The sequence below is a fragment of the Marinobacter sp. UBA3604 genome, from assembly GCF_002375325.1.
GTDB classification, from domain to species: Bacteria; Pseudomonadota; Gammaproteobacteria; order Pseudomonadales; family Oleiphilaceae; genus Marinobacter; species Marinobacter salarius.
The window spans coordinates 1-45,183 of sequence record NZ_DFMB01000039.1 but is presented as its reverse complement, the minus strand read 5'-3'; the positions used below and the strand labels follow the sequence as shown (position 1 = coordinate 45,183).

Annotated in this window: 38 protein-coding genes and 1 tRNA gene; 15 read left to right on the top strand and 24 right to left on the bottom strand. The window is 58.3% G+C overall.

From position 1 onward, the window contains the following. Window positions 1-40 precede the first annotated feature (40 nt). Window positions 41-913 (bottom strand): NAD-dependent epimerase/dehydratase family protein, encoded by an 873-nt coding sequence (locus tag B2590_RS11570; protein WP_075195722.1) that lies wholly within the window; start codon window positions 911-913, stop codon window positions 41-43. Between the two features lie 89 nt (window positions 914-1,002). Between B2590_RS11570 and B2590_RS11565 the strand changes: the two genes are divergently transcribed. The 3 genes from B2590_RS11565 to B2590_RS11555 all read left to right on the top strand — a co-directional run bounded on the left by B2590_RS11565 (window position 1,003) and on the right by B2590_RS11555 (window position 5,540). Continuing rightward, entirely contained in the window at window positions 1,003-1,962 is a 960-nt protein-coding gene (locus B2590_RS11565) for a hydrogen peroxide-inducible genes activator (protein ID WP_041332640.1), read from the top strand. An 8-nt stretch (window positions 1,963-1,970) separates the two neighbouring features. Beyond that, window positions 1,971-4,046 (top strand): ATP-dependent DNA helicase RecG, encoded by a 2,076-nt coding sequence (gene recG / locus B2590_RS11560; protein WP_075195721.1) that lies wholly within the window; start codon window positions 1,971-1,973, stop codon window positions 4,044-4,046. 129 nt (window positions 4,047-4,175) lie between these two features. Further along, the gene (locus B2590_RS11555) at window positions 4,176-5,540 is read left to right on the top strand and encodes an HDOD domain-containing protein (RefSeq protein WP_036203187.1); all 1,365 of its coding nucleotides are present in this window, start codon (window positions 4,176-4,178) and stop codon (window positions 5,538-5,540) included. A 336-nt stretch (window positions 5,541-5,876) separates the two neighbouring features. On the opposite strand, the gene B2590_RS11550 is transcribed toward B2590_RS11555, so the two are convergent. The 6 genes from B2590_RS11550 to B2590_RS11525 all read right to left on the bottom strand — a co-directional run bounded on the left by B2590_RS11550 (window position 5,877) and on the right by B2590_RS11525 (window position 14,771). Further along, on the bottom strand, window positions 5,877-6,338 hold the full coding sequence (locus B2590_RS11550; protein ID WP_036203189.1) for a DUF2489 domain-containing protein: 462 nt from the start codon (window positions 6,336-6,338) through the stop codon (window positions 5,877-5,879). 20 nt (window positions 6,339-6,358) lie between these two features. Further along, window positions 6,359-8,653 carry a molybdopterin-dependent oxidoreductase gene (locus B2590_RS11545; RefSeq protein ID WP_075195720.1) on the bottom strand — a complete coding sequence of 765 codons (2,295 nt, stop codon included), beginning with the start codon at window positions 8,651-8,653 and terminating at the stop codon, window positions 6,359-6,361. Between the two features lie 279 nt (window positions 8,654-8,932). Further along, window positions 8,933-12,088 carry an Ig-like domain-containing protein gene (locus B2590_RS11540; RefSeq protein WP_286809940.1) on the bottom strand — a complete coding sequence of 1,052 codons (3,156 nt, stop codon included), beginning with the start codon at window positions 12,086-12,088 and terminating at the stop codon, window positions 8,933-8,935. 13 nt (window positions 12,089-12,101) lie between these two features. Continuing rightward, on the bottom strand, window positions 12,102-13,439 hold the full coding sequence (gene aupA, locus B2590_RS11535; protein ID WP_075195718.1) for an alkane uptake protein AupA: 1,338 nt from the start codon (window positions 13,437-13,439) through the stop codon (window positions 12,102-12,104). Between the two features lie 342 nt (window positions 13,440-13,781). After that, window positions 13,782-14,372, bottom strand: a complete 591-nt coding sequence (locus B2590_RS11530; protein ID WP_036203196.1) for a PEP-CTERM sorting domain-containing protein — start codon at window positions 14,370-14,372, stop codon at window positions 13,782-13,784. Between the two features lie 162 nt (window positions 14,373-14,534). Then, window positions 14,535-14,771, bottom strand: coding sequence for a TIGR02647 family protein (locus B2590_RS11525; protein ID WP_036203201.1), 237 nt, complete (start codon window positions 14,769-14,771; stop codon window positions 14,535-14,537). A gap of 110 nt (window positions 14,772-14,881) precedes the next feature. Between B2590_RS11525 and B2590_RS11520 the strand changes: the two genes are divergently transcribed. Both B2590_RS11520 and B2590_RS11515 read left to right on the top strand, forming a co-directional pair. After that, a complete protein-coding gene (locus tag B2590_RS11520) occupies window positions 14,882-15,562 on the top strand; it encodes a glutathione S-transferase family protein (protein WP_075195717.1) in 681 nt (226 codons plus the stop codon). Between the two features lie 34 nt (window positions 15,563-15,596). Continuing rightward, a complete protein-coding gene (locus B2590_RS11515; RefSeq protein WP_036203207.1) occupies window positions 15,597-15,929 on the top strand; it encodes a tRNA-binding protein in 333 nt (110 codons plus the stop codon). Window positions 15,930-15,946: 17 nt separating this feature from the next. Here B2590_RS11515 and B2590_RS11510 read toward each other — a convergent pair. The 4 genes from B2590_RS11510 to rpsU form a co-directional block, all read right to left on the bottom strand. Then, window positions 15,947-16,023: transfer RNA gene (locus B2590_RS11510), tRNA-Ile, on the bottom strand. Between the two features lie 114 nt (window positions 16,024-16,137). After that, window positions 16,138-17,988 (bottom strand): RNA polymerase sigma factor RpoD, encoded by a 1,851-nt coding sequence (gene rpoD, locus B2590_RS11505; RefSeq protein ID WP_075195716.1) that lies wholly within the window; start codon window positions 17,986-17,988, stop codon window positions 16,138-16,140. 180 nt (window positions 17,989-18,168) lie between these two features. Further along, window positions 18,169-19,902, bottom strand: a complete 1,734-nt coding sequence (dnaG, locus tag B2590_RS11500; protein WP_036203211.1) for a DNA primase — start codon at window positions 19,900-19,902, stop codon at window positions 18,169-18,171. A gap of 152 nt (window positions 19,903-20,054) precedes the next feature. Further along, on the bottom strand, window positions 20,055-20,270 hold the full coding sequence (gene rpsU / locus B2590_RS11495) for a 30S ribosomal protein S21 (protein WP_007153483.1): 216 nt from the start codon (window positions 20,268-20,270) through the stop codon (window positions 20,055-20,057). Window positions 20,271-20,509: 239 nt separating this feature from the next. Between rpsU and tsaD the strand changes: the two genes are divergently transcribed. Continuing rightward, complete coding sequence (tsaD, locus tag B2590_RS11490) at window positions 20,510-21,565, top strand: tRNA (adenosine(37)-N6)-threonylcarbamoyltransferase complex transferase subunit TsaD (protein WP_075195728.1); 1,056 nt, start codon at window positions 20,510-20,512, stop codon at window positions 21,563-21,565. On the opposite strand, the gene plsY is transcribed toward tsaD, so the two are convergent. After that, window positions 21,562-22,155: a glycerol-3-phosphate 1-O-acyltransferase PlsY gene (plsY, locus tag B2590_RS11485; protein ID WP_075195714.1), complete on the bottom strand. Its 594-nt coding sequence runs from the start codon at window positions 22,153-22,155 to the stop codon at window positions 21,562-21,564. The genes tsaD and plsY overlap by 4 nt on opposite strands. A 159-nt stretch (window positions 22,156-22,314) precedes the next feature. Between plsY and folB the strand changes: the two genes are divergently transcribed. Together folB and folK (B2590_RS11475) are read left to right on the top strand one after the other, a co-directional pair. Beyond that, the gene (gene folB / locus B2590_RS11480; protein ID WP_075195713.1) at window positions 22,315-22,671 is read left to right on the top strand and encodes a dihydroneopterin aldolase; all 357 of its coding nucleotides are present in this window, start codon (window positions 22,315-22,317) and stop codon (window positions 22,669-22,671) included. Further along, window positions 22,671-23,189: a 2-amino-4-hydroxy-6-hydroxymethyldihydropteridine diphosphokinase gene (gene folK, locus B2590_RS11475; RefSeq protein ID WP_075195712.1), complete on the top strand. Its 519-nt coding sequence runs from the start codon at window positions 22,671-22,673 to the stop codon at window positions 23,187-23,189. Before folB ends, folK (B2590_RS11475) begins: the two co-directional genes overlap by 1 nt. Window positions 23,190-23,196: 7 nt before the next feature. Here folK (B2590_RS11475) and pgi read toward each other — a convergent pair whose 3' ends face one another. From pgi to dksA, 10 genes are all read right to left on the bottom strand, one after another. Beyond that, window positions 23,197-24,861 carry a glucose-6-phosphate isomerase gene (pgi, locus tag B2590_RS11470; RefSeq protein WP_286809877.1) on the bottom strand — a complete coding sequence of 555 codons (1,665 nt, stop codon included), beginning with the start codon at window positions 24,859-24,861 and terminating at the stop codon, window positions 23,197-23,199. 31 nt (window positions 24,862-24,892) lie between these two features. After that, on the bottom strand, window positions 24,893-25,741 hold the full coding sequence (gene panC / locus B2590_RS11465) for a pantoate--beta-alanine ligase (RefSeq protein WP_036203225.1): 849 nt from the start codon (window positions 25,739-25,741) through the stop codon (window positions 24,893-24,895). Then, entirely contained in the window at window positions 25,738-26,532 is a 795-nt protein-coding gene (gene panB, locus B2590_RS11460) for a 3-methyl-2-oxobutanoate hydroxymethyltransferase (RefSeq protein ID WP_041332649.1), read from the bottom strand. Before panB ends, panC begins: the two co-directional genes overlap by 4 nt. A gap of 118 nt (window positions 26,533-26,650) precedes the next feature. Then, window positions 26,651-27,166, bottom strand: coding sequence for a 2-amino-4-hydroxy-6-hydroxymethyldihydropteridine diphosphokinase (folK, locus tag B2590_RS11455; protein WP_036203230.1), 516 nt, complete (start codon window positions 27,164-27,166; stop codon window positions 26,651-26,653). Between the two features lie 3 nt (window positions 27,167-27,169). Beyond that, entirely contained in the window at window positions 27,170-28,513 is a 1,344-nt protein-coding gene (pcnB, locus tag B2590_RS11450) for a polynucleotide adenylyltransferase PcnB (RefSeq protein ID WP_041332651.1), read from the bottom strand. 744 nt (window positions 28,514-29,257) lie between these two features. Further along, on the bottom strand, window positions 29,258-30,667 hold the full coding sequence (locus B2590_RS11445) for a sigma-54-dependent transcriptional regulator (RefSeq protein WP_286809876.1): 1,410 nt from the start codon (window positions 30,665-30,667) through the stop codon (window positions 29,258-29,260). Between the two features lie 7 nt (window positions 30,668-30,674). Beyond that, window positions 30,675-33,635 carry an ATP-binding protein gene (locus tag B2590_RS11440; protein WP_286809875.1) on the bottom strand — a complete coding sequence of 987 codons (2,961 nt, stop codon included), beginning with the start codon at window positions 33,633-33,635 and terminating at the stop codon, window positions 30,675-30,677. Further along, window positions 33,625-33,801, bottom strand: coding sequence for a hypothetical protein (locus B2590_RS11435; protein ID WP_007153470.1), 177 nt, complete (start codon window positions 33,799-33,801; stop codon window positions 33,625-33,627). The genes B2590_RS11440 and B2590_RS11435 overlap by 11 nt, the downstream gene beginning before the upstream one ends. 50 nt (window positions 33,802-33,851) lie before the next feature. Then, window positions 33,852-34,724: a tRNA glutamyl-Q(34) synthetase GluQRS gene (gene gluQRS, locus B2590_RS11430; RefSeq protein ID WP_075195708.1), complete on the bottom strand. Its 873-nt coding sequence runs from the start codon at window positions 34,722-34,724 to the stop codon at window positions 33,852-33,854. Between the two features lie 54 nt (window positions 34,725-34,778). After that, window positions 34,779-35,219 carry an RNA polymerase-binding protein DksA gene (gene dksA, locus B2590_RS11425; protein WP_075195707.1) on the bottom strand — a complete coding sequence of 147 codons (441 nt, stop codon included), beginning with the start codon at window positions 35,217-35,219 and terminating at the stop codon, window positions 34,779-34,781. A gap of 175 nt (window positions 35,220-35,394) precedes the next feature. Here dksA and sfsA point away from each other — a divergent pair, with 175 nt between their 5' ends. Continuing rightward, window positions 35,395-36,123, top strand: coding sequence for a DNA/RNA nuclease SfsA (gene sfsA / locus B2590_RS11420; RefSeq protein ID WP_075195706.1), 729 nt, complete (start codon window positions 35,395-35,397; stop codon window positions 36,121-36,123). Window positions 36,124-36,142: 19 nt separating this feature from the next. Here the strand turns inward: sfsA and B2590_RS11415 are convergent, their stop codons facing one another. Continuing rightward, entirely contained in the window at window positions 36,143-37,771 is a 1,629-nt protein-coding gene (locus B2590_RS11415; protein WP_286809874.1) for an AAA family ATPase, read from the bottom strand. Between the two features lie 80 nt (window positions 37,772-37,851). Between B2590_RS11415 and mrcB the strand changes: the two genes are divergently transcribed. Then, entirely contained in the window at window positions 37,852-40,176 is a 2,325-nt protein-coding gene (gene mrcB / locus B2590_RS11410) for a penicillin-binding protein 1B (RefSeq protein ID WP_286847948.1), read from the top strand. After that, entirely contained in the window at window positions 40,173-40,748 is a 576-nt protein-coding gene (locus B2590_RS11405; protein WP_286809872.1) for a tetratricopeptide repeat protein, read from the top strand. Before mrcB ends, B2590_RS11405 begins: the two co-directional genes overlap by 4 nt. Window positions 40,749-40,802: 54 nt before the next feature. Here B2590_RS11405 and B2590_RS11400 read toward each other — a convergent pair whose 3' ends face one another. Then, on the bottom strand, window positions 40,803-41,711 hold the full coding sequence (locus B2590_RS11400; RefSeq protein ID WP_075195704.1) for a DUF4382 domain-containing protein: 909 nt from the start codon (window positions 41,709-41,711) through the stop codon (window positions 40,803-40,805). Window positions 41,712-41,989: 278 nt separating this feature from the next. Between B2590_RS11400 and B2590_RS11395 the strand changes: the two genes are divergently transcribed. The 4 genes from B2590_RS11395 (at window position 41,990) to B2590_RS11380 (ending at window position 45,113) form a co-directional block, all read left to right on the top strand. Continuing rightward, the gene (locus B2590_RS11395) at window positions 41,990-42,526 is read left to right on the top strand and encodes an RNA polymerase sigma factor (RefSeq protein WP_228210406.1); all 537 of its coding nucleotides are present in this window, start codon (window positions 41,990-41,992) and stop codon (window positions 42,524-42,526) included. A gap of 4 nt (window positions 42,527-42,530) precedes the next feature. Further along, window positions 42,531-43,271, top strand: coding sequence for an anti-sigma factor family protein (locus B2590_RS11390; RefSeq protein ID WP_083637215.1), 741 nt, complete (start codon window positions 42,531-42,533; stop codon window positions 43,269-43,271). Window positions 43,272-43,369: 98 nt separating this feature from the next. Further along, a complete protein-coding gene (locus B2590_RS11385; RefSeq protein ID WP_273064299.1) occupies window positions 43,370-43,645 on the top strand; it encodes a hypothetical protein in 276 nt (91 codons plus the stop codon). 154 nt (window positions 43,646-43,799) lie between these two features. Continuing rightward, entirely contained in the window at window positions 43,800-45,113 is a 1,314-nt protein-coding gene (locus tag B2590_RS11380) for a tetratricopeptide repeat protein (RefSeq protein ID WP_083637214.1), read from the top strand. Window positions 45,114-45,183 lie beyond the last annotated feature (70 nt).

Genomic DNA, 45,183 nt, shown 5'->3' with positions numbered 1-45,183 from the left:
TAACTCCCCCTCCTACTCGATGGTAGGGGGCTCGCCAGGCCTACCGGGTTTTTTCGGCAATCATCTCCTGGTAGCCCACCCGGAAGTCCGGATAGCGGAAATGGAAACCAGAGTCCAGCAGCCGCTGGTTGTTGCAGCGTTTGCTCCCTGCGCGACCACCCTGGCGGGCGTCGGGGCCAGGCTTGGCACAGGGTAGTTGTTCACGCACCCACGCCACCACCTCATCCAGTCGCACAGGCTCGCAATCACTGGCAAGGTAGCAGTCTTCAAGTGGTTGGCCGGCGAGTGCCCGCTCCACGATATGGCAGGTGGCCGCGGCCGCATCCGCTTCGTGGATACGATTGCTGTAGGGGCCGGGAGAGGTCGGGTTCATGTTGCCGTTCATCACGGCATCGAGGAAGCGCGCCCGCGACGGGCCGTAGATGCCACTGAAACGGATTACGGTTGCCGGACTACCGCTCTCCAGGGCGACCCTCTCACCCGCGAGTATCGCCTGGCCACTGTATCGGGTGGGGTCGGTTGGGCTGGTCTCATCCACCCAGGAATCGTCGTCCTGAGCGTAGACACTGCTGCTACCGATAAACACCAGCCGCGTGAGCTGGCGCCCGTCCAGTGCGTCGATCAGGTTCCGCAGGCCCTTTACGTAGGCATTGTGATAGCCCTCGTTGTCGTAGCTTGCTGGCGTGAGGCAATAAACCACAATGTCGAGGTTGTCCGGCAGTACTGAACGCACCTGCTCCGGCACCATGAGGTCCGCCCCCAGCGCCTGGATGCCCTCCGGGACCTTGTCCGGACTGCGCCGTAGGCCGTATACCTGCGCCGTTCCGGTAAGCTGAGAGGCAATGGCGCCACCGAGCTTGCCACAGCCCGCAACCAGTATTCTTGGCGTTTGTTGGTGCTCAGTGATTGCCATAGACAATATCAATCCTTATGCTTTGGCTAATAAATTAACGGAACGTTTGTACGATCCCTGACCTGGACGAATTCTGACCGGAGCCCGCCATGACTCTGACCGAGTTAAGATACGTTGTTACCCTTGCCCGGGAAAGGCATTTTGGCCGTGCCGCCGAGCGCTGTCATGTCAGTCAGCCGACCTTGAGTGTGGCCGTCAAGAAACTGGAGGACGAACTCGGTATACCCTTGTTTGAGCGTAGCAAAAACAGTATCCGGGTCACCGAAACGGGCAAGCGTATCATCGACCAGGCCCAACGGGTCCTGGATCAGGTGGGTGTTATCCGTGACATGGCTCAGGATGGCAAGAACCAGCTCAATGCCCCCCTTAAGGTGGGTGCCATCTACACCATCGGCCCCTACCTGTTCCCACACCTGCTGCCGGAGCTGCGCCGCGCGGCGCCTGACATGCCGCTCTACATTGAGGAAAACTACACCGCCACACTGCGGCAGAAACTGCGCCAGTCAGAACTGGACGCCATCATCATCGCACTGCCGTTTGAAGAGCCGGAGGTCGTTACCCTGCCGCTCTACGACGAGCCTTTCGTGGTGCTGCTGCCGGGAGGTCATCCACTGACCAAGCGTGACAGCCTGACCGCCGAGGAGTTGGCGAAGGAACAGTTGCTGCTGCTTGGCCCCGGCCACTGTTTCCGTGACCAGGTGCTGGAATCCTGCCCGCCGTTGGTGGATGCGGTCACCCGTAATCCGAGTGCTGCGGCGCCGTCACTGGTGACTGAAGGCAGCTCTCTGGAGACCATACGTCACATGGTCGCCTCTGGTTTGGGTATCACCGTTTTGCCTTTGTCCGCTGCAACGGCGATGCAGTATGACGAGAGCATACTTGCGGTCAGGCCTTTTGCGGCGCCAGTACCCTATCGCACGGTGGCGTTGGCCTGGCGGGTCACTTTCCCACGACCAAAGGCGATTGATGTGCTGTCGCTGGCGGCCAGCCAGTGTCGGGTAATTGAGAAAGCGAAGATTGAAACCCCGGCTGCGGCCGCAACCGCCTGAGCCAGGCCATGATGTCACTGGACGACATTGCCGTTACCACCCTGAAGGGCGTCGGTAATGCCCTGGCCGACAAGCTGTCGAAGCTGGGCATCCGTTCGCTGCAGGATTTGCTGTTCCATCTTCCCCATCGATACGAGGATCGCACACGCATTGTCTCCATGGGCAACCTGCGCATTGGCGACGTCGGGGTGGTGGAAGGCGAGGTGATGAAAACCGATCTGGTGATGGGCCGGCGCCGAAGCCTGCAGGTGACCCTGAAGGATCACAGTGGCTTCGTGGTCATGCGTTTCTTCCATTTCAATGCCGCCCAGAAGAACCAACTCACGGAAGGCGCGAGGGTGCGTTGTTTCGGCGAAGTTCGGCCGGGGCGGGCCGGTTACGAATTCTACCACCCTGAATACCAGGTCAATCCGCCGCCGATGCCCGCGCAGGGTGAGGCCACGCTAACGCCCGTTTATCCCCTGACAGAAGGCATTCAGCAGCCGCGAGTGCGCGCTCTGTGCCAGCAGGCGCTGGGCTACCTCAAACGTTACCCGATCCGTGACTGGTTGCCGGAAGAACTGCTCGCCAGTTACCAGTTGCCGGGTATCACCGAAGCGGTCGAGCTGGTGCATTCGCCGCCGGCCAATGCGCCGGTTCATCTGTTGATGGAGGGGCGGCACCCGGCCCAACAGCGACTGGTTATGGAAGAGCTGCTGGCCCACCAGCTAAGCCTTTTGCAGGTACGGCAACAGGTTCAGGCCCGGGAAGCGCTGCCGTTACTGCCAACCGGTGATCTGCCGGAACGTTTTCTTGATCTGCTTCCGTTCAGCCTTACCGGGGCACAGCGACAGGTTATGACCGAGATCCGCCAGGATCTCAGCCAGCCGGTACCCATGTTGCGGTTGGTGCAGGGAGACGTGGGGTCTGGTAAAACCGTGGTGGCGGCGCTGGCAGCACTGCAGACCATTGGTGCTGGCGCCCAGGTGGCGCTGATGGCGCCCACGGAAATACTGGCGGAACAGCACTACCAGAATTTCCGCGGCTGGCTGGAGCCGCTTGGCATCCAGTTGGCGTGGCTGTCGGGAAAGATTAAGGGCAAGGCACGAAAGGAAACTCTGGAGGCCGTTGGCAGTGGCGAAGCCACCGTGGTGATAGGTACCCATGCCCTGTTCCAGGAAGATGTTGCGTTCAGTCGCCTGGCACTGGTGATTGTGGACGAACAACACCGTTTTGGCGTGCATCAGCGGCTGGCCCTGCGGGAGAAGGGCGTCGGCGGCACCATGGCGCCACACCAGTTGATTATGACAGCGACCCCGATTCCGCGTACGCTGGCCATGAGCGCCTATGCGGACCTGGATACGTCGGTGATTGATGAGCTGCCCCCCGGCCGCAAGCCTATCGAAACCATCGCCATTCCCGACAGCCGGCGTGACGATGTGACCGATAGGGTACGAAAGGCCTGCAAGGAAGGCCGGCAGGCATACTGGGTGTGCACGCTGATTGAGGAGTCAGAAGCGCTGCAGTGCCAGGCGGCGGAAGTGACTGCGCAGGAGCTGGCGGAACGTCTGCCAGATCTGAAGGTGGGGCTTGTTCATGGTCGCCTCAAGGCGGCCGAAAAAGCAGCGGTCATGGAACAGTTCAAGAACGGCGAGCTCGACCTTCTGGTCGCGACCACCGTAATTGAAGTGGGGGTGGATGTGCCCAATGCCTCGCTGATTATCATCGAGAATCCGGAGCGCCTGGGCCTGGCGCAGTTGCACCAGTTGCGGGGCAGGGTTGGCCGGGGCGAAGAGGCCAGTTTTTGCGTGTTGATGTACCATCCACCATTATCGCTGAATGGCAAGGCGCGTTTGCAGGCCCTGCGCGACAGTCAGGACGGTTTTGTGATTGCCGAGAAAGACCTGGAAATACGCGGGCCAGGAGAAGTGTTAGGCACCCGCCAGACCGGTATGATGCAGTTCCGGCTGGCAGACTTTGAACGGGACAAGGGCTGGATCGAGCCAATCCGTGAAATGGCGCCGCCGCTGATGCAGCAGCCGGCGTTGGTGAACGGTTTGATTCGCCGTTGGTTGGGGGAACGAATTCGTTACGGCGACGTGTAACTGCGCCGCGCCGGTAGAAAAAATCGTGTGAAAACCCACCTGATGTCAAAGTTGGGTCGCTGTTTGTGCCCTATACTGAGTGAAACCAATGTGTCCAACGGGGCACCGTCTACATTTTGGGAGAAACTTATGGAGCTACCTGTCGTAGTCAGGCAGGCGTTGGGTGAGTCTGCTGCCGGCGTTTCCCTTAGGGATGTGAGCCAGGCCCGGGACGACGAACTGTTGCGAATGGTGTTGCTCACGGATGAGGAGGGGAATCTCCAGGCCATTTGCCGCGAGGGTGACCTGCTCGATATCAGTGCCCTGAACAAACAATTGGGGCGAGATCTGCGGGTGATGAAGCGACGGGAACAGGTCCGGGTTCGTGAGCGCTCTGGCCTGACCGAGCTGCCCGCCTTACCGTCTCTGACCGGCTGGCCCACGATTGTGGACGCGCGGGTGGATGAGTTGGCGTCCGTGGCATTGGTCCTGGGCGAGCAGAATCTTTGTATGGTCATGCCCGGCGACGAGTTCCGGGGAATCACCGTCGCGGCCGACCGCCATTCGTTTTCGGTGGCGCGGGATACCATTGCCGTGAATCTCAACAGCCCGGAAAAAGACCGGGACCAGCTGCATTCCGCCATTCGACGGTTTACCTCGCTGCGCATTCAGCAGCGCCTGGAAGACACTCTTGAGTTGCCTCCTCTACCCGAGACCGCCCAGCGCATTATTCACCTGCGGGTGAACCCCAATGCTGTGATGGGGGATCTGGTGGATGTCGTGGAAAGTGACCCCAGCCTGGCGGCTCAGGTGGTCAGTTGGGCGTCCTCGTCCTTTTATGCGGCGGCGGGGCAGGTGCGTTCTGTGCACGACGCGGTCTCTCGGATTCTGGGGTTCGACCTGGTGATGAACCTGGCCATGGGCCTGTCTCTGGGGCGTGCCCTGAAGCAGCCCCAGGATCATCCGGAAGGCTATGTGGATTACTGGCAACAGGCAATATGGCAGGCTCAGTCGGCCGGTATCCTGGCCAGCATGATGCCTCGTGGCGAACGTCCTATCTTTGGTCTTGCGTACCTGGGGGGGTTGTTGCACAACTTTGGCTACCTGGTGCTGGCACAGGTGTTTCCTCCCCATTTCAAGTTGGTGTGCCGGTCACTGGAAGCAAACCCCCATCTCGACTCCTCAATGATTGAGCATTATCTTCTGGGCGTGACCCGGGAGCAGATTGCGGCGGAACTGATGCAGAACTGGGGTATGCCCGACGAGGTCTGTCTGGCAATCCGAAACCAGAAGAATCCTGGTTACGACGGCCCTCACGCGGTATACAGCAAACTGCTCTGGCTGAGTCGGCAACTGCTGACCAAGCGCGGTGTTGCGTTGGGTGCGGGGGAAGAGGTGTCGGACGCGTTCTACGAATCGCTCGGTCTGAACAGGGAAAAGGTGGAAGCGCAGTTTGATGAACTGGTAGGAAACAAGGACAGCATTATGGCGATGGCGGGGATGATGAATCAGTAGGTCCTCTCTACCGCCAAACCTCTCTAGTTTAGCCCCGCAAAAAAGCCGGCCCGAAGGCCGGCAAGCTCACCCGCTTGTTGCAGATCAAACCAAACGTGTTCAGGAGAAAACAACGTGAGCAGTTGCAGGGTCGGTAGTGGCAACGTGCTTTTTTAAACTTAGCCAATATGGAGTGAAATAAAAGCTGGCTACGTTGGTGTTTGGTGAATGAGCCGGGCGTCATAATTTCGTGACATCTGAAGAGATTGATTTGTAAAGCTAATCAAACCTTCAGTGATGAAATTCGATTACAAACTGTTACAAAATACTGGAGCGTCAGACTCATATTGGTAAGGGTCAGGCCTGGAACGGATGGTGTCGAATGGCCGTTGCGGCGCGGCGAATGGCGTCGGCGTGCTCCTTTTCGACTGCCAGGCGCTCGCGGTCCATCTTTTCCACGAAGCGGGCATCTGTTTCCTGGCGGGCGCGATGGGTCGGCATGTGCTGGATCTGCTCATGCACTTCCTGGAACACCCGGAAAGGAGACTGGTCCAGCAACTCCGGTGCCACGTGGTCCAATAGGCCCTTGATTCGCAGACAGGCTTCGGAGTATTCAACCTGATTCTCTTCCACCGCCATGGCCAATACCCGGATACTTTCAATCATGCTGTCGCGGCGTTCCTTCTGGAAAGACTCTGCTTTCTCCTGCCGCCTCCTGCTGTCCTGCAGGGCACGGGACTGGCGGCCGATAAACGCGACAAGCAGCGCGATGGCCAGCAGGCCGGCAATAATCAGTGTCCATTGAAGCCACGGCGGCATAGAAGTCTCCCTTGAGAATGTCAGGCCTGTTTACGCTGGCGGTCCGCACGCCAGACTTTTACAGACACGGTCTGCCCATTAAGTACGGACGTGCCAACAAGCGGATCAATCTCCTGATCGCTCAACACGTCGTTTATGCTGGCGCCAGCGTGGGCAACCGCCACACTCTGCCCGGTACCCTTCCGATGGTGGCCCCAGCCATGGGGTACTGAAACCACGCCCGCCATCACATCCTCGGTGATCTCCACCGGCAATACGATCTGCCCGGAGGTGGAGCCAATCTCGGCGGAATCACCAGCCTGAAGGCCACAGCGAGCAGCATCTTTCGGATGGATCATCAGGGTACAGCGGTCTTTGCCTTTCACCAACCGCTGGCTGTTGTGCATCCAGGAATTATTGCTGCGAACGTGCCGGCGCCCGATCAGTAGCAGACCGTCGGAGGCCGGTGCCGTGAGTAAGGTATGGAGCCGCCCCAGATCCTGTAAGTAGCGGCGTGGGGCGAGGTTTACCTTGCCGTCGCGGGTAAACAACCTGCCGGGCATGCATGGGCGAAGTGGCCCGAGATCCACACCGTTGGGTAGTTCCTTAAGGGCGCTGATGGACAGCCCCTTGGGCAGGTCCTGCCAGTGGCGGTTCAGTGGGCTCATTTTTGCCAGACCCCGCAGGGGATGGCGCTCCGGAAGTATATCCATCACCAGGTCGATGGCGGGCTGGACCAGGCCGCGTGCAGGACCGATGTCGGTTCCGTAGGGCCCGGCCCGCAACATAAGATCAAGGATCGGGTCCGGCCCGATCTGTTTGAACGCACGCCAACCCATCTCGGAACGCAGGGGCAGGCGGCCACCTTTTCGCTTCTTCTCCAGACGGTGGGCCAGTTCCAGCAGTATCTGCCAGTCGTGGCGGGCGTCTTTGCCCGCATCGAACAGGGCAGGGCTGTATTTGGCGGTGTTGCGAACGGCAAACATGTTGAAGATCAGGTCGTAGTGGCTGCGTTCAAGCCCGGCGGTGGGAGGCAGTATGACGTCCGCATGACGGGTGGTTTCATTGAGGTAGTAATCCACCGACACCATGAAATCGAGGCCGCCGAAGGCCTCGTCGAGCCGTCCACCGTTGGGGCTTGAAAGCACCGGGTTGCCCGCCACCGTCACGAATGCCCGTATCTGGCCCTCGCCCGGCGTGAGAATCTCATCGGCAATGGTGCTTGAAGGGTATTCGCCGGCAAACTCAGGCAGTTTTTTCACCCGGCTGAACCGCTTGCCGAAATGGCCCTTCTGGCCGGACATGCCACCGAGTGCGATCAGATCAATCGCGGGTTGCGTGAACATCATGCCGCCAGTGCTGTCCAGCTTCCCGGTCAGGATATTGAGCACGTAGGCAAGCCAGGTCGCAACGCCGCCAAAGGCCTGGGTACTGGTGCCCATGCGAGTGTACAGCGCAGCCCTCGGTGTTGTGGCCAGTTGCCGCGCGAGGTTGCGGATATCAGCAGCCGGCATGCCCGTCTGTTCGCTGACGGCTTCGGGGGTGAAGCCCATTGCGGCCAGCCGGACCAAGTCTACGTCTTTCGTCCATTGTTCTGCATGGCCGAGGTTCACCAGGTCTTCTTCAAACAGGGTGTGCACCATGGCCATTAACAGCAGGGCATCGGTGCCAGGGCGAATGAAGTGGAACTCGTCGGCCAGTTTGCCGGTCTCTGTGCGGCGTGGGTCCACGACCACCATCCTGCCGCCACGGCCCTTGAGTGCCTTGAGTCGCCCACGGAAGTCCGGCACGGTCATCAGGCTGCCGTTGGAGGCCATCGGATTGGCGCCAATGCAGATGAACAGGTCGGTGCGGTCGATGTCCGGTATCGGGAAGAGAATCTGGTGCCCGAACATTTCCAGGCTGGCCAGCATGTGGGGCAATTGGTCGTTGGAGGTGGCGGAGAACCGGTTCTGGGTACCCAGGGCCCGGAGGAATGGCATGGTAGCCACCAGCGAGCCGTGATTGTGTACGTTGGGGTTGCCGAGGTAAGCGCCAATACTGTTGCGGCCGTGCTCTTTGCGTACCCGGTGCAGTCGGCTGGCCACCAGGTCAAAGGCTTCGTCCCACTCCATTTCCTGCCAGCCGTCGGTGGTGCGCCGTACCGGTTTGCGCAGGCGCTCCGGGTCTTCGTGGAGGTCCTGGAGGGCGACGGCCTTGGGGCAGATGTGGCCATGGCTCAGCGGATCGTCCTCGTCGCCCTTGATGGAGGCGACGTGGCCATCCCTGACCTCGATGGCCACGCCGCACATGGCTTCACACAGATGGCAGGTACGGTAGTGGGTGCCGTTTTCCATGGGGTCTCTCCAAACTGGTTGTTATTGTTCTGAGCATGGCCAAGCAGGGACGGTATTCCGAAACACGCTTTGAATACGTCCCTGTAACGCTCGGGCTCCGCCATCCATGGCTCCGCACGGTTTCGGAACACCGTCCCCGCTTGGCCCCGGACTTCGGAGTTGGTTTCAACAGGCAACCAGATTAGCAGGAAACGCAGGAGAGTGGAAAACCGGTTTATGGCCTTTCCGGCCACAAAAAAGGCCAGCCCGAGGGCTGGCCATAAGTAGCGGAGCCTGAAGTTAGTACTCTGCTGGAATTTCCTTGATGGGGTTGGACAGGAAGTTCAGGTAAACGCCGCCAGCTGGAATTTCCAGAGGAATGTTCCCCAAGCTTTCTATGTTGACTGTCAGCGGCACACGATTGGTGTTTCTTTGCTCTATTTGCATCCTGCCATCATCAAAGAAATTGATGTCGCCTTTCAGTTCAAGAGTGAACGGTTTGCTGTACAGGTCGTGTGGTCCGCCAATGGGTGGTTCCAGCAGCGGGGCGTCGAGCTGAAGGCGGGCTTCGGTTCTGAACTCGGTCTGGCCATCATCATTCTCGACAATAACGCCTTCCACCAAGCCTTGTGGATTGTCCTCGGAAGTCTCCGTGTTGTATCGCATCCGAAGGATCTGTGGCCCAGTCGGTTCTTCCAGCGTGATCAAGCCGGCAATCCGCAGGTAAACCGAGGTAGAGGTTGTCGCGAGCATGGTTGGGTATAAGAGTACCCTTACACCGGTCTGCTCTCCTGAGTCCGGATCGATGTAGGGGCCGATAACCTCTGTATTCAGTCCATAGGTCTGATAGATGAATTTATTCTCTGGGCATTCATCACCGTTGGTCGGGCACCCGACTCTTGCCGGAGTGGACATTAGCAGTATTGTTGCGTTGCCTGCTGATTTCAGTTTTGCGGCATTGGCGGACGGCAGGAACTCGCTGGCATCGTTTGGATCCACTTCATGATCGAATGGCTCCAGGCAGTCCTGGGAACCCAGCGCGTCGCAGTCAACCACATAGTTCGAGTTTGTATCCCGAATCGGCAGGTTCCGTAAGGGAGTGAATACTGTATCTAGCGCTTCACCACCTCGGAAGTAAATGTCCATATTTGGCCCGCCAACATCTTCAGGGTTTACCAGGAGATCGGTTTGCAGGGCAAGACCGTTGGCGCCGCAGATGAAATCCTCGGTTCCGGTCTGGCATTGGCCTCCGGAAGTGGATTTCATGCGATAACGATACAGGCTATCGATTTCCCAGGGCTCGTCCGGGTAAAACCGAATCCGTTGATTGTTCTTCTCCAGCCGGCCGGATACCGCTTCAATTGCAGCGCCGCTCTCGTCCACTCTCTCAACCACAAACGTCTCGCCGCTGCGGATGGAGTCCAGATCCATGGACTGGGAGAACACGACCACGATGGGGCGGTCCGTAGGCATGGTAGTTACCGGCAACTCGTCCCCGCGAGGACCATTAGGTGCGTTATCCACACACTGCCCATGGCTATCTTGGCTTAGGTTGACCCCGGTGGTGACGCATGGGTAACCGGGATAGGTTGTCAGCGCCAGAGGTGACCTCTGTGGGACTGAACCGCCGCCAATGTCAGGGAGGGCGAAGCTGAGGTTCTGCGGTGTGACACCATTGCCTGCAAGGTCGGTCAACGCGTTGCCGATCTGCACGGTGTAATCAACACCATGCTCCAGGCCTCCGACCGGGTTCAGTACCAGGGCGGTTCCGTCGAGTTTGGCGTCCAGTGTGTTGTCGCCAACCGTCAGCGGTGTGCCTGCCGCGTCCAGCACAATGCCATCGGCGATGGTATCGGCGTCCAGCGGTTCGTCAAAATTCAGTACGATCGGGTCGCCAGGGCGCTGCATCTGATCACGATCACCCGGGAAGGCATCGTCCGGTCCTGGCATCCAGCTCACTAACTGTGGGCCGGTGTTGTCCGCCAGTTCTTCGTCCCGTTGTTCGGCAGCATCCAGTGCGGACTCGGAATCCGTCGCGGCTTCGATGCGAAAGGCAATGGTGGCATCGGTGAATTCCTGGCCCAGCAGGTTGGGTTCCACCATGCCGATGGCGTCGATGGTCAGAACGCCGTCTTCCACGATCGCGATGCCGGTCAGCTCCACCCCAAGCAGGTCCTGGGATAACGAAGCATTGGGCTGCGCCTCTTCCGTGTTCATGGCAACATCCATGAACAGTTTGACGTGGCGCGGCGCGTTCATGTTATCCGTGTAGGGGTTTGGCATCAGGTAACCGGTGGCGTCCGACAACATGGTCACCTTGATGTCACCGGTTTGCTGGATGTTTCCGGTTGCCGGATCTATAACCGGCACCTCACCGTTGACACGGACATCCAGGCTGCTGCTGGTTAGCACGCTGCCTTTCGGAACTCGCAGTGGCAGGGGCTCATCCGCCGTAAATGCCGGTGCGTAAGCGAGCTCTGCAAACAGATCGCCGGTTTGCTGGGACGGCCCGGCATTGCCCTGCAGTACGGAGTTCAGAGTAATTCCGTTGATGATTTGCCCGTTTAGCCGAGACTTGCGGGTGTTCGCGGCGCTCTCGCCGGCGTTCAGACCGGAATCCACCACTTGCTGGGACAGCACAACGGTTGGGCCGGTGTCGCGTGGGGTGATAGTTTCGCTGAAGTCGTCCAGCGTGCCGCCATGGAGACTCGACAGGTTGCGGACTGACACGGTGTAGGTCTCGCCCGAGGTGAGTATGTCCTCCTCGCGGCCACAGCGCTCTTTCGAGTCTGCCAGGCAGGGGTCGATGGTGATGTCCCGGCCTTTCACAAGAACGGTGGCCGGCACCACGTTCGCGTTGCTGTCAGTGATTTCAATGACACCACCGAGCGCCTTCCAGTCCGGGTGTACGGTCTGGGTCATTTGCAGTCGGAACGTTGAGAAGTTCATGGGCTGGAATACATTGCCCTCGGAGGGAATCATTTCCGCAACTGTGAACTCGGGGCTCAGGTTGTCCAGCCCGGCGATGCCGCTGAATGCACCCCGTGTTGAAAACTGCACGCCCTCCGGGCCAAAAGCATTGGGGGTCGGAATCGTACGGCCGCCTTCCGCCTGCAATGCCTCGGTAAACTCAATGGTGTAGTCGGCGCCCGGGCTGAGTTCGCCCTGTGGCGACAATGTCAGACTGCGCCCACCATCCACGCTTTCGGCCGTGAAGCTCAGGTCGGTGCTACCATCGGTGATGCGGATTTTGCTGGCAACATCGTTGTCAGACAGCGCATGGGAGAAGCGCAGCACCATGTCGGCCTTGGGGCTAACGTTGCTCTGGCCATCCGCCGGGTAGGAGTAAACCACCTCTCCCGGAGTTGTCGGCTCGTCGATGGTCTGTTCATCACCCCCGCCGCATGCTGCCAGGAACATCGCGGGAATCAGTGCCAATGTATTGTTGTGTTTCATGGCAAACCTCTCCTCAGAACTTCAGGGTGATGGAGCCGCTGATAACGTGAACGTCACCGTCGGCGGTTGCCTGCTGTTCGTTACCGTCATAGTCGACGATGGTGAAATCCCGGTCCTGCAGCTGCTGATATTGGTAACCGATATCCAGCCGTACCGGGTAGGCCAGCACACGGGTGCGTTCATAGGTTGCACTGATGCCTAGCCCGGCCACGATCTTGTCGGTGTCCAGATAGTTCAGCTCCGGGTTGCGGGTGGTTTTGAGGGGAGACTCCTCATACGCCAGCCCGCCCCGGACGGCAAAGTGACGGCTGAGCTGGTATTCAGCGCCGATGCGAGGCACCAGGATGTCATCAAAACGGATGCGATTGGCTGCGCTGACATTCTCCTGATCCTTGATTGTGTCGCCGGCGAACTCGTCTTCCAGTTCAGACCAGTTCTGCTGCTCAATGCTACCGCCGATGCGCCAGCCGTCACCCTTGTACTGGGTGCCGATGGCAAAGGTTTCCGGTTGGAAGGAATCGATAGTAGCCACCGCAAGGCTCAGGCCCGGGTCGGGGATGGTCTGTGTAACGATAATGTTGGAGTCTACAGACGTCGAAGCGGATGACTTGGTGCGATAGGTGATCGCGCTTTCCCAGCCGTCGAGGAAACAGTCACTGTCCGGACAGAAAGTATCGCCCCACTTGATGGTGGTGCCAAGGATGGACTTCAGCGAGGGCTCGGCGTTAACCGCCAGTCGCTCGCGGCTGGTTTCACCGCCAAGTGTTGAAACGGCATCCAGTTGAGCGGCTGCTTCCAGAGTGACACGCACCGAAAAACCGCCTGAGATGCCCCGCCAGAGGGGGGTGGCACCACCAATGTTCAGGAACAGGGGTTCCTTGCCATATTGCAGGTACTGCCCGGTTTCGGAGGTTTCCGAGGAGAATGCCAGCATTTCCTTACCATACTTCTCAACGCCTGCGATGAAGCCCAGGTAAATCGGGTGATCGAAGCGGGTCAGGGACGCCAGGTTGGTTTTCATGCCGATCAGGACGTGCTGGCTCGGCGAATCCGAAATGATATCGCCGTCTGCATCGGAACGGCTGGAGCGCAATTCCTGCTCCGCGTGAAGGATGCCGCCGGTCAGCTCGCCACGCTCGTCACTGGTCAGATAGGACGGATTGTAATAGGTGGCTGACACATGCTCGTTGAACATCGACAGGGACTGTGCGGTAGCCACGTCCACGGGCATCACGCCATAGGTTGTACCGATATTGCCCATACTGGCAGAGGCATTCAATGAAAAACCGGCCGAGGCGGCTACAACGGCGAGTGTCATCGCACGCAGGGAAAAGCGGGAGGTTGAAACCATGAAACACACTCCATTTGTTTGTCTTTGTTATGGACCTTTGCCGTGCCCCCGGAGTCGGGTAACAGGGCTGGCAATTATTGTTGGTACATTTGTTCGAAAAGCAGTGTAGTGCTCTTGTCTTATCGGGACGTTGGCTTCTTTGACAGCTTTTGGTGTCGAAACGACCACCCTCTAGTTAAAGATGGTTTAAAAATGAAGGAAATACAGAGTCTTATCAGGCCGGAAGGTGTTTATTTCTGTAACGAAGAGTTGTGAACTGTTGCAGGTTTTCTGCGGGCATAAAAAAGGCTCCCTTCCGGGAGCCTTTGAATACTGCGCTAATGTGTATTGAAACTCGACGTTTCAGTTCGCGCGGCGTTTTCGACCAACCAGTGTCAGGCCGATGATGCCAATGCCCAGCAGCGCCAGTGAGCCAGGTTCGGGCACGGTAACAGAGCCCTTGCCGTAAAGGCTCACGTGAGACAGGCCATTACCCTTGCCGAAGTACGCCCAGTCTCCAGAGGAGACGAGGGAGTTAAGTTCATAAACGAACCAGTTGTCAGCCTTGTTTCCGCCACCAAATTTGAAGCCGATTGCAATAGTGCTGTATGAGTCCCAAAGGCTGCTATCGAATTCCCAGGTGCCGGTGCTGTCGGTCTGTCCGTACTCCAGATTGTAAAGTGCTGTGGGGTTCCCTGCGTTTTCAGATTTCTCCACAAACTGATAACCCGTTCCTGCGGCGTTGTTAAGAAAAATGTCATTGGCAGGGTTGCCGGTAAAGCTCGGGTTGTTCTTGCCGGACGCCAGGCATGCTGTGGCCTGCGAATCGTCCATCTGCATATAGTTATAGGCATCATCACATTTGATGGGTGCCGCGACAGCATAACCTGACATCAGTAATGCGGATGTCAGCGTTCCAGCCACCAGTGGCCAAAACTTAGTTCTCGTGTTCATTTTTGCTACTCCCGGTGATATTCCTTACTACGGGAGAATCACAGCATTAAAGGTGCCACAGTCCAAAATCATCGTTGTTACCGATACATAGGCAAAGCGCAGTTTCCGACTCGGTTTGATAGTGTAAGAAAAGCTGACATTCCCGGAGTCACGATGCCAGTGTCAACTGGTCAGCACCGATAGCACCTTCTGCGCATGCTCCGCCATTTCACTGCCCAGACTTGTCAGGTAACCGCCATCCTTCTGAGTGATCAGCCCCTTCTGGTGTAGGCGTTCAGCCGCGGTCACCATCTCCGGTGCAGCTGAATGCTGGTGAACCTTGATGCCCTCCTGCGCGGAAGACAGATCGAACATCGCCAGCAGGTTGAGTTCATCAATGTGGTCGGAAGAGAAAGGCATGGTGCGTTCCTTGTGTTATTTTTAATGGTCTTAGTGTAGTTGTATACGAAGCCACGGTATTCGGCAAAACTGATTTCCGGATAAACCACCCCACCTGGATGGAGACAGGGATGTACACCCTTCATATTGCGAACAAGAACTACTCGTCATGGTCGTTACGCCCTTGGGTCCTGATGAAGGAGCTGGGCATTGAGTTTAATGAGCAGCTCATTGTGTTTGGTGATGAGCCCACCTGGCAGGCTTACAGGCGCCTGAGCCCCAGCGGCAAGGTACCCTGCCTCACGGATGAAAGCACAACCGTATGGGACTCGCTGGCCATCATTGAGTATCTGGCCGAGCGTCACGAGGGCGTCTGGCCCAAAAACGTAAAGGCCCGCGCCTGGGCTCGCTGTGCTGCTGCTGAAATGCATTCCGGGTTCCAGTCGCTACGGGATATCTGCAGCATGAACGTGGGCCTGCGTATCCGCATGAACACGGTCAGTGAGGGCCTGCAAAAGGATGTCGACCGCATCGACAGCCTGTGGTCCCATGGCCTGCAGCAGTTCGGTGGCCCGTTCCTCGCCGGTGACCGCTTTAGCGCTGTGGATGCCTTCTTTGCCCCTGTCGTCTATCGGGTACGCACCTACGGGCTGGACCTGAGCGAAGGCGCCGCTGCCTACGTTGAGAGGGTTCTGGCGTTAGGCAGTATGCAGCAGTGGGAAGCCGAATCCCTCGCGGAACCGTGGCGAGACACCGAACACGAGGACATCGCGTTCACCGTCGGCACCTTGCTCGCGGACCACAGACAATAGCCACTTTCTTTAACAGACAGAGGACTCACCAGGCATGATCAGTTGGGAAGACTTTGAGAACGTAGAGCTGCGCATCGGCACCATCATCGAGGTAAACGAATTTCCGGAAGCCCGCAGGCCGGCGTACAAGTTGAAAGTCGATTTCGGCCCGGAAGTGGGCATCCGAAAATCCAGTGCGCAGATTACCGACCTGTACGATCCTGAGACGTTATTGGGTAAACAGGTGCTCGCCGTGACAAACTTCCCGCCAAAACAGATTGGCAAATTTATGTCCGAGTGCCTGGTGACTGGGATCAAGAATGATGAGGGGGCGATAACCCTGGTAAGCACGGATCACAAGGTGAGTAATGGGCAGAGGCTTATCTGAAGGTAAAACTGGGGGAATGGTGGGCCCACCTGGACTCGAACCAGGGACCAAAGGATTATGAGTCCTCTGCTCTAACCAACTGAGCTATAGGCCCTTTTTCAGCGGATGCTGCTTAAAGGTTTGCTTTTTGGGGTGTCGCTTCCGGGCGGGAGCAACAAAGCGGGCGCCATTATACCGGTGAGGGATGGCGCCCGCTACTGTTGTGGTGTTATCCGTTGCCCTGATCGTCAATGAAGCCGCGCAGGTGATCGGAGCGGGAAGGATGGCGCAGTTTGCGCAGGGCCTTGGCTTCGATCTGGCGGATTCGCTCGCGGGTTACGTCAAACTGCTTGCCCACTTCTTCCAGGGTGTGGTCGGTGTTCATTTCGATACCGAAGCGCATGCGCAGCACCTTGGACTCGCGCGCGGTCAGGCCGGAGAGCACGGAGCGGGTAGCTTCGCGCAGGCCTTCAGCGGTAGCGGAGTCAACAGGTGACAGGGCCTGGATATCTTCAATGAAGTCGCCCAGGTGGCTGTCTTCGTCATCACCGATCGGGGTTTCCATGGAGATCGGTTCCTTGGCGATCTTCAGTACCTTGCGGATCTTGTCCTCGGGCATTTCCATGCGCTCGCCCAGCTCTTCCGGCGTGGGCTCGCGGCCCATCTCCTGCAGCATCTGACGGGAGATGCGGTTGAGCTTGTTGATGGTTTCGATCATGTGCACCGGAATGCGGATGGTGCGTGCCTGGTCCGCGATGGAGCGGGTGATGGCCTGACGAATCCACCAGGTGGCGTAGGTGGAGAACTTGTAGCCACGGCGATACTCGAATTTGTCGACCGCCTTCATCAGGCCGATGTTGCCTTCCTGAATCAGATCGAGGAACTGCAGGCCGCGGTTGGTGTACTTCTTGGCAATGGAGATAACCAGACGCAGGTTGGCTTCCACCATTTCCTTCTTGGCACGGCGGGCCTTGGCTTCGCCGATGGAAACGCGGCGGTTGATTTCCTTGATGTCGGAAACGTCCAGGTCCACTTCGGTCTGGATATTGGCAATGCGCTTCTGCAGGCGGACAATTTCGTCGATGCGCTCAGCAATCAGCGGTGCATAGGGCTTTTTGCCCTTGGACATCTTCTCGGCCCAGTCCAGGCTGGTTTCGTTACCGGGGAACGACTTGATGAAATCCTTACGCGGCATCTTGCACTCGCGTACGCAGATTTTCATGATCGCCCGCTCGTTCTCCCGCACCAGATCGTTGGTGGAGCGAACGACGTTCACCAGTTCGTCAAACGCCTTGTTGCCCAGCTTGAACGGGGCAAATACCTGGCCCAGTTCGTTCAGGGCTTCCTGGGTTTTCTTGTGGCCGCGGCCGTGTTTGGCCAGGCTTGCGTCGGCGGCATCGAGCTTTTCTTTCAGCAGCTCAAAACGTAGACGGGTTTCTTCCGGATCCGGACCGCTTTCGGTTTCTTCTTCGCTGTCGTCATCGTCATTATCGTCGTCGGATGAATCGTCCGAGGTGCTGGACGTGTCCGGGGTAGTGTCTTCCTCCATGAACGGCTCGGCGCCGTCGGGGTCGAGGAAGCCGGAGACGATGTCGCTGAGGCGGCCTTCGTTCTCGATGATGCGGTCGTAGGCCTGGATAACGGTACCGGTGATGCCGGGAAAGTGGGCCACGGCGGCCATGACATCGCGGATACCTTCCTCGATGCGCTTGGCAATGACAATTTCGCCTTCGCGGGTCAGCAGCTCCACGGTGCCCATTTCGCGCATGTACATGCGGACCGGGTCCGTGGTGCGGCCAGCGTCGGATTCCACGGCTGCGAGTGCCGCAGCGGCTTCAGCGGCCGCTGCTTCGTCAGCGGTGGAGTCGCCGTCGGTCATCAGCAGCGTGTCTGCGTCCGGTGCCACTTCAGACACCTGGATGCCCATGTCGTTGATCATGCGAATGATGTCTTCGACCTGGTCCGGGTCAGCAATGTCTTCCGGGAGGTGGTCGTTTACCTCGGCGTAAGTCAGGTAACCTTGTTCCTTGCCTCGTGCAATGAGGTCTTTAAGACGTGATTTCTGCGAATTGCCTGACATAGACACCCTGTGAACTCGCTGGTAAAAGGAAAAAAGTGAAACAGCCATTATAGCTGTCGCGCGGTTGCTCTGCCACCGGATGGTTAGATGGTGATCAATACTGCAAGTTTCAAGTGCAGTGCCGTTTCCGGCGGCAGTTATTGCGTTTTTTGGCCCGCCGGCTCTGTTTCCTGGCGCTGGTCAGTCGTCATTCTGTCCGGTCAGTGCCTTCAGCTCCTGCCGCTCTTCAGCGCTAAGGTCTGCCAGGCTACGCTTTTCCGATAGCAGAGACGCCAACCGCTGCTTGCGCGCCACTTCCCGGTTCGGGTTAAGCATTTCCCTGGCGCCAGCCAGGGTCTGTTCCCGTGCGGGGATGTGTTCAATGCCATCGAACAGGCTGTAAAACTGTTCTCTGGCGCGGTTATCCGTTGCCAGTTCGCGGACCAGGGAGCGCCGGTCTTTGATGGCGTGCTCCAGGATCCAGCCGGCGAACTGGCCTGCCTGCCGGTATTGGCGGCTGCTGCGGCAAAGTTCAGCAATTTCGCTGGCCATGTCCGGCGCTTCAAGCAGGGCCAGACAAAGCTGGGTATCCTTGCTGAGTTTTACGTCAATCCGTTGTTCCTGCACCCGGCGTTCGCCGTATCCGCCCTTGCCGTTTGGCTGGCGGCGGTTCTGCCAGTCGCCCCGGTTGTTGCCGCACAGCCGCAGCATTTCATGCCACATGGCATCCCTGAGGGTGCTCCTGGGCATTTTCTTCAGCAGCGGTTCTACCCGTGCCTTCAGCTCACCCCGGTCTTCCGGCAGCGTCAGGTCCAGCCCTTCGCTTTGCCGGTTGAACAGGTAGCGAGACAGGGGCGTGGCGCCGTTGATGCGTTCCTGGAACGCGTCGGGGCCCTCCTTGCGCACCAGTGTGTCCGGGTCTTCACCGTCCGGCATCATCAGGAACTGCAGATGAAGGCCGTCGGTCAGCAATTCCAGAGCATTCTCCAGGGCCTTGTCGGCCGCCCGGTAACCGGCCTGGTCGCCGTCAAAACAGAACACCAGATGCCGTACCTGCTTCAGCAGTGCCGACAGGCTGTCCTGGTTCGTGGCTGTGCCCAGCGTGGCCACGGCAAAGTGGATGCCGTTCTGCGCGAGCGCAATGACATCCATGTAGCCTTCCACCACCAGCAGCCTGTCGAGTTGGCGGATCGACTGTTTGGCTTCATAAAGGCCGTAGATTTCGCGGCTTTTATGGAACACATCAGACTCCGGAGAGTTGATGTACTTGGCCTTGTCATCACCCAGTGTGCGCCCGCCGAACGCAATGGTCCGACCGCGACTGTTGCGGATCGGAAACATCACCCGGTTGCGGAACAGATCCCGTGGCCGGCCATACTTGTCGGAGACCGTGCCGGTTTCAACCAATGGCCCCTGCAGGTCCTTGCTGGCGCTATCGAACAGGGCGGTGCCGGTGCCAGGGGCGTAGCCCAGCTGGTACTGTTCAATAATGCTGTCGTCCAGGCCTCTCTGTTTGAGGTAGTCCCGGGCGAATTCACCTTGTTGGCCCTTCAGGGCGGACTGATAGAAGCGGCTGGCGTAATCCAGGGCGTCCGTCAGTGTTCGCGCCTGCTGCATTTCCTGGCGCGCGCTCTGGTCGTAGGGCACTTCCATGCCGGCTCGGCGGGCCAGTTCCTCTACCGCGTCGGTAAAGCCCAGGCCATCGAACTCGCGGACAAAGCTGATGGCATCGCCGTGGGCGCCACAGCCAAAACAGTGGTAAAAGCCCTTGTCCGGCCGAACGTTGAAAGACGGCGTTTTCTCATCATGGAAGGGGCAGCGGGCCTTGTAGTTGCCGCCGGCCTTTTTCAGGGTGATACGTGATCCGATCAGCTCCGCCAGGTCTATCCGGTCGAGCAGGTCTTCAACAAAGCGTTGCGGGATCAGTCCACTCATGATGTCTCCGGTCGCGCGGAAAGTGCCGGGCCTGGAAGTACAGCCAAAAATGCCGCCGAAGCCAGGCCTCGGCGGCATTTTGGTATCGCTCTGTGCAACCTGCGGCTATACAGGCGATTATAGGCTTGCAGTCAAGCGGCGTCCGGTAAAGCTTAGTACAGACGCTCGAACTTGCGCTGTTCCCGCTGAAGCTTCTTGAGATGACGCTTGACGGCTGCGGCTGCCTTGCGCTTGCGCACGGCTGTCGGCTTCTCGTAGTGCTCACGGCGACGTACTTCCGACAGAACGCCTGCTTTCTCGCAGGAGCGCTTGAAGCGACGAAGGGCTACGTCAAACGGTTCATTCTCTTTCACTTTAACAGCTGGCATTCGAAAATCACCTACCTGATTGATTCGGTTTCTGTTTTGTCTGATCGACCGGTCTGTCAGATCGACTCGATACCTGGTCAGATTGGCTAAAACTCGACCAGTGCGTATTTAAGGCCGGCAATGATAGCGCCTGCCCATGGCCGAGGTCAATGTTTGTTCGATGAAACTGACGGAGGGTTTCGGGTTTCTGCTAAAATGCTCCGCTGATGTTCACCAGTCCGGAGTTGTGGCCCTTATTTATGCTGATTCTCGGTATTGAAACCTCCTGTGATGAAACCGGCGTTGCCCTCTATGACAGCGAACGCGGGCTGCTGGCGCATGCGTTGTTCAGCCAGATTGATATGCACGCGGATTACGGCGGTGTGGTGCCGGAGCTGGCCTCCCGCGACCATGTCCGCAAACTGCTGCCGCTGTGTGATCAGGTGCTTGCCGATGCCGGCAGGGTTCGCGCTGATATCGAAGGCATTGCCTACACCGCCGGTCCCGGTCTGGTGGGAGCGCTGATGGTAGGTGGTTCTGTGGCCCATGCCCTGGGATTTGCTCTGGGTGTGCCGGTGCTGGGTGTCCATCACATGGAGGGTCATCTGTTGGCGCCAATGCTGGAAGACAATCCCCCGGCGTTTCCTTTTGTTGCCCTGCTGGTTTCCGGCGGCCATACCCAGTTAGTGCTGGTTAAGGGCATTGGCGAGTATGAAATGCTGGGTGAGTCTGTGGACGATGCCGCCGGCGAGGCCTTCGATAAAACCGCCAAGATGCTGGGGCTGGATTATCCCGGCGGGCCCAGGGTGGCGGCGCTGGCTGAAAAGGGCACGTCTGGCCGGTATCGGTTCCCGCGCCCGATGACAGACCGGCCGGGGCTGGATTTCAGTTTTAGTGGCTTGAAGACGTTTACCCTCAATACGGTAACTGCGGCAGAACGTGCTGGGGGGCTGGATGACGAGACCCGAGCCGATATTGCCCTGGCCTTCGAGGCAGCGGTGGTGGATACACTGACCATCAAATGTCGCCGTGCCCTGGAGCAGACCGGTTGCAAGCGCTTGGTGATTGCCGGCGGCGTTAGCGCCAATAAGCGGTTGCGTGCCGGGCTTGAGAAAATGACTGAGAAACTTCGTGCCGCCGTGTTCTACGCACGCCCTGAGTTCTGTACGGATAATGGCGCCATGATTGCTTACGCGGGTTGTCAGCGTATGAACTCAGGCCAGCAGGATGGCGATCGAATTGTGGCAGTGCCGCGCTGGCCGATGAATACACTGCCACCGGTTGGCGAACCACGGACGAATGGGCTGGTGGACTAGAAGCCCGGTTCCCGGCCCTGGGCCATACGGATTAGATTGTTGCGGTGACGTACCACAATCAGGATGGCCAGCAGGCCGAACAGTGGCAGGGTGTCGGGTTCGATCAGGGCACTGATGATGGGGCCGCTGACAATGGCCACAATCGAAGCCAGCGCCGAAATTTTCCAGCGCCACATCACCAGGGCCCAGATGGCGGCGAGTAGAAGCGTGGTCGCTGGAGCCAGCGCAAGCCCGGCGCCCAGTGCCGTCGCCACGCCTTTTCCACCCTTGAATCGATAGAACAACGGAATCATGTGCCCGGTCACCGCGCACAGCGCCACAATGGCCTGGGAAAGGATGGTCAGGTCTGCCTGGTGGGCAAACCACACCGGAAGCCAGCCCTTGGCGGCATCCAGGAATAACGTCAGTGCCGCTGGCGGCCATCCGCCGGTACGGTAGACATTGGTGGCGCCGGGGTTCCCGGAGCCCTGGGCGCGTGGGTCTGGAAGATGCCAGGCGCGACAGACCGGCAGTGCAAACAGCATCGAGCCCGCCAGGTAGGCCAGGGCGCACAGTAGAACGGTCAGTACCGGGTCACTCAGATAGCTCATCGGTGGCGATCATTGGCAAAGTGAAAAAGACGCAAAGACGCGTACTGGTCATTTGTGAGAAAATGCCGGCCCCGCGACGAAGCAGGTCAGATTTTACACAGTATCCGCTGCCTGCGCGTTATTCAATCAGCAAAGAGTGTAAGCCCGGGAGTGCCTCCGTTGACAGATAGTGTACTGATCGAAGGTCTGGCCGTTGAGGCAATCATCGGCGTGTACGACTGGGAGCGGGAAGTCAGTCAGCGACTGTTGGTAGACCTGGAGATGGCCTGGGATAACAGGGCACCGGCGGCGTCGGATGATGTCAGTGATGCTCTGAACTACGCTTTGGTCAGTGAGCGGGTCTCAGACTACCTTGTCGAGGCTCGCCCCCAATTGCTGGAAACCGCTGCGGAAGGCATTGCCGGTTTGCTACAGAGTGAATTCAACGTGCGCTGGGTCAAGTTGACCCTTCGTAAGCCAGGCGCCGTTCCGGCTGCAGCAGCCGTGGGTGTAAGGATTGAACGGGGGAGCCTCTGATGGCGCGGGTGTATATCAGTATCGGTAGTAACATTGACCGCGAGCGCTATATCACTGCGGCGCTGGATGCACTGGCTGGCTGGTTTGACGAACCGCTTATCTCATCTGTCTACGAGAGCGAGTCGGTCGGTTTTGATGGCTCGCCCTTCTACAATCTGGTGGTGGGCGTCGATACCGACCTGAGCGTGGCCGAGCTGTCGGCCCGCTTCAAGCAACTTGAGGCGGACAATGGTCGACGGCGGGATGTGCCAAAGTTCAGTCCCCGAACACTGGACCTGGATATTCTCACCTACGATCACGAGGTGGGCCGGGTCGATGGTGTCGAGCTGCCCCGGGGCGAGATCCTGAAAAACGCCTTCGTGCTGTTGCCACTGGCGGAAATTGCGCCGACCGCCGTTCATCCGGTCTGCGGCGAGCGTTACCAGGCGCTGTGGCAGGCCTATGACCGTGACCAGAAATTGTGGCCGGTGGACTTTACCTGGCGGGGCCGGCGCATCTCGCAGGCCGCTGCCCGATAAAGGGACTTTACGCCCCGTGATGTGAGCGGTATATCTGGATCAGGCTGGCCGTTGAGCTGTCGATGGCCTCGTCGCCTTCGGCAGTATCGCCGGTCAGGCGGTCCAGTATGCCCTTGCCCATCTGTTTCCCCAGTTCCACGCCCCACTGATCGAACGAATCCACATCCCAGATAATGCCCTGCACAAAGGTACGGTGTTCATAGAGAGCGATCAGCGCGCCGACGGTTTCCGGCGTCGATTTCTCCATCAGCAGGGTATTGCTGGGTTTGTTGCCGGGAATCACCTTGTGAGGCGCCAGTTTGTCGATCTCTCCAGAGCTCATGCCTTCGGCTTTCAGTTCCGCTTTGGCTTCGTCCAGGGTCTTGCCGGACATCAGAGCTCGTGACTGGCTCAGGCAGTTGGCAAACAGCGTAACGTGGTGACTGGCGACCGGGTTGTGGGTCTCCAGAGGAATAATGAAGTCCGCCGGAATCAGGCGTGTGCCTTGATGCAGTAGTTGGTGGAAGGCGTGTTGGCCGTTGGCACCCACGCCGCCCCAGATCACCGGGCCGCTTTGGTAAGTTAGCGGCTCACCGCCCTGGGTCACGCTCTTGCCGTTACTTTCCATGTCCAGTTGTTGCAGGTGCGCGGGCAGGCTGCGGAGGTAGTGGTCGTAGGGCAGGATGGTGTAGGTTTCCGCGCCCCAGAAGTTGTTGTACCAGACCCCCAGCATGGCTATGACCACAGGCAGGTTCTGCTCCAGTGGCGCAGTATGGAAATGTTGGTCCATGGCATTGGCGCCGGAGAGCAGGGCACGGAAATTCTCCATGCCGATGGTCAATGCCACGGGCAGGCCGATGGCGGACCACAGCGAGTAGCGTCCGCCCACCCAGTCCCACATGGGGAAGATGTTGTCTTCGGAGATGCCGAATTTAACGGCTTCCGGGGTATTGGCGGTAACCGCCACGAAGTGCTTCGCGATCTGATCCTCGCTGCCGCCGTTGTCCAGGAACCAGTCCCGGGCCACCTTGCTGTTCTCCAGGGTTTCCTGGGTACGGAAGGATTTCGACTGGATCAGGAAGAGGGTGGTTTCCGGGTTGACCCGGCGCAGTACCTCGGCTATCTGGGTGCCGTCGATGTTGGCGACGTAGTGGCCCTTCAACTGGCCATGCCAGTAAGGGCGTAGAGCTTCCGATACCAGTTTGGGGCCGAGGAAGGAGCCGCCAATGCCAATACTGACCACATCGGTAAAGGCCTTGCCGGTATGCCCCTGCCAGCGCTCGCTAAGCACGTCGTCTACGAACTGCGCCATGCGCTTCAGCGTGCCTTCCACTTCCGGAGTGATGTCGGTGCCGTCAACGTGGATGGAAGCGCCGCTGGTGTCCCGCAGGGCGATGTGCAGCGCCGGGCGCTTTTCAGTGACGTTGATGTGGTCGCCACGAAACATGGCTTCGATTTGCTCCGGTACACCGCATTTCCTGGCCAATGCCATCAGCTTCGCCAGGGTGTCATCGGTCATGCGGTTGCGGGAGTAATCCAGCGACAGGCCGCCGCCGCGAATGAAAAAACGGCTGGCTCGGCCGGGATCGTCGCTGAAAAGCTCCCTCATGTGGGTGCTTTCCAGTTCCGCCTGATGTGTCTTCAGTGCCTGCCACTCGGGCCGGCTGGTGAGTGGTACAGAGCCCTGGGACATTGTGGAATCCTTTCTGTCAGTGAATGTCGGATCAGCGGGTGATCGACAGGTTGTCGATCAGTCGTGTGGTACCCAGAAACGCTGCCACCAGTAGAGTCAGTTCGGTATCGTCGGCGCTGGCCGGTTTCAGGGTCAGGCTGTTGGCGATGTTGAAGTAATCCGGGCGTAACCCCGCTTTACTGAGGGCATCGTTGGCCTCTTGGGACAGCACTGTGAAATCGGTCCGGCCTTCGTGAATCTGTTCTGCGGTGTTCTTCAGTGTCTGATAGAGAGTCGGTGCAATGGCGCGTTCGTCCTCGGTAAGGAACCCGTTGCGGGAGCTTTTCGCCAGACCGTCCTCTTCGCGAACGGTCGGGCCGCCGATGACTTCCACCGGTATCATCAGATCCTGGGTAAGTTTGCGAATGACTGCCAATTGTTGGTAATCCTTCTCGCCAAACACCGCGATATCCGGCTGAACCATATTGAACAGCATGGTGACGACCGTGGCTACGCCCTCAAAGTGTCCGGGCCGGCTGGCGCCGCAATGGCCCTCACTGACTTCCGGAACAATAATACGGGTGTGCCGGGCCAGTCCCTCGGGATAGATTTCTTCATTGGAGGGGGCGAACACCAGGGTGCTGCCTGCAGCCTCAAGCCGCTCCTGATCTTCAATCAGTGTGCGGGGATAGGTGTCCAGGTCTTCCGTAGCGCCGAACTGCATCGGGTTCACGAAGATGCTGGTCACGACGATGTCGGCTGCTTCACGGGCCTTTCTGACCAATGAAATATGCCCGTCATGCAGGTTGCCCATGGTGGGAACCAGCCCAATACGTTTTCCTTGCTGGCGATAGCTGCGCAGCATGGCACGGAGTTCTTTAAGCGTATGTACGGTTCTCATGCCTTGAACGTATGCTCCTCGGCGGGGAATGAGCGGTCGCGAACTGCGGCCACATAGGCTTCGATGGCACCTTTGATGGAGCCGGACTCCGCCAGGAAGTCCTTCACAAAGCGTGGTTTTCGGCCGGTGACCATGCCCAGCATATCGTGGACCACCAGTACCTGACCGTCGGTGTCTGCGCCGGCACCAATGCCGATCACCGGCGCTTGTACGGCCTGGGTGATCCTGGCTGCCAGCGGCGCAGGTACGCATTCCAGCAGGATGGCATCGGCGCCCGCGGCCACCAGTTCACAGGCGTGTTCAATCATAAGCTCGGCGTGCTTTTCGTCCCGGCCCTGGACCTTGTAGCCGCCAAACTTGTTGACGAACTGCGGGGTCAGGCCCAGATGGGCGCATACCGGCACGCCGCGTTCGCTCAGGGCGTGAATGGTGTCCTTCATCCAGTCGGTGCCTTCCAGCTTGACCATGTGAGCACCGGCGCGCATCAGCTCGGCGGCGTTCTCCAGGGCGGCCTCGGTGGTACCGTAGGTCATGAACGGCATGTCGGCCATGATCAGCGAGCCCCGGTTGCCTTTGGCTACGGACGACACGTGGTACACCATCTGATCCATGGTCACGGGGAGTGTGCTGTCGTGCCCCTGAAGCACCATGCCAAGAGAGTCGCCAATCAGGATAACATCAACGCCGGCCTCACTGACGATTTGAGCAAAGGTGGCATCGTAGGATGTCAGAACGGAGAAAGCTTCGCCCTTCTGCTTGTAATCGCGCAGAGTATTGATGGTAACAGCCATAGAATCCTTGCCTTGTGGGTGGATGGGCCAGACCGGGCCGGGTGTATGCCGGCATCCAGGCCTTTAGGGTAATCCGGGGGTGTGTTTGTGGCAATAGCCGCACGCCAAGCCGTTGGTCTCAGCCGGGCGGGAAAGGTGCCCGTTCCACCGGATTGAGTTTTTGCAGGTTGTTGTCAGGGCATTGTTGTCGCAGTTGCGCGATGGTGCGGCCGTCTGGCAGTGCCAGTCCGGGCTCCAGGTCCAGTAACGGCTGCAAGACAAAGTCGCGGTTGGCGAGTTCGGCGTGGGGTACGGTCAGGCGTTCGCTGGCGATGGTTTCATTGCCATAGAGGAGCAGGTCCAGATCCAGGGTTCTCGGCCCCCAGTGCTGTATGCGTTCGCGGCCATGAGCCTGTTCAATGGCCTGTAGCTGGTCGAGCAGTTCCAGGGCGGAAAGTTCCGTGCGTAACCAGGCTGCGCCGTTTACGAAATCGGGCTGGTCCTGCGGGCCCACCGGCTTACTGCGATAAAAAGGGGACTGGGCCACCAGTTCAGTTTCCGACAGCGCAGCCAGCCGGGCCACGGCACCGGCCAGTTGCGCGGAAGGGTCAGCCTGATTGCTGCCGAGCCCGATAAAAACATCCGTGGCCGTCATTGGTCAGGCCTTTTTTGCGGGCTTCTTGCGGCGGCGTTTCTTGGGGCCGTCACTGCCCAGTTGTGTCAACATACGTTCCTGGCCGCGCTCGTCCGTTTCCTGGAATTCCGTCCACCACTGGCCCAGTCCGGGTTCGATTTCGCCCGAGGCTTCCCTTACCAGCAGGAAGTCATAGGCGGCCCGGAAGCGGGGGTGGGACATGGTGGCGAATGCGCGCTTACCCTGGCGACGTGGCAGGCGCATCTGCAGTTCCCAGATCTCCTTCATCGGGCCGGAGAAGCGCTTGGGGATCGAGGTGGCCTGAACCTGTCGGCCGATCACCTTGGCGATGGCCATGTGCAATGCCGGTTGTACCGGCTCCCCATTATCCTGGCGTTTCCGCCATTCCGCCTGCAGGGCTGGCCAGAGCATGGCCGCAAACAGGAAGTAGGGCGTTACTGACTTGCCCTGAGCGATGCGGGCATCGGTATTTCGCAGGGCCTTGCGGATCAGTTCATCCGGCTCGCCGTTGTTGATGGCCTGCACCGTCTCCGGGAACAAAGGCGCCAGCAGGTTGTATTCGCTGAGCAGGTCGTAAGTGGCTTCACCGAAACCTGCGGAGAACAGCTTAAGCACTTCTTCGAACAGGCGAGCTGGCGGAATGTGCGTGAGCAGTGGTGCCAGTTCCCGGATCGGGGCTTCGGTGTCGGGTTCGATATCGAAGCCCAGCTTGGCGGCGAAGCGTACGGCGCGGAGCATACGTACCGGGTCTTCCCGGTAGCGGGTTTCCGGGTCACCAATCAGGCGCATCTGACGGTTTTCCAGGTCTTCAATGCCGTTTGCGAAATCCACCACGGTGAAGTCGCGGATGCAGTAATAGAGGGCATTCACGGTGAAGTCCCTGCGCAAGGCGTCTTCTTCCAGATTGCCGTAGACGTTATCCCGCAGCAGCAGGCCATGCTCGCTGGTTCTGCGGTCATCGTCGTCGTCATCTTCCTGCGCTTCTGCCGCATTTCCGCGAAAGGTGGTGACCTCAATGACTTCCCGGCCGAACAGGACGTGAACAATGCGGAAGCGCCGGCCAATCAGCCTGGAGTTGCGGAACAGGTCATGCACCTCTTCCGGCGTGGCGTTGGTGGCGATATCAAAATCCTTGGGTTTGCCGCCAAGCAGTATGTCGCGAACACCACCGCCCACCAGATACGCTTCGTAACCGGCATTGTTCAGCCGGCTGAGCACTTTCTTGGCGGGCTCGCTGATGAATGAGCGGGAGACGTTATGCTGGTCCCGGGGTATATCCTGACGTTGATAGGTTCGGGCTTTTTTCTTCCCGTTTCCTGACACGTATGACAATAGTCGTTTAAGCATTGAATTCCGTTATTGCGCTGAGCAAAAGCGAGAGTTTAACGGTTTGGACGGGATTTGCACACGTTTGGCGACACAAGCTGGTGAAAACAACCAAAGGAAGGGCGTAAATGGTCGGTTTGAAAAATGGTTGGGCCAGATAATCAAAAGGCGGATTCGTTTACACGAACCCGCCCTGAAAGCGTTGACGATCTGCATTGTTTTTGTTTTTACCGGGATTTTTCTTCGTTTTTCTACCCCACTGTCAATCCCCAAGTTCAGGGATTCCAGGAGTGCAAACGGAAAGCTTTGAATACACAGAGCAGTCAGAGACATCGGGCAAGTCATTGGGTAAATGCAGTGCCGCCTGGAAGACGATTCTTCTCTACATCTACAACTCGCACGTGCCGTGGGACCACTAAAAAGCAAAGTACCCAAAACACTCAGTTCGCTCACGTTCTGTTTTTGTTTTTGTTACCGAACGTCTTCTACAGCTTTTTGTTCTTGTTGTTGGCGCTGCGTTGTCACTGTTGTTTTTGTTGTTGTGCGCCCTATAGACTGCAGTCCGTGTGCCAGTTTTTGAAAACTGTTTATTAACAGTAGGTTAGTATTATCGGTCTATTTGAGAAGGTGGATCGTAAGACTTAAGTGTTACTGAGGTCGCGTTTTTTAGATCTGGGGTGTTACCGTCAGGAACACTGGGTAACAACTGAGCTCAGGTTCACACTTTCCCGGTAACAATGCTTGTTGAGGGGTACCGGAAAAGTATCAGTTCCCCGAACTTTTCTTTCGTGGGATGCCCAGGCGTTGCCGCCTCTCCCACAGAGATTTACGGCTGATCCCCAGCTTTTGGGCCAGCTCGGTTTCACTCATGCGATCCTGGTTTTCCAGCACAAAGTGTTGGAAATAATCCTCAAGGGAGAGATCACTGGTGGCCTCGGCTTCCCGGGAGGGCGCCTGCTCGTTGTTGCCGTCCACCAGGGTTTCGGGAATGCTGACATCGCCACCTTCACCGTCCAGATCCAGCAGTGACGGGGTGATCAGGTCGTTGTCGCAGAGGATGGTGGCGCGCTCGATGGCATTTTCCAGCTCCCTGACGTTGCCGGGCCAGCGGTGTCGTTCCAGCGCGCGCATGGCCTCTGGTGTCAGGTTCAGGCCGGGTTTGTTCATTTTCTCGCCCTGGCGTTGCAGGAATCGCTGGGCCAGGCCAAGAATATCCGACTGTCTCTCCCGCAGCGGCGGTATGCGAACCTGCATGACGTTCAGTCGGTAAAACAGGTCTTCGCGGAACCCACCCGTCCGTGTCATAGCCTTCAGGTTACGGTGAGTGGCAGCAATCATTCGCACATCCACCTGGCGGCTCTGGGTGGAGCCCACCTTGCGAATCTCGCCTTCCTGCAACACTCGTAGCAGACGGGCCTGGGCCTCGGCGGGCAATTCGCCGATTTCGTCCAGGAACAGGCTGCCGCCGTCGGCCGCTTCGATCAGGCCGGTCCGGGCCGATACCGCCCCGGTAAATGACCCCTTTTCATGACCGAACAGCTCTGACTCGATCAGACTTTCCGGGATGGCGGCGCAGTTTACGGAAATAAGCGGTCTGGCGGCCCGGGGGCTCATCAGGTGAAGCGCACGAGCAGCCAGTTCTTTGCCAGTCCCGGATTCGCCCTGGATCAGCACCGTGGTTTCCGTCGGTGCCACCTTGCGTATCAGGGTGAACACCTTCTGCATGGCATCGCAGTGACCGAACATAATGCTGGCCGGGTCGCTGTCCGGTGCAGCTGCATCTGCCTGATTCGATGATGACTGGGTATTCGAGGAAGAAATCGGCGGCTTTCTGGCGAGAATGCCCTCGACCGCTTCCAGCATTTCATCGTGATCGAAGGGTTTGGCAATGTACTCCACGGCGCCCATTTTCATGGAGTCCACGGCGGAGCGGAGGCTGGCATAGCTGGTCATGATTAGCACCGGAGTGTCCGGTGCGCGCCGTATCAGTTCCGTTCCGGCTGCGCCGGGCAGTCGAAGGTCGGAGATGATCAGGTCAAATTCGCCGGGGTCGTGGTTGTCTTCGGCTTCTTCAACGGAGCCAGCATCGGCAACCTCGTAACCGGCGTGCTGAAGCAGCTTGCGAACCGCTGAACGGATGATCTCTTCGTCTTCTACAATCAGAATGCGAGGCATAACGCGTTTACGACCCTTCGTTCTGGCTGATGGTGGTACCGGTGTCCGGCTCGTAGGCCGGCAACCTCATGCGCACACAGGTGCCGCGGCTAGTGTCAGCATCAGCCGGGCTGTCCACTTGAATGTTGCCGTAATGCTCTTCAATGATGCTGTACACCAGCGACAGGCCCAGGCCCGTTCCTTTGTTGGGGGCCTTGGTGGTGTAAAAAGGCTCGAAGATATGGTCCAGCTGGTCTTTCGGTATGCCGGAGCCGTCATCGGTGACCTCGATAATAGCGGAGTAGCCATCACGGTTTCCACTGATACGCACTTCTCCACCGATGGGTGAGGCGTCCCGGGCATTGGCCAGCAGGTTGATAAACACCTGCACCAGCCGTTGTTCATCCCCCAGGATGGTCAGCTCATTCGGACATTCGTTGCGGTAGTGAATGCCCATGCCCTTGTCACTGAGGGACAGCAGGTTGATGGACTCGTCCACACAACGGTGTATGTCCACCGGTTCGTAGCGGTTGGCGTGGGCATGGTTTCCGGTACGGGCAAAGTTCATCAGCGACTGCAGGATGGTGGAGATCCGCCGGGTCTGCTGTTGGATCTGATCCGCGGTGGACAGAATGTCCGGGTCGTCGGTTTCCAGCTTCAGGTTCTGGGCCAGGGAGGAGATACCGGTGACCGGATTGCCAATTTCGTGGGCGACACCGGCCGCGAGCCGGCCCACGGAGGCCAGGCGCTCGCTGTGCATCAGTTCGTCTTCCAGCAGGCGGGTTTCCGTCTGGTCTTCCACCAGGATGATGCTGCCACCTTCGGTGTGATCGGGGCCACTCAAGGCTGCCTTGTGCAGATTGAGCCAGTGGGGGCGGCCTTTCAGGTCCAGGCGGTGTTTGTACCGGTGCAGGTCCTCACCGCTGTTGAAGTCGTCCAGCAGCAGATGCCAGTGCTCGGGCAGGGCCATCAGTCGGGCACCGACCACGTCGTCAGCCGTGATGCCGGTGAGGGCTTCCATGGCGTTGTTCCACATGAGTATCTCGCCGTCGTCACCCACAGAGCAGGCGGGAATGGGGAGGTTCTGAAGGGTTTGACGGTAATGGCGCCGCAGGTTGTCGAGTTCCCCAGCCAGCCCGGTCAGGCGGTTCTGGTAATCCCCCAGGGCTCGTTCGACATAGCGTATATCCTGTGCGGTGCCGCCGCTGGCCATGGGTTTGTAGCCCAGGTGCCGTTTGACCAGATCACGGGCGACGGCGGGGCCCAGCAATCCTGAAAGGTTTACTTCCACGCGGTCGCGCAAGCGCCGAAGTTGATAAGGCCGATATTCAACGTTGGGTAGTTTGAGCTGGGTAAGGGCTTTTTCGACTTCCCGTCTTGCAACTCCCAGCCCCAACGGAACCGCGAGCTGGCGGGTGAAGTCCGCGGATGAGGTTGCCAGCAACTCCCTGCGCTGGGGGCGGGAAAGTGCGCCCAGGGAGCAAGCCTGGGCAGCTCCGGTTTCTTCGGCGGAACTGGTGCTCAGTACTGAAATCAGGGTGAATATGGTGACATTCACCGTCAGGCTAACGAAGGTGAAGATGTGCCAGTTGCTGTAGTCCGGCACTAGGGGAGCCCCGATGAAATCCAGCAGGTTGGCGGTATGGGAGAACGGCAACACCAGGGTAACCACCCAAATGACCAGGCCGGAGATCAGTCCGGCGATCAGGCCACGGCGATTGCCTTCGGGCCAATAGATCACACCGAGGGCACCGGGAAGCAACTGAAGCATGCCTGATAGTGAAATGGCACCAAGGATCGACAGGTCCAGGTTCTTACCCAGGGTTTCATGGAACAGCAGCGCGGTGAAGATGATGGCGGCGATGAGCAGGCGCTTGACCCACTTCAGCCAGTGGTAGATGTCACCGTGGTCCTTGGGGGTCCGTAATGGAAGCACCGCGTGGTTCAGTACCATGCCCGCCAGTGCCAGGGTGCTGACGATCATCAGGCCGCTGGCGGCGGACAGGCCGGCAATGTACATCATCAATGTCAGCGCTGGACTGCAGAGGGCCTGGGCGGTGCCGATGGCGTAGAAGTTCGGTCCCGTGGTGGCGGCCAGCGCCTGGCCCCCCCAGAGAATCAGAGGGATCGGCAGGCCGAGCAGCAGCAGGTAAAGGGGCAATCCCCAGCTCGCCTTTGCAAGGGCCTTGGGCGACGGATTCTCACTGAACGTCATGTGGTACATGTGGGGAAGCACCAGGGCGCCGGCGAAAGACATCAGCATCAAGGCACGCCAACTGCCGTCGTCAATGCTCATGGTCATAGTGCTCACCGGGGTGCTCTGGTCCGCCAACCAGGTTTCCAGCCCCGACATGCCATCGAATACGCCAAACAGGATGACTCCACCAAGGGTCAGCAGGGAAAAGAGTTTCACCAGGGAGTCAAAGGCAATGGCTAAAACCAGGCCCTGGTGATTCTCGGAACCCTGACTGCGACGGGTGCCGAACAGCATGGCAAACAAAACCACGATAATGCTGAAAAGCACACTGATGAGTTGGGGCGACGTGTCCGGCGCTAACAGGCTGGCAGACGTGGATACCGCCTGGATCTGCATGCTCAGCAGGGCCAGTATGGCGGTGCCGGAACAGATGGTCACCAGCGTGCCCGCCCACTGGCTTCGATACCGGTAGGCGAACAGGTCGGCAAGAGAAGTGAGCTGATAGGCGCGGCCAATCCGCATCACCGGGTTGAGCAGAACCGGCGCCAGCAGAAAGGCACCGCTGATGCCCAGGTAGTAGGCCAGGAAGCCAAACCCAGATTCAGCGGCCATGCCTACCGCGGCGTATACGGCCCAGATGCCGGCGTAGACGCCAAGACTAAGCGTGTAGACAAGGGGGTGTCTGATCCAGCTGCGGGGCAGCGCGCCTTTTTCGGTCACCCACGCAATACCGAAGAGCAGGACCAGGTATAACAGGCTGGCCAGTAATAGGCTGGGTGCGCTAAAACTCATTGGGATCCCGTCGCCATTCCAGCCAGAAGCCGATGGCAATCAGGCCGGCCCAGATTACGTAGGGGCTGTACCAGGCATTCCCAGGTGACGTCCACCAGTCAAGAATGTTGGGAGAGAATATGTAGATGGCCAGAACCAGAAGGAAGACCAGACGGTAGATATACATCAGGCATGATATCCGCACTGTCGCTTGTGAAAAGGTTTATAACACGTCGTTCACCGGGCTGTCAGGTGAATCCGCTCCGGCGCCCAGTTGGCTGCGGCCCGGGCAAGCAGGGTACCGATGTCTGATGCCCCTGCCAACAAACGTTGATCCTGTCCTAATGCGGCGAGGGCCTGTTTCAGGTTGTCTTTCGCTTTCCGGTCATCCAGGGCTGGTGCGTGGTTTTGCTTGCTAAGCTTCTGACCATCGGCGTTGAGAATAACCGGAATGTGCATCCAGTGAGGTGGTGGAGTGCTCAGTGAACGATAGATCTGCTGTTGCTGTGCGGTCATGTCCAACAGGTCGGAGCCCCTGACGACGTGGCTGATTTCCTGGTCGATGTCGTCGGCAACCACCGCCAGTTGGTAGGCGTAGAAGCCTTCCTTTCGCAGGATAACCGGATCGTCCAGTTCGGCGTGTATCTTCTGCAGTTGCGGGCCCAGTAATTGGTCGTGCCACTCGCTGCGCTCTTCGTGAAGGGCAAAGCGGACAGCGAACGGACGTTCTCCCGGTTCGGCCTTCCCTTCACGACAGTGCTCCGGATGGCGCCCATCATTTTCCCGCAGTTGCTTTCGTGAACAGGCACAGCGATAGGCCAGCCCTTGATGGAGTAACTGGTCGATCAATGTGCGGTAGTGGGCGTGGCGCTCTGACTGAAAGCGCACTGGTTCGTCAGAGTGCAGGCCGTGGGCGTCCAGGCTCTCCAATATACGCTGGGTGGCTTCGGGGGATTCCCGTAGAGGGTCAAGGTCTTCGATCCGCACCAGCCAGGCGCCATTGTGACTACGAGCCTCCAGGTAGCTGGCAACCGCGGTGACCAGGGAGCCAAAATGCAGAGGCCCGGTTGGAGACGGCGCAAATCGGCCGCGATAATGGGAATCAGTCATGGCTGGCGAATACCGGCCCCGGGTTCGGGAGCCGGCATACTCAAAGGCCTGGGATCAGATGCCAGTCTGGCGCTCGCGAATTTCAGCGAGGGTCTTGCAGTCGATGCACAATGTCGCGGTTGGCCGTGCCTCGAGGCGACGGATACCGATCTCAACGCCGCACTGGTCGCAGAAGCCGTAGTCGTCCTTGTCGATGCGGTCGATGGTCTGGTCAATCTTCTTGATCAGTTTGCGTTCGCGATCACGTGTTCTCAACTCCAGGCTGAATTCCTCTTCCTGGGTTGCACGGTCACTGGGATCCGCGTAATTTGCCGCGTCTTCCTGCATATGGTGCATCGTGCGGTCCACTTCTTCCATCAGTTCCTGCTTCCATTGCAGCAACAGATTCTTGAAGTGCTCCAGCATTTCCGCACTCATGTAGTCTTCACCCTTCTTCATTTCATAAGGGGTGAAGTTGGTAAAACGTTCGCGTGGTTGTTCTGCAGTATTTGCCATTGAACCCGGCCTCATGTTTGTACTTCGCAAGAACGCTATATTTCCGGCGACCAGCGAATACTGGCCGGTTGTACCCTGGAAAAAGCATTCGTCCTGAAACGGGAATTTGCGGAAAATAGCAGATTAGTCACAGGGGTGCCAGCCTTGTGATGCCTACTTTTGCACGGAGACCAAAATGAAGTTGCCCGCACCATTGATCGAAGGCCGGCTAATACGGCGCTACAAGCGGTTCCTGGCTGATGTCCGGTTGCCGGATGGCAGTGAGGTCATTGCTCATTGTCCCAACACGGGCTCCATGCTGGGGTGTCAGCCCCAGGATGCCCGGGTATGGCTGAGTACCAGTGACAATCCCAAGCGCAAGCTGAAGTATACCTGGGAGCTGGTTGAAACTACTCCGGGCGAGGTGGCCTGCATCAACACGGCGCGACCGAACGCGCAGGCCCGTGAAGCCATTGAAAATGGGGGCGTTCCGGAGCTTGCCGCCTACCAGACCTGCAGGGCAGAAGTGCGTTACGGCACAGAGAAAAGTCGGATCGATCTACACCTGTCAGGTCACGAGCATCATCCGGATGCCTGGGTTGAGGTAAAAAATGTGACCCTATGTGAGGACGGGCAGGGCTTTTTCCCCGATGCCGTAACCTCCCGTGGCCAGAAACACCTGCGGGAACTGATGGCGCAGGCCAGGGCAGGCGAGCGTGCGGTGCTGTTTTTTGTGGTCAATCACACCGGCATCGACAGCGTGCGGCCCGCCGACCATATCGACAGCGCCTACGGTGTGCTGCTTCGTGAGGCAAAGGCGGCCGGCGTTGAGCTGCTGGCATATAGGGCGGAGCTTTCCGGCCCGCAAGGGCCGGATGGCGATATCTCGCTAGGTGAGGCCGTGCCGGTTATTCTGGACGCCTGAGTTGGTTACTTCAGGCGCTTTACATCCCGGGAAGGCCAAAATGTTGGCGGATTCGGTCTGCGACCGCCTCCCCCACATGTTCCTGGTCGGTATACAGGTGAATGGTGTGGGTTTTTTCCTCGGTGGTAAGAGGCTCAAGCCAGGCTTCCTGTTCTTCCAGGAATTCCTCGGTGGCTTCGGAGGCATCACCTGAGCGGTTGCGAGCCCATTCCTTACGGCTTTCCAGGGGCGCTTCGCAGTGCAGGAGAGCGAACGGCATGCCCCGGCTCTCCGCCACGTCCGCCATCATCTCCCGCTCGGACTGTTTCAGGCAGGCAGAGTCTACGATGACCGGCAGGCCGCTGGTCAGCAAGGCGCCGGCCAGTTCGGCCAGGCGCTCATAGGTGCGCTGGTTGGCTTCTTCGGTGTACAGCTTCTCACCGGTCGGGGATTTGCTCTGGTCCAGCGGGCCCAGGCCAAAGAGTCGCTTGCGCTCCACGTCCGAGCGCAGCCGGATCAGCCCCAATTCCGCCGCCATGGAGCCACTGACGCAGGATTTGCCACTGGCGGAGAGCCCGGTGGTGGCCAGTAGATAAGGGTTGGGTATGGCGCTGTAGTCTTCCGCCAGTTGGGCGTAATCACGGTAGCGCTGCATCAGGCCTTCCCGCTCGGAGTCGGTCAGCGATGGGTTGCCGAGAGTGAATAGGGCAATCTTGGCGCGGACCATGGCGCGGTAGGCCTTGTAGAGGGGCAGCAGCGACAGGGCCTCGAAGTCACCCCGGTATTCCAGGTAGGTATTCAATACCAGGTTCGCCAGCTCGGGCTCACGGCGGGACTCCAGGTCCATCAGCAGGAACGCCAGGTCGTTGATCACGTCAATCCAGCGGAAGGGCTCACTGAACTCGATGCAATCGAATACTGTCACGTCGCCGTCATAGATCGTGATATTTGCCAGGTGCAGGTCGCCATGGCACTCCCGTACAAATCCGCCCTCGTAGCGCTCGGAAATCAGGGCCGATTGGCGCTCAAAGGTGCTGCGGGTCCATTGCTCCAGGTTGTCGAGCTGAAGCAGGAGCACGTCATCGTCAATCATCGGGCGGATCTGGTCGAAGTTTTCCTGCATCGCAGCGAAGACTGCTTCCGGCGTTCCCAGTGGTTTGCCGGATTCAACCGGTGGTTGGCTGTCGTGGAAGTCCGCGGCCTGCCGCGCGAGGCTGGTGAGCAGCTCAGGCGTGAGTTTGCTGTTTTCCTGTCGCACGTCAAACAGTTCGTTCTGGTCGAACTGGCGCATGCGAATGGCATACTCGAACGCGTCCTCCTGGCCACCGAGCGCCGGAGCCTCGGTCGAGCCGGTGATGGGCACTACGTCGAGGTATAGATTGTTGGCGAGACGCCGATTCAGCCGCAATTCCTCTTCGCAAAAATGCTTGCGCCGCGCCAGGGTCGAGAAGTCGAGAAAGCCGAAGTCCATCGGCTTCTTGATTTTGTAGGCATAGTCGCCGGTCAGGATGACCCATGAGATGTGCGTTTCGATAACCTGAAAGTCTTTCACCGGGTGGTCATACAGCGCCGGATTCTGCAGTGCCAGAATCAGGTTGTCGGAAGGTGCGTCGCTCACGGCTCTCTCCTTGGGTTCCTTGAACTCGTTGATTTTTATCGCCCCCATCATAACGAGCAAAACGGGCAGATTACAGAAATAACACACGGATGACCTGCCGTACCGACGCCCGGATTCGTTATAATCCCGCCATGAAAAAATCTGCTTCCCCCCGGAAATCGCCCAAGAAAAACACCCGCAAGGGAAAGTCTGCCCGCCGGCCCTGGTTCTGGCGCCTGTTTCTGCGCGTCTTTTTTATCGGCGTGGTGCTGCTCGCCGGTTGGATGGTCTACCTGGATGCGGTGGTCACTTCCCGCTTTGAAGGCCGTCGATTTGAAGTGCCGTCTCGAGTTTATGCGAGACCACTGGAGCTGTATGACGGCGCGAGCGTCAGCTCAGGCGCGCTGCAGCGGGAGCTTGAACTGTCCGGCTACCGTGCTGGGGATGGCAGCCAGGCAGGTACCTATCGCCGCAATGGCGGCCACTTCATTATCAGCACGCGGGGCTTTTTGTTTACTGACGGGCTGGAACCTCGTAGGCGCCTGTCGCTCAACATATACAGCGACCAGGTACAGGATTTCCGGGTACTGTCGGGCGATCCTTCACCGATTGTGCGTCTGGCACCGGCCCAGATTGGCGGTATCTATCCCGCCCACAAGGAAGATCGGGTGTTGGTGCAACTTGCGAATGTGCCTGAACTTTTCACCGATACGCTGTTGGCCGTTGAGGACCGCAATTTCCATGACCATGTCGGGATCGCCCCACTATCGATTGGCAGGGCAATGCTGGCCAATATCCGGGCCGGGCAGATCGTGCAGGGGGGCAGCACACTGACCCAGCAGTTGGTGAAGAACTTCTTCCTGACCCGGGATCAGACCTTGTTGCGCAAGGGCAACGAAGCCCTGATGTCGCTGCTGCTGGAACTCCATTACGAAAAGAACGACATACTGGAAACCTACGTCAACGAGGTTTACGTGGGGCAGGCAGGTACACGAGCCATTCACGGGTTCGGGCTGGCCAGCCAGTTCTATTTCGGCGAGTCAATTCGTGATCTTCAAGCCCATCAGATCGCCTTGTTGGTCGGCCTGGTGAAGGGGCCGAGCTACTATAACCCCCGGCGCCATCCGGAGCGTGCCTTGTCCCGTCGCAACCTGGTCATTGATGTGATGGCCGAAACCAATCTCATCAGCGAAGAGGACGCCGCCAGGGCCCGTGCCCAGCCGTTGGGTGTTACGAACCAGGCTTCATACTCTGAAAACCGGTACCCGGCCTACATCGATCTGGTTCGTCGTCACCTGGCCCGGGATTACAAGCAGGAAGATCTGCAGAGTGAGGGGCTTCGCATCTTCACCACCCTGAACCCCGCGATCCAGTATGCGGCGGAATTTGCCGTCAAGGATATGCTCGGGCGAATGGAGGGGAGTTCCGATACCACGCTGGAATCCGCCATGGTAGTGACCTCGCGGGACAGTGGAGAGGTGTTGGCCCTGGTTGGTGGGCGTGACCCGAAATACGCCGGTTTCAATCGCGCCGTGGATGCGAGCCGTCCTATCGGTTCCCTGGTCAAGCCGTTCGTTTACCTGACGGCGTTGCAGAACCCGGATCGGTATACCCTGATCACGCCTGTCGAGGACAAGGGCTTCTCCCTGGTGTTCGACGACGGACGCCGTTGGGAGCCGGAAAACTACGATAAGGAACAGCGCGGCGAGGTGCCCCTGCACAAGGCGCTCTCCCAGTCGTATAACTTGCCTACTGTGCGTGTAGGGCTGGATGTGGGTATCGGCGCCGTGAAGTCTACCTTGCAGGGATTTGGCGTTCCCGGCGGTATTTCAGAGTACCCCTCAATGTTACTGGGCTCAGTCTCCATGACGCCGGTAACGGTCGCCCAGATCTATCAGGGGCTGGCTACCTCCGGTTTCAATACGCCCCTGAGAACCATCCGGCAGGTCACCGATGCGCAAGGCGAGGCCCTGTCGCGCTATAGCCTGAAAGTGGATCAGGTAGCGGATCCCGCCGCGGTACATCTTGTCCAGTATGTTATGCAGGAAACCATGCAGGAAGGCACCGGGCGTTCCGCGTACCGCACCGTGCCCAGGGAGCTCTCGCTTGCAGGGAAGACCGGAACCACCGATGATGGCCGCGATTCCTGGTTTGCCGGTTTCAGCGGCGACTTGCTGGCGGTGACCTGGGTTGGCCGGGACGATAACGGCCCAACGTCTCTGACCGGTGCCACCGGCGCGTTACCGGTGTGGTCCCGGTTTATGAGCCAGGTACCGCAGCACGGCTTCTCGCCGGTGGTGCCGGATGGCGTAGAGTACCTCTGGGTCAATCCCGACGAAGTCGCCCTGACAGAAGAACATTGTGACAATGCACGCCTCGTACCGTTCATCACCGGCAGTGAGCCTGATATGGAGGTTTCCTGCGGAGGTAATATCGAGCGGCGGATACGGGGCTGGTTTGAAGGACTCTTCCAATGAAATCGAACACGTTTAAATACGCTGGTTTATTGGCTTTGTCGCTGACGGTGGCCGGTTGCGCCTCTGGCCCGGGCGGTGGCTCCATTTATGTGCCAGCCGGTGATAGGTCATCCCCTGACGAGGCACCCCAACCGCCACAAACCAGTGAGCCGCGTGACGAACCGCGGGTTGAACGTAAAAGCGAGCAGCCTGATCAACCGGTGCGACAGCCAGAACGCACGGCCCCCAGCTACCAGGATGAAGGAGACGCTCTGTCACCGGCAGCACGAAGCCTTATCCAGCGGGCGGACAGCCTGATGGCGTCCGGAGAAACCCAGGCCGCCGTGGCGCAACTGGAGCGGGCGCAGCGAATCGCTCCACGCTCGGCGCAGGTGTACTTCAAGCTCTCGCAAGCCTACGTGGCACTGGATCAACTGGGGTCGGCGGAGCAGTTCACGTTGAAAGGGTTGTCTTTGGCCGGCAGCAATTCGTCATTGCAGCGCTCGGGATGGTTGCTGCTGGCGGATATCCGGCGTGCCAGGGGGAATGTGGCTGGGGCGGATCAGGCTGAGGCGCGTGCGTCGGCCTTGTGATTTGCGGTAACTGGAGCCGGGCAGTGTTTGAACTGCCCGGCTATCTATCGAGAACTACGGCTGTGTCTGGAGTTCAAAATCAGCGGTAGACGTCTCGCTAGCAACAACGGTGACATTTTGAGCTCCGTTGAAGTTGATGTCGTCGTCTGATGGTTCTCCTTGATCGTTCTCGATCAGGTCATCCCCGCAGGTATAACTCACGGTGTACTCGCCAGCTGGAATGAAAGCGGCGGTGTAGGTATAGGTTCCGTTTTCGTCGACCGGAGCAACAACCAGCGGTTCGTTTTCGCTGCCAATGTCGTCAGGCACGGCATCTGCACCTTCATGAACGTAGACATTGCCTGCAAATTCAGGAGTCATTGCGTCACCACATTCCTGAGTGATCAGTTCGCCAGCTACCGTACCCTCGATAGTGCCGACCTCAGAGTTGTCGACAAGCCTGAGTACCGGCTTGAGTCGATAGCTGTCCTGCCCGACAGGGTTAACCAGTGACTTGCGAACATCGAAGTCGATGGTAAAGCTGACTTCACCTCCGGCAGGAACGGTAAACCCTGATGTCTGTACGCCTCTTTCCGATGGAGTGGTAAGGATGTGAGAGCTTCCGTCATCAAGAAGGACGGTGTTGTCGTCGCCGAGTTCGATTCTCATCCAGTTGTAGTTGCCAGCCGGAACTTCCTCATCAGTGACGAGGCTTTCAAATGAACCTCCCTGCAGGTCGAGAAGATTGATCGGTGCGGGGAATTCCAGCTCAAACCTGCGACGTTCGCCGTCTGAAGGTTGAAGTACCAGCGCGGTAACCTCAATGTTTACTTCCTGGGCGCTGTCTACAGGTGCATCAGTCAGTCCGACGCTTACGCTGCCTGTTTCCCCTCCGCTAAGACTACTGCTGTCGCTGTCACCGCCACAGGCAGTCAGCGCTCCGGTAAAGCCAAGTATTGTCAGGTATTTCAGAGACTGATTCATTGCAAACCTCCTTAGGGAAAGACACTGGCCGGTTGAAGAAATGTTGGGTGGCCACAAGGGCATAACGCTGAAATGTCGTCAGCCGTTCCATTGTGTCTGCTAACCCTTGCCTCTTGGACGGCTGATGCGACTTTGATCGGTGGTTTGGTCATGGGCCAATACTTACGTGCGGATTGTGTTGTAAACTGCGTCCTCTTTTTGCGCGATTAATCAGACGAGTACCGGTTTTGGCTTTACTTTCCTTTAACCCTTCCCGGGCCAAGCGATTTGAGAAACTGGTGCAGCCGCATTTGGAGGCTATGTACCGGTTTGCGTATCGTTTGGCTGGGCAGCAACAGGATGCCGAGGATTTGGTTCAGGATGTGGTCTTGAAACTATATCCCCGTCTCTCGGAGCTGGAATCAGTGGAGCAACTGAGGCCATGGTTGAATCGCGTGTTGTACCGGCACTTTATTGATCAGGTCCGTCGCAAAGGACGTCGCGCCGACAGGCCTGTTAGCGACGTAGCAGAGCCGGAACAGCAATCCTCCTTTCTAGACTCCTACGCCGCGGATGTCCCCGATCTCAGTGAGCAGATCAGTTCTGAGCGCTTGAAGCCCGTTATGGATGAGATTATTCAGACTCTGTCGCCGGATCGGCGCACTCTGATGCTGCTGCACGATGTGGATGGCTGGAGCCAGGAAGATATTGCTCAGGTGCTTGAAATACCGGTTGGCACGGTGAAGTCGAGAGTCCATCGTTGTCGGGCCGCCCTGCGGGAAAAGTTACTTGAGCGTCCGGAACTTTTTCCGCAGGCCGAGCGTGTGAAAGAATGAGGTGATGGCAATGATGTGTGACGAGTGCAAAAACAATCTGGGTTCCTGGGCCAAGGCCGAGCTGTCGGCTGCTCAGGCTAACCGCCTTGAGCAGCATCTTGCCGAGTGTGAGAGCTGTTCCGTTGCCGCACACAACGAATTGGCAATCGTCACCGCGATGCGTGAAAGTCAGGAGATACCGCCCTCGTCGCCGGGTTTTGAGAAACAGGTTCTGGATGTTGCCATCGGAAGGGAGCGCCGGTCCCGCAAAAGCCTTACGGACTACGGTTGGAGTGCCCCGTGGGTGGGAGGTGCCATTGCGGCGGCCCTGGTCCTGGGGATTGCACTTGGTTTTGGCTGGCGTTCAGGCCAGGAACCGGCGGATGAATTGGCGCAGATTAAAACGGATTCAGTAACCGATCATCGAGTAACCGTTGTTGATGAAAGCGCGGATGAACGCTCGGCACTGAAGCCGGTTGCCCGGAATGTTCGGCTTGCGTTTCGCTCCAGGGAAGCGCTGCAGGGTGTTACTTTGACAGTGGAATTGCCGCCTCATGTAGAGGTTTCTGATTATCCCGGGCACCAAAGGTTGAGCTGGAGAGTTGATCTGGATAAAGGCGAAAATGTGGTAAACCTGCCATTAAACATTCTGTTCTCTGGTGAGGGTGAGCTGGTCGCTCATCTTGACGATGGCCAAAGAACCAAAACGTTCCGGGCCAGTCTCAACGGCCCATCAATAAATGGACGTCCGGAGCCCTCGTCATGATGTCGGGAATCTGGCAGAGAGCTGTCTGTTTCGTCGGTCTCAGCCTGTTTTTGGTGGGACCGTCAACGGTTTTTGCCAGTGATGATCTTGATGTGACCATGAGAATGGTTACAGACGACGAAGACCTTACGGAATCTGTCGTGCGTGAGATTAACCTGCGTGAACCGGTATCACTTGGTCGACCGTCGAAAGATCGTGGCATCGATAAGTCGGTTCATTCCGCGGATAAGGCCCGGGACGCACGCGAGAGAGGGCGGGATGCCGCCAACGCAGCGTCTGAGCGGGCTCGGGAAGTCCGTAATGACAATGGGCGAAAGGGGCGGCCTGAGTTGCCTGATCTGCCAGATGTCTCCAATCGTCCCGACCGGCCCTAGCTTCCCTTGCTAACTACTTACTAACTATACGGCATCGTAATTTTCCTTCTGCGACGAAGCACTTCGTCAGTTGCTATACTCCGGTTTTTGTCGTGCCCTCACTCAACGCGTCTGTTTTGAGGGGCGCCACCACAGCGTATTTCCGGAGTAAAGCTTGGGGTTCCCACGATCAGCCATTCTGTTTATTGCCCTGATGACCTCGACTCCTGCGGCGATGGCCATGGAGGTCACCAATAGGCCGGATTTCGATGCCGGTGTGGAGGCCTTTCGGCAAGGAAACCTGGAAGAGGCCCGGATTTTTTTCGAGCGAGCTCGGGCGGCTGGCACCAACTCTCCATCCCTACTCTACAATCTCGGCGTTGTTTACTTCCGTCTCGGCGATCTCGAGTCGGCCGAAACCGTATTCCTGACATTGCTGGAAACGCCTCATGCGCCTCTGGCTTACTACAACCTCGGTCTGGTAAAGCAGAGGATGGGTAAGGTGGGCGACGCCCGCCAGTGGTTCGAACGTGCTGCCAGCGAGGATTCACCTGAAGAAGTCCAAACGTTGGCTCGTCACCAGCTGGCTGATGTCACCGCGGAATCTCCATTGGGTCAGCGCCATGGTAGTGGCTATCTCGCCGTCGCTGGCGGATACGACGACAATATTGCTGGAACTCCGGATGATGTTTCCAGTGATAAGGAAGGCGGGTTTGCGGATGCGCTGGCGGCGGGAACTGTTCAACTCGGAATGAAGGAACTCAGCTTGCACGGGGTTGCTTTCACTCGTCAGTACCCTGGGAACTCTGCCTTTAATAACACTTATCTCAGCACTGGTGCGTCGTTGCCGAAAGAGCTGGGAGACGGAGAGCTTACATCAACCCTGAGCCTGTCGGCATCCTGGTTTGGCGGTGATCCCCTTGAGCGCGAGGCCCGGGTCGAGATGCTCTATCATCCCGATCGGTGCGTTTTGGCTCCTGTGGTCTCTGGTGTTGAATGCAGCGTAAGTGGTTCGGTTTCAACGATTGACGGTGGCAGCGATTACAGCGCCTACGATGGAGAAATGCTGCGATTCCGCGCCAGCGCCGATAAAGCGTTGGGAAGTTGGGTTCTGAGCGGTCATTATCAGCTGGAAGATAACCATCGAAGGGATCTCTCGACACAGCAGGAGTTCTTCAGTGTATCTCCCATACGAAATCTTGTGTCGGCGGAAGTCCGTCACTATGTGTCGGGCCGATTTTCGTTGGGCGGCAAGGCCGATGTTCGTTACTCCCGCTACAAGGATGACCAACGATTCGTGTCGAACGGGGCTCTGGTCTCTGAGCGGCGCACGGATAACCGGTTGCGCGGTTCGCTGCTGGCGGAATACCGACTGGCCGGGGAATGGATGATGCTGGCGGAATGGAGCATGCTGGACAACCGCAGTACCATTGAACGTTATGACTACAGCCGTCGGGAAGTGATGCTCGGGTTTGAGACCGTGTTCTGAAGTCATGGCGGGATATCCGTATCCAGCCATGGCGAACGGGGCTATTTAAAGGTTCATCGCGGGTTAGCGT

What these genes read in the sequence shown, in the direction of transcription:
- B2590_RS11385 (WP_273064299.1), top strand. Translation starts at nt 43,370, where the DNA reads ATGAGAATGGTTACAGACGACGAAGACCTTACGGAATCTGTCGTGCGT.
- panB (WP_041332649.1), bottom strand. Translation starts at nt 26,532, where the DNA reads ATGGCTGTTACCATCAATACTCTGCGCGATTACAAGCAGAAGGGCGAA.
- B2590_RS11435 (WP_007153470.1), bottom strand. Translation starts at nt 33,801, where the DNA reads ATGTATATCTACCGTCTGGTCTTCCTTCTGGTTCTGGCCATCTACATA.
- B2590_RS11570 (WP_075195722.1), bottom strand. Translation starts at nt 913, where the DNA reads ATGGCAATCACTGAGCACCAACAAACGCCAAGAATACTGGTTGCGGGC.
- B2590_RS11540 (WP_286809940.1), bottom strand. Translation starts at nt 12,088, where the DNA reads ATGAAACACAACAATACATTGGCACTGATTCCCGCGATGTTCCTGGCA.
- dksA (WP_075195707.1), bottom strand. Translation starts at nt 35,219, where the DNA reads ATGGCAAATACTGCAGAACAACCACGCGAACGTTTTACCAACTTCACC.
- B2590_RS11390 (WP_083637215.1), top strand. Translation starts at nt 42,531, where the DNA reads ATGGCAATGATGTGTGACGAGTGCAAAAACAATCTGGGTTCCTGGGCC.
- B2590_RS11405 (WP_286809872.1), top strand. Translation starts at nt 40,173, where the DNA reads ATGAAATCGAACACGTTTAAATACGCTGGTTTATTGGCTTTGTCGCTG.
- B2590_RS11530 (WP_036203196.1), bottom strand. Translation starts at nt 14,372, where the DNA reads ATGAACACGAGAACTAAGTTTTGGCCACTGGTGGCTGGAACGCTGACA.
- B2590_RS11555 (WP_036203187.1), top strand. Translation starts at nt 4,176, where the DNA reads ATGGAGCTACCTGTCGTAGTCAGGCAGGCGTTGGGTGAGTCTGCTGCC.
- B2590_RS11400 (WP_075195704.1), bottom strand. Translation starts at nt 41,711, where the DNA reads ATGAATCAGTCTCTGAAATACCTGACAATACTTGGCTTTACCGGAGCG.
- dnaG (WP_036203211.1), bottom strand. Translation starts at nt 19,902, where the DNA reads ATGAGTGGACTGATCCCGCAACGCTTTGTTGAAGACCTGCTCGACCGG.
- B2590_RS11525 (WP_036203201.1), bottom strand. Translation starts at nt 14,771, where the DNA reads ATGCCTTTCTCTTCCGACCACATTGATGAACTCAACCTGCTGGCGATG.
- B2590_RS11445 (WP_286809876.1), bottom strand. Translation starts at nt 30,667, where the DNA reads ATGCCTCGCATTCTGATTGTAGAAGACGAAGAGATCATCCGTTCAGCG.
- aupA (WP_075195718.1), bottom strand. Translation starts at nt 13,439, where the DNA reads ATGGTTTCAACCTCCCGCTTTTCCCTGCGTGCGATGACACTCGCCGTT.
- B2590_RS11550 (WP_036203189.1), bottom strand. Translation starts at nt 6,338, where the DNA reads ATGCCGCCGTGGCTTCAATGGACACTGATTATTGCCGGCCTGCTGGCC.
- folK (WP_075195712.1), top strand. Translation starts at nt 22,671, where the DNA reads ATGGCGCGGGTGTATATCAGTATCGGTAGTAACATTGACCGCGAGCGC.
- rpoD (WP_075195716.1), bottom strand. Translation starts at nt 17,988, where the DNA reads ATGTCAGGCAATTCGCAGAAATCACGTCTTAAAGACCTCATTGCACGA.
- tsaD (WP_075195728.1), top strand. Translation starts at nt 20,510, where the DNA reads ATGCTGATTCTCGGTATTGAAACCTCCTGTGATGAAACCGGCGTTGCC.
- folK (WP_036203230.1), bottom strand. Translation starts at nt 27,166, where the DNA reads ATGACGGCCACGGATGTTTTTATCGGGCTCGGCAGCAATCAGGCTGAC.
- panC (WP_036203225.1), bottom strand. Translation starts at nt 25,741, where the DNA reads ATGAGAACCGTACATACGCTTAAAGAACTCCGTGCCATGCTGCGCAGC.
- B2590_RS11545 (WP_075195720.1), bottom strand. Translation starts at nt 8,653, where the DNA reads ATGGAAAACGGCACCCACTACCGTACCTGCCATCTGTGTGAAGCCATG.
- pcnB (WP_041332651.1), bottom strand. Translation starts at nt 28,513, where the DNA reads ATGCTTAAACGACTATTGTCATACGTGTCAGGAAACGGGAAGAAAAAA.
- B2590_RS11565 (WP_041332640.1), top strand. Translation starts at nt 1,003, where the DNA reads ATGACTCTGACCGAGTTAAGATACGTTGTTACCCTTGCCCGGGAAAGG.
- sfsA (WP_075195706.1), top strand. Translation starts at nt 35,395, where the DNA reads ATGAAGTTGCCCGCACCATTGATCGAAGGCCGGCTAATACGGCGCTAC.
- rpsU (WP_007153483.1), bottom strand. Translation starts at nt 20,270, where the DNA reads ATGCCAGCTGTTAAAGTGAAAGAGAATGAACCGTTTGACGTAGCCCTT.
- recG (WP_075195721.1), top strand. Translation starts at nt 1,971, where the DNA reads ATGATGTCACTGGACGACATTGCCGTTACCACCCTGAAGGGCGTCGGT.
- B2590_RS11440 (WP_286809875.1), bottom strand. Translation starts at nt 33,635, where the DNA reads ATGAGTTTTAGCGCACCCAGCCTATTACTGGCCAGCCTGTTATACCTG.
- mrcB (WP_286847948.1), top strand. Translation starts at nt 37,852, where the DNA reads ATGAAAAAATCTGCTTCCCCCCGGAAATCGCCCAAGAAAAACACCCGC.
- plsY (WP_075195714.1), bottom strand. Translation starts at nt 22,155, where the DNA reads ATGAGCTATCTGAGTGACCCGGTACTGACCGTTCTACTGTGCGCCCTG.
- B2590_RS11515 (WP_036203207.1), top strand. Translation starts at nt 15,597, where the DNA reads ATGATCAGTTGGGAAGACTTTGAGAACGTAGAGCTGCGCATCGGCACC.
- gluQRS (WP_075195708.1), bottom strand. Translation starts at nt 34,724, where the DNA reads ATGACTGATTCCCATTATCGCGGCCGATTTGCGCCGTCTCCAACCGGG.
- pgi (WP_286809877.1), bottom strand. Translation starts at nt 24,861, where the DNA reads ATGTCCCAGGGCTCTGTACCACTCACCAGCCGGCCCGAGTGGCAGGCA.
- B2590_RS11415 (WP_286809874.1), bottom strand. Translation starts at nt 37,771, where the DNA reads ATGATGGGGGCGATAAAAATCAACGAGTTCAAGGAACCCAAGGAGAGA.
- B2590_RS11520 (WP_075195717.1), top strand. Translation starts at nt 14,882, where the DNA reads ATGTACACCCTTCATATTGCGAACAAGAACTACTCGTCATGGTCGTTA.